General features: G+C 30.0%; 57 protein-coding genes and 1 riboswitch (2 of these 58 cut by a window edge). Of the genes, 17 read left to right on the top strand and 40 right to left on the bottom strand.

Features of this window, described 5'->3' with window-relative positions:
- Positions 1–509 carry the beginning of a GGDEF domain-containing response regulator gene (locus EO083_RS01920; RefSeq protein WP_126992527.1) on the bottom strand. Its footprint begins 883 nt before the window's first position, so the window shows 509 of its 1,392 coding nt (coding positions 1–509); its start codon is at positions 507–509; its stop codon lies beyond the left edge, outside the window.
- Positions 510–635: 126 nt separating this feature from the next.
- Entirely contained in the window at positions 636–2,006 is a 1,371-nt protein-coding gene (gene glnA, locus EO083_RS01915) for a type I glutamate--ammonia ligase (protein ID WP_126992526.1), read from the bottom strand.
- Between the two features lie 161 nt (positions 2,007–2,167).
- Between glnA and EO083_RS01910 the strand changes: the two genes are divergently transcribed.
- Positions 2,168–4,588, top strand: coding sequence for a WD40 repeat domain-containing protein (locus tag EO083_RS01910; protein WP_126992525.1), 2,421 nt, complete (start codon positions 2,168–2,170; stop codon positions 4,586–4,588).
- Here EO083_RS01910 and EO083_RS01905 read toward each other — a convergent pair.
- From EO083_RS01905 to EO083_RS01780, 26 genes are all read right to left on the bottom strand, one after another.
- A complete protein-coding gene (locus tag EO083_RS01905) occupies positions 4,566–5,588 on the bottom strand; it encodes a potassium channel family protein (protein ID WP_126992524.1) in 1,023 nt (340 codons plus the stop codon). The two genes, EO083_RS01910 and EO083_RS01905, sit on opposite strands and share 23 nt — an antisense overlap.
- Positions 5,581–5,922 (bottom strand): cupin domain-containing protein, encoded by a 342-nt coding sequence (locus EO083_RS01900; RefSeq protein WP_126992523.1) that lies wholly within the window; start codon positions 5,920–5,922, stop codon positions 5,581–5,583. Before EO083_RS01900 ends, EO083_RS01905 begins: the two co-directional genes overlap by 8 nt.
- Positions 5,876–6,547, bottom strand: coding sequence for an RNA-binding cell elongation regulator Jag/EloR (gene jag, locus EO083_RS01895; protein WP_126992522.1), 672 nt, complete (start codon positions 6,545–6,547; stop codon positions 5,876–5,878). Before jag ends, EO083_RS01900 begins: the two co-directional genes overlap by 47 nt.
- A gap of 5 nt (positions 6,548–6,552) precedes the next feature.
- The gene (yidC, locus tag EO083_RS01890) at positions 6,553–7,857 is read right to left on the bottom strand and encodes a membrane protein insertase YidC (protein ID WP_126992521.1); all 1,305 of its coding nucleotides are present in this window, start codon (positions 7,855–7,857) and stop codon (positions 6,553–6,555) included.
- Positions 7,854–8,099, bottom strand: a complete 246-nt coding sequence (yidD, locus tag EO083_RS01885) for a membrane protein insertion efficiency factor YidD (protein WP_114702442.1) — start codon at positions 8,097–8,099, stop codon at positions 7,854–7,856. Before yidD ends, yidC begins: the two co-directional genes overlap by 4 nt.
- Positions 8,071–8,466 carry a ribonuclease P protein component gene (gene rnpA / locus EO083_RS01880; RefSeq protein ID WP_126992520.1) on the bottom strand — a complete coding sequence of 132 codons (396 nt, stop codon included), beginning with the start codon at positions 8,464–8,466 and terminating at the stop codon, positions 8,071–8,073. Before rnpA ends, yidD begins: the two co-directional genes overlap by 29 nt.
- Positions 8,448–8,582 (bottom strand): 50S ribosomal protein L34, encoded by a 135-nt coding sequence (rpmH, locus tag EO083_RS01875; protein WP_004102791.1) that lies wholly within the window; start codon positions 8,580–8,582, stop codon positions 8,448–8,450. Before rpmH ends, rnpA begins: the two co-directional genes overlap by 19 nt.
- Before the next feature lie 65 nt (positions 8,583–8,647).
- The gene (locus EO083_RS01870; RefSeq protein WP_241229924.1) at positions 8,648–10,051 is read right to left on the bottom strand and encodes an HD-GYP domain-containing protein; all 1,404 of its coding nucleotides are present in this window, start codon (positions 10,049–10,051) and stop codon (positions 8,648–8,650) included.
- Positions 10,044–10,982 (bottom strand): ABC transporter substrate-binding protein, encoded by a 939-nt coding sequence (locus tag EO083_RS01865; protein WP_126992518.1) that lies wholly within the window; start codon positions 10,980–10,982, stop codon positions 10,044–10,046. Before EO083_RS01865 ends, EO083_RS01870 begins: the two co-directional genes overlap by 8 nt.
- 32 nt (positions 10,983–11,014) lie before the next feature.
- Positions 11,015–12,076, bottom strand: coding sequence for a BMP family lipoprotein (locus EO083_RS01860; RefSeq protein WP_126992517.1), 1,062 nt, complete (start codon positions 12,074–12,076; stop codon positions 11,015–11,017).
- Between the two features lie 24 nt (positions 12,077–12,100).
- Positions 12,101–13,420, bottom strand: a complete 1,320-nt coding sequence (gene der / locus EO083_RS01855; protein WP_126992516.1) for a ribosome biogenesis GTPase Der — start codon at positions 13,418–13,420, stop codon at positions 12,101–12,103.
- Positions 13,389–15,824, bottom strand: coding sequence for a bifunctional 4-hydroxy-3-methylbut-2-enyl diphosphate reductase/30S ribosomal protein S1 (locus EO083_RS01850; RefSeq protein WP_126992515.1), 2,436 nt, complete (start codon positions 15,822–15,824; stop codon positions 13,389–13,391). The genes der and EO083_RS01850 overlap by 32 nt, the downstream gene beginning before the upstream one ends.
- On the bottom strand, positions 15,797–16,465 hold the full coding sequence (gene cmk, locus EO083_RS01845; RefSeq protein WP_126992514.1) for a (d)CMP kinase: 669 nt from the start codon (positions 16,463–16,465) through the stop codon (positions 15,797–15,799). The genes EO083_RS01850 and cmk overlap by 28 nt, the downstream gene beginning before the upstream one ends.
- Positions 16,466–16,475: 10 nt before the next feature.
- Positions 16,476–16,808, bottom strand: a complete 333-nt coding sequence (locus EO083_RS01840) for an STAS domain-containing protein (protein WP_114702449.1) — start codon at positions 16,806–16,808, stop codon at positions 16,476–16,478.
- Positions 16,801–18,546 (bottom strand): aspartate--tRNA ligase, encoded by a 1,746-nt coding sequence (gene aspS / locus EO083_RS01835; RefSeq protein ID WP_126992513.1) that lies wholly within the window; start codon positions 18,544–18,546, stop codon positions 16,801–16,803. Before aspS ends, EO083_RS01840 begins: the two co-directional genes overlap by 8 nt.
- A gap of 5 nt (positions 18,547–18,551) precedes the next feature.
- Positions 18,552–19,202 carry a fructose-6-phosphate aldolase gene (fsa, locus tag EO083_RS01830; protein ID WP_126992512.1) on the bottom strand — a complete coding sequence of 217 codons (651 nt, stop codon included), beginning with the start codon at positions 19,200–19,202 and terminating at the stop codon, positions 18,552–18,554.
- A 16-nt stretch (positions 19,203–19,218) separates the two neighbouring features.
- Complete coding sequence (locus EO083_RS09865) at positions 19,219–21,375, bottom strand: carbohydrate ABC transporter permease (protein WP_164723675.1); 2,157 nt, start codon at positions 21,373–21,375, stop codon at positions 19,219–19,221.
- Between the two features lie 10 nt (positions 21,376–21,385).
- The gene (locus tag EO083_RS01820) at positions 21,386–22,675 is read right to left on the bottom strand and encodes a carbohydrate ABC transporter permease (protein WP_126992511.1); all 1,290 of its coding nucleotides are present in this window, start codon (positions 22,673–22,675) and stop codon (positions 21,386–21,388) included.
- A 13-nt stretch (positions 22,676–22,688) separates the two neighbouring features.
- Entirely contained in the window at positions 22,689–24,068 is a 1,380-nt protein-coding gene (gene hslU / locus EO083_RS01815; protein ID WP_126992510.1) for an ATP-dependent protease ATPase subunit HslU, read from the bottom strand.
- An 11-nt stretch (positions 24,069–24,079) separates the two neighbouring features.
- On the bottom strand, positions 24,080–25,075 hold the full coding sequence (locus EO083_RS01810) for an HD-GYP domain-containing protein (protein WP_126992509.1): 996 nt from the start codon (positions 25,073–25,075) through the stop codon (positions 24,080–24,082).
- Positions 25,053–26,315, bottom strand: a complete 1,263-nt coding sequence (locus EO083_RS01805) for a M16 family metallopeptidase (RefSeq protein WP_126992508.1) — start codon at positions 26,313–26,315, stop codon at positions 25,053–25,055. The genes EO083_RS01810 and EO083_RS01805 overlap by 23 nt, the downstream gene beginning before the upstream one ends.
- Before the next feature lie 17 nt (positions 26,316–26,332).
- Positions 26,333–28,426 carry a polyribonucleotide nucleotidyltransferase gene (locus tag EO083_RS01800; RefSeq protein ID WP_126992507.1) on the bottom strand — a complete coding sequence of 698 codons (2,094 nt, stop codon included), beginning with the start codon at positions 28,424–28,426 and terminating at the stop codon, positions 26,333–26,335.
- Positions 28,427–28,437: 11 nt separating this feature from the next.
- The gene (locus EO083_RS01795) at positions 28,438–30,546 is read right to left on the bottom strand and encodes a TIM-barrel domain-containing protein (protein WP_126992506.1); all 2,109 of its coding nucleotides are present in this window, start codon (positions 30,544–30,546) and stop codon (positions 28,438–28,440) included.
- 22 nt (positions 30,547–30,568) lie between these two features.
- Positions 30,569–31,405, bottom strand: coding sequence for a pantoate--beta-alanine ligase (gene panC / locus EO083_RS01790; RefSeq protein ID WP_126992505.1), 837 nt, complete (start codon positions 31,403–31,405; stop codon positions 30,569–30,571).
- Complete coding sequence (gene dprA, locus EO083_RS01785; protein ID WP_126992504.1) at positions 31,383–32,183, bottom strand: DNA-processing protein DprA; 801 nt, start codon at positions 32,181–32,183, stop codon at positions 31,383–31,385. The genes panC and dprA overlap by 23 nt, the downstream gene beginning before the upstream one ends.
- A gap of 3 nt (positions 32,184–32,186) precedes the next feature.
- The gene (locus EO083_RS01780) at positions 32,187–32,468 is read right to left on the bottom strand and encodes an RnfABCDGE type electron transport complex subunit B (RefSeq protein WP_126992503.1); all 282 of its coding nucleotides are present in this window, start codon (positions 32,466–32,468) and stop codon (positions 32,187–32,189) included.
- A 110-nt stretch (positions 32,469–32,578) separates the two neighbouring features.
- Between EO083_RS01780 and murJ the strand changes: the two genes are divergently transcribed.
- The 11 genes from murJ to hydE all read left to right on the top strand — a co-directional run bounded on the left by murJ (position 32,579) and on the right by hydE (position 42,464).
- Entirely contained in the window at positions 32,579–34,006 is a 1,428-nt protein-coding gene (murJ, locus tag EO083_RS01775; RefSeq protein WP_126992502.1) for a murein biosynthesis integral membrane protein MurJ, read from the top strand.
- Complete coding sequence (locus EO083_RS01770) at positions 33,990–34,670, top strand: biotin--[acetyl-CoA-carboxylase] ligase (protein ID WP_126992501.1); 681 nt, start codon at positions 33,990–33,992, stop codon at positions 34,668–34,670. Before murJ ends, EO083_RS01770 begins: the two co-directional genes overlap by 17 nt.
- 2 nt (positions 34,671–34,672) lie before the next feature.
- The gene (locus tag EO083_RS01765) at positions 34,673–35,701 is read left to right on the top strand and encodes a 7-cyano-7-deazaguanine synthase (RefSeq protein WP_126992500.1); all 1,029 of its coding nucleotides are present in this window, start codon (positions 34,673–34,675) and stop codon (positions 35,699–35,701) included.
- Entirely contained in the window at positions 35,620–36,312 is a 693-nt protein-coding gene (gene rnc / locus EO083_RS01760; RefSeq protein ID WP_126992499.1) for a ribonuclease III, read from the top strand. The genes EO083_RS01765 and rnc overlap by 82 nt, the downstream gene beginning before the upstream one ends.
- On the top strand, positions 36,305–36,574 hold the full coding sequence (locus EO083_RS01755; protein ID WP_126992498.1) for a hypothetical protein: 270 nt from the start codon (positions 36,305–36,307) through the stop codon (positions 36,572–36,574). The genes rnc and EO083_RS01755 overlap by 8 nt, the downstream gene beginning before the upstream one ends.
- A complete protein-coding gene (locus tag EO083_RS01750) occupies positions 36,571–37,452 on the top strand; it encodes an AEC family transporter (RefSeq protein ID WP_126992497.1) in 882 nt (293 codons plus the stop codon). The genes EO083_RS01755 and EO083_RS01750 overlap by 4 nt, the downstream gene beginning before the upstream one ends.
- 200 nt (positions 37,453–37,652) lie before the next feature.
- Positions 37,653–39,404, top strand: coding sequence for an NADH-dependent [FeFe] hydrogenase, group A6 (locus tag EO083_RS01745; RefSeq protein WP_126992496.1), 1,752 nt, complete (start codon positions 37,653–37,655; stop codon positions 39,402–39,404).
- Positions 39,405–39,550: 146 nt separating this feature from the next.
- Positions 39,551–39,799: a TM1266 family iron-only hydrogenase system putative regulator gene (locus EO083_RS01740; protein WP_126992495.1), complete on the top strand. Its 249-nt coding sequence runs from the start codon at positions 39,551–39,553 to the stop codon at positions 39,797–39,799.
- A gap of 5 nt (positions 39,800–39,804) precedes the next feature.
- Complete coding sequence (hydG, locus tag EO083_RS01735) at positions 39,805–41,220, top strand: [FeFe] hydrogenase H-cluster radical SAM maturase HydG (protein WP_126992494.1); 1,416 nt, start codon at positions 39,805–39,807, stop codon at positions 41,218–41,220.
- A complete protein-coding gene (locus EO083_RS01730) occupies positions 41,207–41,455 on the top strand; it encodes a hypothetical protein (protein WP_126992493.1) in 249 nt (82 codons plus the stop codon). The genes hydG and EO083_RS01730 overlap by 14 nt, the downstream gene beginning before the upstream one ends.
- The gene (gene hydE, locus EO083_RS01725; protein ID WP_126992492.1) at positions 41,439–42,464 is read left to right on the top strand and encodes a [FeFe] hydrogenase H-cluster radical SAM maturase HydE; all 1,026 of its coding nucleotides are present in this window, start codon (positions 41,439–41,441) and stop codon (positions 42,462–42,464) included. Before EO083_RS01730 ends, hydE begins: the two co-directional genes overlap by 17 nt.
- On the opposite strand, the gene EO083_RS01720 is transcribed toward hydE, so the two are convergent.
- From EO083_RS01720 to fabF, 12 genes are all read right to left on the bottom strand, one after another.
- On the bottom strand, positions 42,437–43,741 hold the full coding sequence (locus EO083_RS01720; protein ID WP_126992491.1) for an amidohydrolase: 1,305 nt from the start codon (positions 43,739–43,741) through the stop codon (positions 42,437–42,439). The two genes, hydE and EO083_RS01720, sit on opposite strands and share 28 nt — an antisense overlap.
- The gene (pfkA, locus tag EO083_RS01715) at positions 43,738–44,697 is read right to left on the bottom strand and encodes a 6-phosphofructokinase (protein WP_126992490.1); all 960 of its coding nucleotides are present in this window, start codon (positions 44,695–44,697) and stop codon (positions 43,738–43,740) included. The genes EO083_RS01720 and pfkA overlap by 4 nt, the downstream gene beginning before the upstream one ends.
- Before the next feature lie 94 nt (positions 44,698–44,791).
- On the bottom strand, positions 44,792–46,000 hold the full coding sequence (locus EO083_RS01710; protein ID WP_126992489.1) for a thiamine-phosphate synthase family protein: 1,209 nt from the start codon (positions 45,998–46,000) through the stop codon (positions 44,792–44,794).
- Complete coding sequence (locus EO083_RS01705) at positions 46,000–46,725, bottom strand: IolE/MocC family protein (RefSeq protein WP_126992488.1); 726 nt, start codon at positions 46,723–46,725, stop codon at positions 46,000–46,002. The genes EO083_RS01710 and EO083_RS01705 overlap by 1 nt, the downstream gene beginning before the upstream one ends.
- Position 46,726: 1 nt before the next feature.
- Positions 46,727–48,004: a phosphomethylpyrimidine synthase ThiC gene (gene thiC / locus EO083_RS01700; protein ID WP_126992487.1), complete on the bottom strand. Its 1,278-nt coding sequence runs from the start codon at positions 48,002–48,004 to the stop codon at positions 46,727–46,729.
- Positions 48,004–48,777: a sulfide-dependent adenosine diphosphate thiazole synthase gene (locus EO083_RS01695; RefSeq protein WP_126992486.1), complete on the bottom strand. Its 774-nt coding sequence runs from the start codon at positions 48,775–48,777 to the stop codon at positions 48,004–48,006. The genes thiC and EO083_RS01695 overlap by 1 nt, the downstream gene beginning before the upstream one ends.
- Positions 48,778–48,837: 60 nt before the next feature.
- Positions 48,838–48,949, bottom strand: a riboswitch (TPP riboswitch).
- A gap of 45 nt (positions 48,950–48,994) precedes the next feature.
- A complete protein-coding gene (locus EO083_RS01690) occupies positions 48,995–49,429 on the bottom strand; it encodes a DUF4234 domain-containing protein (RefSeq protein ID WP_241229923.1) in 435 nt (144 codons plus the stop codon).
- Between the two features lie 146 nt (positions 49,430–49,575).
- On the bottom strand, positions 49,576–50,469 hold the full coding sequence (gene fabD, locus EO083_RS01685) for an ACP S-malonyltransferase (protein WP_126992485.1): 894 nt from the start codon (positions 50,467–50,469) through the stop codon (positions 49,576–49,578).
- Positions 50,466–50,969: a biotin transporter BioY gene (locus EO083_RS01680; protein ID WP_126992484.1), complete on the bottom strand. Its 504-nt coding sequence runs from the start codon at positions 50,967–50,969 to the stop codon at positions 50,466–50,468. Before EO083_RS01680 ends, fabD begins: the two co-directional genes overlap by 4 nt.
- Positions 50,966–51,898 (bottom strand): enoyl-[acyl-carrier-protein] reductase FabK, encoded by a 933-nt coding sequence (gene fabK / locus EO083_RS01675; RefSeq protein WP_126992483.1) that lies wholly within the window; start codon positions 51,896–51,898, stop codon positions 50,966–50,968. The genes EO083_RS01680 and fabK overlap by 4 nt, the downstream gene beginning before the upstream one ends.
- 5 nt (positions 51,899–51,903) lie before the next feature.
- Positions 51,904–52,314, bottom strand: a complete 411-nt coding sequence (fabZ, locus tag EO083_RS01670) for a 3-hydroxyacyl-ACP dehydratase FabZ (RefSeq protein ID WP_126992482.1) — start codon at positions 52,312–52,314, stop codon at positions 51,904–51,906.
- A gap of 2 nt (positions 52,315–52,316) precedes the next feature.
- Positions 52,317–53,543, bottom strand: a complete 1,227-nt coding sequence (gene fabF, locus EO083_RS01665; protein ID WP_126992481.1) for a beta-ketoacyl-ACP synthase II — start codon at positions 53,541–53,543, stop codon at positions 52,317–52,319.
- Positions 53,544–53,759: 216 nt separating this feature from the next.
- On the opposite strand from fabF, the gene EO083_RS01660 reads away from it, so the two are divergent.
- The 5 genes in view from EO083_RS01660 to yihA are tightly spaced (at most 5 nt apart) and all read left to right on the top strand, a layout consistent with a single transcriptional unit that may run on beyond the window.
- Complete coding sequence (locus EO083_RS01660; protein ID WP_126992480.1) at positions 53,760–54,644, top strand: PSP1 domain-containing protein; 885 nt, start codon at positions 53,760–53,762, stop codon at positions 54,642–54,644.
- Positions 54,568–54,768, top strand: coding sequence for a DUF2905 domain-containing protein (locus EO083_RS01655; RefSeq protein WP_164723673.1), 201 nt, complete (start codon positions 54,568–54,570; stop codon positions 54,766–54,768). The genes EO083_RS01660 and EO083_RS01655 overlap by 77 nt, the downstream gene beginning before the upstream one ends.
- Positions 54,769–54,773: 5 nt before the next feature.
- Positions 54,774–55,295, top strand: a complete 522-nt coding sequence (tsaE, locus tag EO083_RS01650) for a tRNA (adenosine(37)-N6)-threonylcarbamoyltransferase complex ATPase subunit type 1 TsaE (RefSeq protein ID WP_126992478.1) — start codon at positions 54,774–54,776, stop codon at positions 55,293–55,295.
- Entirely contained in the window at positions 55,243–57,615 is a 2,373-nt protein-coding gene (lon, locus tag EO083_RS01645) for an endopeptidase La (protein ID WP_126992477.1), read from the top strand. Before tsaE ends, lon begins: the two co-directional genes overlap by 53 nt.
- Positions 57,596–57,671, top strand: partial view of a ribosome biogenesis GTP-binding protein YihA/YsxC gene (yihA, locus tag EO083_RS01640; RefSeq protein ID WP_126992476.1) — the 5' portion only. The gene runs 509 nt beyond the window's last position; the window shows 76 of its 585 coding nt (coding positions 1–76); the start codon lies at positions 57,596–57,598; its stop codon lies beyond the right edge, outside the window. The genes lon and yihA overlap by 20 nt, the downstream gene beginning before the upstream one ends.

Here is a 57,671-nt window from a genome sequence, read left to right as displayed (position 1 = left end):
ATTAGATGCTTTTCGTCTCTGACATATTTTAATAGATTTAGAATTTCTTTTTGAAAAATCTCACTTTTTAATTTCTGCTCTATAATTTCATATATTTTCTCTCTAGAAATTTTATGATTATTTGTCTTAATTGAATAAAAATCCTTCATTTTCAAGGTTATAAGAAAATCATCTAACTTGTCTTTTTCTTTAAAAATTGATTTTGAAAAGAATTTATTTGCACCGCTCTTTTTTACCCAAAAATCGTTTAATTTATCATCTGAACTTGTAAGTATAAAAATTCCAGAATTTTTAAACTCATTATAATTTCTTAGCACAATGGACAAAAATATACCCGATATATCAGGCATATTGTAGTCAGTTAAGATAATATCAGGATAAAATTCAAAAGCCTTTTTAATACCATCAAATCCGGAATCAGCAACATAAACTTCAAAGTTGTTTTTTAGCAAACCATATAACAGCAATCTCCAAAACTTGCTATCATCAACTAACAATATCTTTTTCATATTATTCCCCTAACCCCCACTTATTTTTATCTTTATTAAATTATAACAAAAACACACTTAATTTACAAAATCTTTAAATAAAAATCCCGGGATATTTAAATCCCGGGAATTATTAATGTTTGAATCTTATACATCAAAATAATTTTCAAATTCTTTTGGATGAGGAATTGACATTATTTCTCTCGACTCATTCATTTTGATATCCATCCAGTGAACAATTAATTCTTTTGGAAATACTGTTAAATATTCATTATCTTTTCTTAATTCATTACAAGCTGCACCTAGCGACGTAGGAAGTGGTTTAATGTTTTCGTTATAAGCATCACCTTCAAACGGTCCAAATCCCTCTTGAGTTGGGTCTAAGGATTTTCTAATGCCGTCAACACCCGCAAGAATCATTGCAGCAAAAGCAAGATATGGATTACATGAAGCATCTATTGTTCTAAACTCAATTCTTCTTTTCTTATCATCTTTCACATATGCCGGTATTCTTATTGCTGCTGTTCTATTTGCCAATGCAAAAACCGCGTTTGTTGGTGCTTCAAAACCTGGAACTAACCTTCTATATGAGTTAGTTGAAGGATTTGAAAATGCCATTACAGAACCAGCATGTTTCAAAAGACCTGCAATATATGATAATGCAATTTCTGAAAGGCCATACAACTTATTACCAGCAAATATGTTCTTTTCATTTTTTACCATGAACTGATGCACATGCATTCCATTTCCTGCCTCATTGTACAGTGGTTTTGGCATAAAAGTCACTATTAAACCATATTCTTTTGCAATTTTTCTAGCGATATATTTTACTAAAAGTGTATAATCAGCCGCTTTTAAAGCATCTACGAAACTAAGTTCTATTTCAACTTGACACGTTCCAACTTCATGGTGATGATATTTCACTGGAACACCGTATTTTAATAGTTCATTTACTATTTTATTTCTTACTTCCATCAAAGTGTCAAAAGGCGGAATTCTATGATATCCTTTCTTCCTCCCAATAAAATATTCACCTTTATCGAACGAATTCCAGAAACCTTCATCACTATCAATGTAAACACTAATATCATTACTTTCAACTGTATATCTAACATCTTTAAAAATGTGAAATTCATATTCTGGCCCAAAATATACTTTATCAGCAATATCACTAATTGACTCAAGAGTCTTTTTTAATAAGCTTCTTGGATCATGTAGTGAAGGTTCTCCTGTTTCTACATCATAAACATCACAAATCATTGATAGTACCTTATCATCACCTATATACTCAATAATTGCAGTGGTTGGATCCGGGATCATAATCATATCACTATTAGTAACCTTTGCATATCCCAAATTTGACGCATCAAAACCTACACCATCATAAAAAGTTTTTTCAGAAAAATTTGTTCTTGCAAGTGTTACATGCCTCCACTTTCCTAAAATATCAACAACCTTCAAGTCTATTAAGTTTATTTTTTCACGTTCAACCAACTCTAAAATTTCTTTTATTTCCATCTTATACCTCCATTCATATTTGTTTTTATTGCATGTATAGTTTAACATCTTACAAAATTTTCAACAATGATAGCTATTAATGTTTAATCATTAATAAGAATAATTCTGATTAATTTTTTTACTGTTTCTTATTTTAACTCTTTTATGCTATTATATTTGATATGAAAAGATATTTAGTTTTTTTGGTTATTATAATCTTTTTGAAAATGTATGGCTTTAATTTTAATCTTTTTGGTCACCAAGGAGCAATATGGCAGGTAAAAGTTTTTGATAATCTATTATATACATCAGCTTCTGATGGAAAAGTTATTATATGGGATTATAAAAAGCTTACTATTTTGAAAACTATTTATTCACACAATTCTTGGGCCCGAGCTTTACATATAGACGATAGTTATATATACGTAGGAGGTTATAAGCCAGATAATAAATTAAAAATATATGATAGACGTAATGGAACATTGTTAAAAGAAATAGAGTATGAAAATGGTTCAATATTTACTGCAACCTCCAATGAAAATTTTATTGCATTCTCTGGTTCAGCTAATAGAGTATATTTAGTTGACAAAGAAAAATTTAATATAGTTTTTAATTATAAACATGATGCATGGGTTAGAGACATATTTTTTGATGGAAATTTAGTCTATAGTTGTGATGAAAAAGGAGTAGTAATTGTTTATGATACTTCTTCTTTTAGGCTAGTTAAAACTTTAAACTTTGAATATAAATTAATAAAGGTTGTAAAATTTAAAAACAAAATATACTTTGTATCATCAAATGGTTACATATTGAATGAGAACTCCATTATTAAATTAACCAATTCTTTTACAGCTGCATACTCAGATGACAATAAATTGATTTTTGGAGATAAGGATGGATATATATATTTTTTTGATGGTAGATTAAAAAAAAAGCTTCGAGTGGTTAATGACGGAATTTTGAGTATATGTAAATACCAAAATTCTATATTTATTAGTACCAACTCTGGTCAATTATTAAAATTAGATAACGACGGAACTTATAGAATAACATATTTTCCTAACAATTTTTCAATAATAAAGAAAACTAAAATTGTTGAAAATAATCTTTATGTATTAAAGTTTGACGGGACATTATTAAAATATGATCTTGTAACTGGTAAAATTATACAAAAGTATTATAAAATTTCAAACTTTGAAATTTCAGGCTCGAAGTTTTATATAGTTAATTTTAAAAACCAATTATTACTAGATTCAAATGTTTTGTTTGAGTCACTGAATGAAATAACACTAATTTTAGAATTCAAAGATCTTTTATTTGTTGGTACATATGAAGAGCTTTTTATTTTTAAAGATTTTCAACTATTTAATTATATTTCCATACCAAACCACTGGTTCATATCTTATGAAATTAATAATAACAAGGTACTTTTTGGAACAAGTAAAGGCAAAGTAATTACTTACAATATAATTGATAATAATTTTAACATAAAAGATTTTTCAGATTCTCCAATTGTTAAAATTTTGAATGGCATACCAATAACTTTTGATGGAAAAATAGGTAAAAAATATAAGTTAGACATAAATATTTACGACGCTCTAGTTTTCAATTCAAGAATATATTTATCTACTCCTAAAGGAATATTCTTATTTTCAGGCAATTTGCTCAACAATGTATTAGAGAAAAAAGGAATTGTTTTTCTTGAAGCATATAACAAAAAATTTTACGCAATAGATTATAATGGTTCTATTAGTATTTTTGATGAAAATTTTAACGAATATGGAACTTTGTCTGAAAAACACTTTATTATATCAAAAATTGATTCATATAAAGATATCCTTGTAACTACTGGAGGTAGTAAAATTAATATATGGGAAAATAATGGTGAGAAATTAGTTCTTTTAAAAACATTTGAAGGACATTTTGATGTTATAAGGGATGTAAAAATTATTGACAAAAATAGATTTGTGACAGCATCAAGTGATAGAACTATAAAAATATGGGATTTTTCTGGAAGACTAATTAAAACACTTTCCTTACACAGCGGTTATGTTTGGACTCTTGATTTTCAAAATGGATTACTTTTTTCTGGGGGTTGGGATGGATTTGTATATGGATACGATTTAAATAGCGGAAAAGTTATCTTTGAAAAACGATTTTCTTCAAAAATTACTAAGATAAGAATAGTAAATAATTATTTGTTTTTATCGTTTATTAATGGAAAAATAATAAGGTATGATTTTTTGAAAGACAAAGAAATCACGTTAATTGATACTGAAAGCACTATATGGGAGTTTGATATCTATAAAAATTATCTTGTTTTTGGTGATGAAAATGGAATTTGTTATATTTATAATCTAAACAATGAGGAAATTAAAAAGATACATATTCATAACTCAACAATATTTAGTATAAAAGTTCTTAATGATAAGATAGTAACCGGAGCAAACGATAATTCTATAAAAATAATTGATTTTTCTGGAAATTTGCTGTATTCATATAATAATTTTAAAATTTCTGTCTTGTCTATAGCAATAGATGAAAAGAAAAATCAAATCTTCTTGTCAGAAGGTGAAAAACCTATAGTTTTGCAAATTCCTTAAATTTTTCAATATCTTCTTTTTTCCCCATAATCATCAACGAATCATCTTCTAAGATTTCAAAATCGCCATCAGGTCCAAATATATTTTCCCCTTTTCTTAAAGCTGCAACTACCATTATTTTAAACTTTTTAGATAGTTGTAATTCTGAGAGTTTTTTACCAATTATAGAGCTTTTTGAAGGTATTTTAACCTCTTCTATTCTGTAAGATTCATTCCCAAATGCAAAAAGATCTAAAAAGTTTACACTGTCTGGGCGAGTCGTAAGACGTGCCATTCTAGTGCCCGCAATTTCAGCAGCAGCAACAACAGTTGTAGCTCCAGCATATATAAGTTTTCTAATTGATGCTACATCAGTAACTTTTGAAATTATAGTCATTGTTGGATTTAAAGTTCTTGCACTCAAGACAACAAAAACATTAACATGATCTTCAGGAAGCGTAGTTATTAATGCTTTTGCTTTTGTCACACCTGCCTCAAGTAATATATCTTCTTCTGCAGCATCACCAACTATATAAGGAATTGATATGTTATAACCTTCAACTACTTTATTTATGTTTTCTTCATTCAAATCAATTATAACAAAGTTTTCCTTCTCTCGAATCAATTCCCCAATTACATATTGGCCAGTTTTACCCGCCCCAACCACTATAATGTGGTCTTTTAGTTTACTAATCATTTTCCTGTTTCTCCTTTCTTTCATATAATTACTTAACTTTCCTTCAACAATTATTGCAGTAACAGTTGAAACTCCATATAATACAACACTTACACCTAAAAATATCAAAAAAGATGTAAATAATCGACCTGTTTCAGATAAATTCTCTGGCATGGTATAGCCAACTGTAGAAATTGTAATTGCAGTAAAGAAAAATGCATCAACAAAAGGGAGTCCTTCAAAATAATGATAATAAAGGACTCCTAAAAGTAAAACTATTACTATTAATATTGAAAAGAAAGCAATTTGTTTTAAAAGTGTTTTTTCTATATTTTCTCTATTCATTTCCCTCAATGTAAGGTATCACACAAATAAATTCTGCATCTTCATCTCCTACATTGACAAATTGATGTTCTTCATTTGGTTTGACAAAAATAAATGTTCCTGCTGTAACATCAGTTTTATTATCTTTAGAGACAACTTGTATTTTCCCTTTTAAAACAAATATTTCATGTTCCCAATCATGAGTATGGTAAGGTGTATTAGCTCCAGGTTTTAATTTAAAAAGCCTCATTACAAAATTTTCAGCACCATCTTTTGAACCTATTAATATTCTTTTCTCAATTTTTCCATTATCTATTGTTATAGGTTCTACTTTTTCTGGCGTGGATATTATCATGATTTCTCCTCCTTTCTATGACTACATAGCGATAAGGTTCAACTCCCTCGGAAAAAGAATGAACATGTGGATATTTCTTTAAAAATTCGTGAACTAGCCTTCTCTCAAAAGAGAACATCGGATCAAGCTCAACTCTTTCTACTCCAGCTGATATTTTTTCTACAGCATTTTCTACAATTTTTTTAATTAATTCTTTTCTTTTTTCTCTATAGTCCCCTGCATCAATTATAACAGTAATTTTTATATCTGAAAGTCTATTTAAAAATATTGTAGCAATATGTTGAAGAGCCCCTAAACCTTTACCATGTTTCCCAATAATTTTTCCTATTCCTTCACCGTCAATTTTTGCTATAAAAAGCCTTGGATTCTTAGCAAAAACACTTACTTTAATATCTGAATCAAAATAGGAAACAATGTTTTTTAAAAATTCTTCAAGCTTTCTTTCATAAAATTCCTTTTTTATTGTTATTTCCACTACAGCATCTCTTGCAAGAAAGCCAAAAAAACCACTTGAACCTTTATCTATAACTAAATATTCATATTCATTTTTGTTTATTTTCATTTCTTCTTCAAATATTGCGAGGACTTCTTCTACACTCTTACCAGTAATTGTCATTTTTTTCAAGTCTTTCACCCCTTATTAGGTAATCCCCAAAGTTCTCTTTGTGTAATTCCTTTAATTTTATATCTTTTATAGATATAATAGGTTATACCTAATTGTATCAAAGTATTTGCCGTATAATAGAGAAATACACCACTTGGTAATCCAATGAATAAAAATGGGAAAATAAAACTCATTATTATGCTCTGCCATGCTGTCCTTGAATCTTGACTAGTTATAAGTGCTAGATAATAACCAGCTAATATCTGAATTACCAAAAAAATCCAATTTGCACTAAATCCACCTGCTGTTAAGTCATTCCAGAAAAGGAATCTTCCACTAAAAGCAAACTCTTCTTGATAGTACCTAATAACTTGGTAAAGAATTATGAAAATTGGAAGCTGTACAAAGGCCATTAAACATCCACTTGCTGGATTGATTTTATTTTCTCTATATGCCTTAAGTAATTCTTGTTGTTGTTTTTGTGGGTCTTTATATTTTTTCTTAATTTGTTCCACAATAGGCTGTAACTTTCTCATTTTAATCATTGACTTTGTTTGTGAGTGATAAAGAGGATATAAAACAAATCTTACAATAATTGTAAACACTATAATTGTAAGACCAAAATTTCTGGTAAAATTATTGATCCAACCAAAGAAATAAACTAAAGGATAAAGTATAAAGTCAAACCAGCCACCTACACCCGATACTGTTTTAAGCATTTCTGAAATCAAATCATAGTCATCTGAAAATGCACTCTTAATAAGAGTTTTTTTATAAGGGCCAATATACACCAAGAATCTTAAATTTGATCCTTTAACACTATTCCCACCAAGAGTATTACCATTAAACTTTATAATCGAAATTATGTCACCCTTACTATAAAATGATAAAAAGATGTTGTTCCTAAGCCTATCATCATTTTCAAAACCTACTCTTGGCACATGGACAACAACTTCTTTTGAAGATATTACTGATACATCAAATGTATAATTTGGACCTTCTTTGAAATTATATATTTTTTCAATTTCATCAGAATAGTTAAATTTCAATGTAACTTCAGTATATTTATCTCCATCCTTTAATCCTTGCCAACTAAACGTTGGTGTTGAATTAACGCCTTCAATATCAAAACCATCGTTTGAATATAAAAACATTCTTGTTCTTCGTTCAATAGTTCTATATACTTCACTTAGATTTCCATTATAGTCAAATTTGTATTCCATAAATTTTGTAAAAACATATATTCCATCAGTTCTTTCTTCTACAGAAATAGTACCAGCAATCATTATAAGTGTTACAAACAAAAAAATGACGGCAATTATTCTTTTCAACCAGACCGCCTCCCCTTAAAAATATAAAACTTTTCTGGAACTGGATCATATCCGCCTTCATGCAATGGATTACATCTTAAAATACGCTTGAAGCCCAGGAAAAGACCTTTAAAAATCCCAAACTTCTGGACCGCCTGATAAGTATATTCAGAACATGTAGGTGTATAAATACATGTTGGTGGTTTTAAAGGAGATATAAATTTCTGATAAAATCTAATCAGCTTTAATATTATTTTCCTCATTGCCTATCCTTTCGAATAACTCTAAAAATGCTTCTTTAAATTGACTAAATTGAATATGTTCAAAATCCTTTGATAACAATTTTCTAACAATAATTAAATAATCGTATCCTTTTGGAATTTTCATTTTATTTGTTCTTACAATTTCACGCATCCATCTTTTCACTTTATTCCTTTTTACTGCCTTACCAAATTTCTTTTTTACTGAAAAAGCAAATTTGCTGTAATCTAGTCCATTTTTACAATACAAAATTACAAAATAACTACTTTGAACACTTCTTCCATTCTTAAAAACTTTTAAAATGTCTTTCCTGAGCTTCAAGCGTTCTTCTTTTTTAAATCCAAACCTTTTTATACTGCTAGTCTCCATCTTCCTTTTCTTCTTCTGTTCTTTAATACTTTTCTACCACCTGCTGTCTTTTTTCTTGCAAGAAATCCATGTGTTCTTTTCCTTTTGATTCTTGAAGGTTGGTACGTTCTTTTCATATCCTTTCCTCCTTTTCCAAAATTTAGTCTGCTATTATGTTATCATAAATTTTTATTTAAATCAACTAATTTATTAAGCCACGTCTTCTAAGAACTCTAATAAATTTTTCAAAAAGTTCAGGTGAAAATTTACTTCCAACCATATCTTTCATAATTTTAATAGCCTTTTCCACTGACAATCCATTTCTATATGGCCTGTCTTCAGTTAATGCTACAAAAACATCTACTATTGCAACTATTTGTGCTCTTAAACTTATTTCACCATCTTTCAAATTATCTGGATATCCGCTACCATCCCAATTTTCGTGGTGATGCCTTATTACATCTGCCACTAAATCCCAACCAGGTATTGTTTTTATTATTTTTTCACCATAAATAGTATGCTTTTTCATGATTTCAAATTCTTTATCATCCAATTTTCCAGGTTTATTTAAAATATGTTCTGGAATTCCTATTTTTCCAATATCATGCAAGATTGCACCGTATTTTATTGCTTCAAGTTCTGCTGGATCGTTGACATCAAGCTCTTTAGCAAGCTCTATAGATAAATTCATAACATTTTTTGAATGATTTCCTGTTACTGAATCTTTAATTTCAACAGCTTCAGCAAGAGCTGAGATAATTTGTAAATTTTTTTCCATCAATTCTGCGTTAGTCTCCTCCAGTTCTGCCATTGTTTCTTCTAGTATTTCATTAGTTTTTTCATGTTCATTCAATATTTTTTTAAATTCATCAAACATTCTAATAAATGTTTTCTGAAGAGTATTTATTCTTTCGTTATTCGTTATCTGCTTATTAAAATTCAAAATTCTTTTGGACTTAAATTCTTCAAAAGTTTTATTCAATTCTATATTTAAATTCTTTAAAGTTATATCCAAACTCACAGCATCTTTCCTTAAATTATAGAAAATATAATAGAAAGCCATTAACAAAACCAAAGTTGGTAGGATAATCAATAAATATGATCCAATAAAAAACGAAGTTTTATAACCTACTACTATCTCAAATCCATATTTTGATAAATATCTTGAATCAAGTATATTGCTATGGTATTCACTACCAATTTTTGATATTTCATTTGAATACACTATTTTATTATTTACCAATATTTCATAATGCTTAAGTGAAGACTGGTTGAAATTAAACAACGTTAAAGGAATTTCATATAAAATATAATTATTTCCAGATTTTTCAACATATTTTATCGAATTCGATGAATAGTAAATTCCTCTTATGTAATCATTAGGTCCTTCAATTAAAATTCTTGAAAGATCAATTTTCATTTGAGGATCAAAAAAATTTCTGTCCAATTTTGATTTTAAAAATATACGACTTGAAATCAAATTATCAAAATAGCTAGCTAAAAATTTACTAGAATCACTAATATTTAACTTTAGTAGAAATCCATGAATGAACATTGTTATTATAACAATTAAAATGATAAATAAAATTAAATTAATCTTAGTCACTTTGCCCCTCTTCAATTGCGATCTCCTTTCTTAATATATCAAATTTTTCAATACGTATATTTCTTATTAAATAACCTTCCGGTGTAAAAGCTTGATTATTAACAACAGTATGATTTATAAAATAACTCACAAATTGTTCTGAAGAAATAAATTTATGTTTAGATAAAAGACTAATTATCTCATTAATTGTTATTAAAGGCCAATCAATTTTTTTAAATCCAAAATCTACAATATAAAGATTGTTGTAAGAAGGTAATATCATTAAAGAACTATCAATTGCTGAATCAGATAGTAAAATTATTCCACTATAATCACTTATTATGTTAAAAAAATCTAATGCTAAGTTAGGTGATAATGTTATTACAATTGCATCAAAATTATCTAAAACAATGTTTGAAAGCTTTGAAGAATAGAAATACACAGCCTTTCCATTGAAAGTTTTAAGAATATCTAGAAAATCTTTAGAATAAATTTTATTAAAAGGATCAAGTACTAAAAGAACATTTTTAATATTTTTTTCTTTCAAAAAAGAAACAATTACATCAACTTGTATTTTATTTATTGGAACAAGAGAAAAAATATTTTTATTATTTAATAAATCATTCGAAGTAATACTCGGAGATAACGCTATCAAATCGTATTTTTCTAATTCTTTTTCTATAATGGCAATACTACTACTAAAGTTTGGCCCAACTATTATGTTTACCCCTTTAGACTTTAAAAATCTTAAATCATTTTTTTTTAAGCCTTCTTCGTTGAATGAAATAAAGTTTAATTTTCCATCATAAGTTGAAACAACATTATGTGATGAATCTTTTAACGAATATAAAAATCCATAAGTGTTACTTTGAACAAAATACCAATATATAACCTGCAAAAAAATAATTGCAATAATAATTAAGATATAAAGGTTATAATTCAATTTTTTCATTTTACCGCTTCCCTTTTTATATATAAAAATCTTTAAAACTGAATTTTAACTCTAAGTGCGTTTAATTCATCTTCAGTTTCTGGAATTTTAAATTCTCCACGTTTTACAAGACTGATTAAATACTCAAGCTCGTAAATTAACTCGTTAGGTACCAATCCTTTTGTAAATGGCATTCTGCTTATTCCTTCCCCATCTTCTTTTAACCCCAATTCTATATTTCCTGGATGCCAATCACCTGTAAATGCCTTAACAACTCCCATGTAACTTGCATTGTCAACTCTTTTAATAGCACTTGCAAGAATATGTCCAGGAGCCTGCCATTCTTGCTCTACATCTCCGCCAAGCATATAATATCCACCATTTAAATACATATAATCAATTAACTCTTTAAACTCTTTACTAGTAACATTTTTTAAATTTTCTTCTTTTATAGCTTCTATTATTCCAAGGGCTGTACCACCACAAGCTTGTTGTATAATATCAACACCTTCGCTAATCAGTGCTTGGGTTAATTCCTTTCCTTTTTTTGGATCCGTAAAGCTATTTGCATATACAACTTTTACTTCAACATTAGTGTTATGAATACTATTATAGACTTTAACTCCCGTTCTAAAACCTATTTCATATCTTTTAACAGGAGGAATAGGAATACCTCCGATAATAGCAACCTTTCCAGTTTTAGTCATTCCAGCAGCTAAATATCCCGTTAAAAAACTACCTTCCTGTTCTTTAAATGTAAATGTCATTACATTTGGTAAATCTTTTTCTTGGTGAAAATCTATTCCAACAAAATAGGTTTCAGGATATTGTTCCGCAACTTTATAGAATGCATCAGACATCAAAAAACCAACTGCAAAAACAACATCAGCTGATTCAGCTGCTTTGCTTAAGTTGCTAATGTAATCACTTTGTTCTTTTGATTGAATCACTTCATATTCAATACCATATTCTTGACAAGCTCTAACTATTCCAGACCATGTTCCATCCATAAATGATCCGTCTCCTAACCCCCCAACATCTGTAACCATAATAACTTTAAAAGCAAAAAGACTTGAAAAAATTAAAATAAAAACTAAAAAGAGTAATTTTTTCATGTAATCCCCCTCCTCCCAAAATTTTTAATGTCTTGATTTAAATTTTAAGAATATTGGAGCCCCAACAAATGGATAAATATTTTCTCTAATAGTTTTTCTTATATGGTTTTGATAAAATTCTGGCACTTTTTTACCATTAGTGAAAAACAAAAAGGTTGGTGGACGTATATCAACTTGGGTCCCATACAAAATCTTAAGACCTTTTGGTGGTGGTGTAAACGCCATCATTCTTTGTATTGCCGAATTAACCGCACTTGTTTGAACTCTGTAATGAAGAGATTTATATGCTTCATCAATTGCATTTATAAGATTATCAATTCCTTTCTTATTTATTGCACTTAGAAAAATTAATGGGCTATAGTTAATAAAATAAAGTTTTTCATTAAATTGATCTATAAATTCTTCTTTCTTATATCTGAAGTTTTTTATCAGGTCAATCTTATTAAAGGCAACTATAGTTGCCTTACCTCTATTTTCTGCAATTCCAGCAATTCTTTGGTCCTGATGCGTAATACCTTCTGTAGCATCAATTAAAATTACTACAACATCAGAATTTTCTATACTTTTTATTGAACGCACATTACTATACATGTCTAAGCTCTTATAATCAACTTTACTTTTTCTTCTTAAACCTGCAGTATCAACAAATAAGTATTTTTTTCCATTAATGGTTACTAGTTCATCAACAGAATCTCTTGTGGTTCCAGGTATAGGTGTTACCAAAACTCTTTCTTTATTCAATATGGAATTAAATAGCGTTGATTTCCCAGCATTTGGTCTACCAATAAATGAAACTCTAATAATAGGTTGACTCTCTTCTTTAAGATTTTCTTCTAGTGATAGCCCTTTGCTTTCAAGTACATTGACTATTTTTTCAATTAACGTGTCAATGTTTTTTCCCTGTTCTGCTGAAACAAAAATTGGATCACCAAATCCTAACTTATAAATATCAGGCAAATTATTTTGAACACGTTTTTCACTTTCAGATTTATTAGATACTAAAATTACATCATTATTAGACTTTCTTATTATATCAGCAAGATAATAATCTTCAGATGTTATACCGTTCTTTGCATCAATAACAAAAAGAATCAAATCTGCTTCATTTAACATTTTCAGCGTTAAATCTTTTGATTTGTTTATTATATCATCTTCAGGATTTTCAAATATTCCACCAGTATCTACTATATTAAATGTTTTGTTATAATACGAGACGCGGCCACTTACCGCATCTCGCGTTACGCCTTCTTTATCATCTACTATTGACTTTTTATAACCTATGAGTTTATTAAAAAGAGTGGACTTTCCAACATTACTCTTGCCCACTATCAATACTGTTGGCATTATCTACCTTCCTTTCAATTGTTGTGTATCTTTCATTCTCAAATTCTTCTTTTAGACTATCAATAACTTTCTCATTTTCAAGTTCTTTTTCACTTGCAGTAATTCTCAATATTTCACCGTCTTCTTTAATTTGTATAATCTTTACCTTTAATTCATCACCTAAAGTTATTTCTTTCAAAATATGAGATTTTGGTAAATAAATTTCAACGTTTTCACATGTGCCAATATATCCTGATTTTAATTCCTTTATAACTTTTACTGTAACTATATCTCCAATCTTGCGGTTGTTTTTAAATTTTTTCCAAGGGTTTTCTTGCACTCTTTTGATGCTAAGCCTCATTTTTCTGTTTTCTTTATCAAGTTCTGTAATAACAGCCTTGACTTTTTGGCCTTCACTTAAAACATCCTTAGGAGACGAGATATAATTCCATGAAATTTCTGAGATCGGGCAAAAACCACTAATTCCCCTTTCAATTTCAACAATTACTCCTTTATCAAGTATGGAACTTACAGTTCCTGTTATAGTATTTCCTACTGGATATTTTTCTTCAATATTCTCCCATGGATCTCCTTCAACTTCTTTGTAGCTCAATCTCATCTTTTTATTGTTTGGATCTATTTCTTTAACCATTACCTTAACTATATCTCCAACTGAAACTATATCACTAATTTTTCCCCTTCTGCCCCAAAAAATATCATCAATGTGTACAAGTCCATCAACGCCTGGTTCTAAATTAACATAAAAACCATACGAAAGTATATTTTTTACTTTCCCGCTTACAATATCTCCAACTTTGTATTTCTTCGTTACATTTTGCCATGGATCAGGCATTAATTCTTTTAGGCTCAATAGAATCTTCCTATTTTCTTTGTCTATCTTTTTAATATATAGTTTTACTGATTGCCCTTCACTAAGTACATCTTCTACTCTTAAAGATGTATCATATGATACTTCAGAATTTGGAAGTAATCCATCTATTCCTTCAAAAATTCTAATGAAAGCCCCAAACTTTTCAATTTTTTTGACAATTCCTTCAATAATATCTCCTTCTTTTCTTTCATTAAAGAATTTTTCTTTCTGCTCGTTCATAAATGCTTTTCTAGAAAGAATAATATTCAATCTTTTACCTTTTTCTTCAAATTTTATAATTTTAAATTCCAAAGGAGTTTTTGGAATGTTTCCATCAAATATCATTGATTCACTTTTTGGAAGAAAAGCTTGAATTGTATTTTCTATTAGTACTTTATATCCTCCTTTTATTTCAGAATTAATTTTACCAATTATTTTTTCACCTTTTTCAAATTTTTCCTTTAATATTTCTTTCAATTTTTTAGAGTATACAATTTTTTCTGATAAATATGCAATACCTTCATCATCGTTTTTTCTCAAAAGTATTAGGGAAAGTTTTTCACCAATCTTATAATCATTTACATCTTTAACTAATTCATCCGAAGTTACTACTCCTTCACTTTTCCATCCAAAATCTACAAATATTTCTGATTCTCCTTTTCTTAAAACTACTGCCTCAACTATTTCTCCTTTTCTTACATTATCAAATAAATAAGAATCTAATAATTTTTCAAAATTGTTTTCCATTTGCAGCATCCCTCCTAGTTTTTTTAATCCAGCAGCAATTTCTTCAACTATTTCTTTTGGTGTAGAAGTTCCACTTATAATGCCAACACTATCGACCCCCTTGGGCATTTCCTTTATTTCATCAATAGTTTCAATATGTATAGCTTTTGTATGTTGTGATGCAATATTGAATAATTTTTTAGTATTTGAACTATGTTTTCCACCAACTACTATCATCAGGTCTACTTCTCTTGAAAGTTTCTCCACTTCTATCTCTCTGTTGTGTGTAATTTTACAAATACTATTAAATACTTTAAATTCACTGTAAATTGAAATATCTTTTAACTTATTATAAAAATTTTCAAAATCCTTGTATGACATTGTTGTTTGGCTAGCTACAAAAATTTTTTCACTTTCTATAACAAGAGGTTCCATAGTAATAATAGCATTTTTTGCATAGCTTTTTAGAGCAATCATCTCTGGATGAGTAATTTTACCATAGACGACAATTTGATATCCTTTTTTTTCGTATTCTTCAACCGTTTTAAATAAGTTATAAACTATTTTACAAGTTAAATCTACCACTTTATGATCTTTTTTTATTTTTTCAATTTTCTCCTTTGGAAGGCCGTGTGCTCTAATAAGATATATATCGCCATTATCATATGATAACCCTAATCTTTCAAGTTCTTCCATTACTTGTTTATTATGAACTATATCGTCATCTGTAAAAACTTTTTTACCGGATTTCAACAATTCTTTTGTAACATTTACAGCTTTTTCTACTCCAAAACAAAAACCTATTCCTTTTGCAATTTTAATTTGCATCTTTCAAGTACCACCTCTAAAATTTTATTAATAACTTCCTCTATTGTATATTTAGTTGAATCTATTAAAATAGCATCATCTGGCTGTCTTAAAGGGGCAATTTCCCTTTCAGTATCCTGTTTGTCTCTTAAAATGATCTCATTTAAAACTTCTTCATATGAAACATTAACACCTTTATCTAATAGTTCTTTATACCTTCTTTTTGCACGTTCTTCAGCAGAAGCTACTAGAAAAATCTTAACTTCAGCATCAGGAATCACTACCGTTCCAATATCACGGCCTTCCACTACAATATTTTCATTTTTAGAAATTTTTTGCTGTATCCTAGTCAAAAACTTACGAACAATAGCTTTCTTTGCGTATTTTGAAGCACAAATTCCTGCATACGGGGTTCTTATTTCATCTCCTACTCTTTTACCATTAAGATAAAAATCTCCATTTATAAACTCTAATTTTATTGTTGATAGTTCTTTTTCAATATCTGAATCATTTTCAACACCTTTCTCATCAAGATAAAGCCCAATTATTCTATACATTGCACCTGTATCAAGATAATAAATACCTAACCTATTGGCAAGAATTTTTGCAACAGTAGTTTTACCAGAACCCGCAGGTCCATCTATTGCTATTCTACAAGGCATAATTTATCACCTATAACTCTTCTAATGATGAAATAATATGAAATACTTTATCCAACCTAGTCATTTCAAATACCCTCATAACTGATTGTTTTGGAGACAACAAAGCTAATTCTTTATTGTTTAATCTAGCATCTTTTAATATTGCAACTAAACTTCCAAGACCTGCACTGTCTATATAATTTACTTCTGAAAGATCAATCACAAATTTACCTTTTTCAGTTGCTAACATTTTTTCCCTAATATCTTTTTTTACATCTGCTGAATGATATGCATCAATATCGCCTGTAACCTTTGCAATTGTATATTGGTCTTTTTCAATAAATTCTACTTTAGTGTTATTCATTTTCATCCCCTCCTTCTTTAATATCAACCAATTTTATTGATAATTCTTCTAGTTGACTTTTATCTACACTTGATGGTGCACCTGTCAGCTGACAAGTTCCACTCGTAGTTTTTGGGAAAGCTATTACATCTCTAATAGAAGACGTTTTTAAAGCAATTGAAACCATTCTATCAAAACCAAATGCTATTCCTCCATGAGGAGGTGCACCATATTTTAGAGCTTCTAATAGGAAACCAAATTTTTCTTCTGCTTCTTTATTAGTTAGCCCAATTATTTCAAAAACTTTTCTTTGAATTTCAGAGTTGTGTATTCTTATACTACCTCCACCAATTTCATTTCCATTTAATACCATATCATATGCATAGGCTTTAATTTCTTCAGGTTTTGAATCAATGTTTTTAGGCATTGTAAATGGATGATGGCGAGCAACATATCTTTTTTCTTCTTCATTCCATTCAAGAAATGGAAAATCAACAACCCATAATGCATCAAAATTTTCTTCCAAATCCTTAAAATGTTCTTTAGCAATTCTTAATCTCAACGCTCCAAGTGCGGTATTTAACTGCTCCCTATTTGTATGAGCTGCTAAAAGAACAACATCTCCATCTTTAAGATTATAATCTTTTGAAATATTCTCATATGATATACCAAGGAATTTATTAGTTGGCGAAGAAATTTCTCCATTTTCAAGCTTGAACCATAGCAAGCCACCAAGTCCGAATTCTTTAACGTAGCTTTCTAATTCAGAAGCTATCTTTCTACTAATAGGAATTCGAGTGATAAAACCTTTTATTGAACCACCATTGTTTAAAACATTTTTAATAATCTTAAAATCAGTGTCTTTAAAGTAATTTGTTAAATCTTTCAATTCCATTCCAAACCTTCTATCTGGCTTGTCACTTCCATATATTTCCATTGCTTCATCATAGGTAATTCTATCAAATTTTTCTGGAAGTTTTATTCCAACAGAGCTGTAAACATGCCTAACAAAGCTTTCCATTAAATTTATAACATCTTCCATTTCCACAAAAGACATTTCAATATCTATTTGAGTAAATTCAGGTTGCCTATCAGCGCGCAAATCTTCATCTCTAAAACACCTTGCAAATTGATAATACTTGTCAAAGCCAGAAACCATTAAAAGCTGTTTGAATAGCTGAGGTGATTGTGGAAGAGCATAAAATTTTCCTTTTTGTAGTCTTGAAGGAACAAGAAAATCTCTCGCACCTTCAGGAGTACTTTTTGTTAGATAAGGCGTTTCTATTTCCAAAAATCCATGTTTATTCAAAAATTCCCTGGCAGCTTGTGCCATTTTATGCCTTACAATAAGATTTTTGTTCATGTTTTTATCTCTTAAATCTAGATATCTATACTTCAACCTTAAATCTTCAGATACCTTATCTCCAGGATAAAATGGTGGTAATTCTGCTTTTGATAAAATATTTATTTTCTCTACGATTACTTCAACTTCTCCAGTTTGAGTTTCTGTTTTTGTACTTTCAGGCCTTTCAGAAACTGTTCCTTCAATTTGTATTACCCATTCTCTTCCTATTTGCTGTGAAATTTCATAAGCTGGCGATTCTGGATTTACAACTACCTGAGTTACACCATATCTATCTCTCAAAATTATAAATTTTATTCCTCCTAAATCTCGTATTCTTTCAACCCATCCGGATAAAACAACTTTTTTCCCAACATCTTTAATATTTAATTCCCCACAAGTATGAGTTCTATACAAAATACTCACCTTCCCATTTTATATTTTTCCCAATCTTTTAAAAATCTTTCTATACCAAGATCAGTCATTGGATGTTTAAACATTTTTTCGAGAACACTAAATGGAACTGTTGCAATATCGGCACCAATAAGCGCAGCCTCAAGTACATGCATTGGATGTCTTACACTTGCTACTATAACTTCCGTTTCAAAACCATAATTTTTATATATTTGCATTATTTCTTCTACAATTTTGAGTCCATCATTTGCTAAATCATCAACCCTCCCTACAAAAGGACTAACATACGTTGCACCAGCCTTTGCTGCAAGTAAAGCCTGGTTGGGACTAAATATTAAAGTAACATTAGTTTTAATTCCTTCTTTTGAAAGTACTTTTACAGCTTTTATTCCATCGGGAGTCATTGGAATTTTAATTACAACGTTTTCATTAATTTTTGCAAGATTTCTTGCTTCATCTATCATTCCTTCAAAGTTTAAAGAAATAACTTCTGCTGAGACGGGACCTTGCACAACATTGCAAATTTCTTTAATTGTTTCTTCAAAAGGTTTTCCTTCTTTAGAGATTAATGTTGGATTTGTAGTTACTCCATCCACTACTCCCCATTCAACTCCACGTCTTATTTCATCCAAATTAGCAGTATCAAGAAATATTTTCATATGACCCCCTCCTTGATTATTTTAAACCAGTTCTTGCAATTCCTTTAATGAAATATTTTTGTGTGAATAAAAATAGTATGATCACTGGAAGTACTGAAAATGTCGCAGCTGCCATTAACTGGTTATATAGTGTTCCAACATCTGAACTAAAGTTTTGAAGACCAACCGGTAATGTTCTATATTTATCAGAATTAGTTACTATTAAAACCCATAAGAAACTATTCCAGCTTCCAACAAATTTTAAGAGAGCACCAGTTATTATTACGGGCTTACTTAGTGGTACAACTATTTGCCATAAAAATCTCCAGTGTGAACAACCATCTATTTTCGAAGCATCAAATAATTCTTTTGGAATTGATAGAAAGTGTTGCCTCATTAAGAATATTGCAAAAACACTAACAATCCACGGAATAATTAACGAGTAGTATGTATCAATCCAACCAAATTTTGAAATAGTTATAAAGTTTGGCACTAACAAAACCTCACCAGGTACCATCATTGTTGCTAAGAACAAACCAAACAAAGCATTTTTCCCAGGAAAATTCATCCAAGAAAATGCGTAAGCAGCCATAGATGCTAATATTACTTCTAATACTGTTGTTGCTGTCGCGACAAAAACGGTATTAATATAATACTGACCAAAAGGCGCAGCTTTCCATGCATCAACATAATTTTGGAATATGTTCTTTATTATTTCACCAAATGTAAATGAAAGATTTACTGTTGATAAATTGTCATCGCTCAGATAAATAGGAGCAATTCCATTCAACTCAATTTCTATAACTTCACCATTTCTTACTCTAACTGCTTTAACAAATTCTGGGGCATCAATAATTTTCCACGAATTCATTGAATTATTATAAACCTTTCTTACTAAGTTAAGCTGATCAGTAAGTAGAATTAAATCTTTCAAAAAGCTTTTATAATTTTCTAATTCATCAGAAATACTTCCAATCTTTGCTTTTAATATTTTATATGAACTACTATCACTTAATATTTTATCAGAAATATCTAATAAATTATCAAAACTTCCACTCTTTAAAATTTGTTCATAATCGATTCCTTCCTCAATTAAAAGATTTTTATAAGTAACAACTAAACTTTTTAAATTATTTAGAAATGATGTTTCAATCTTATACTCATTTAAAAAATAGTTGTCAATTTTTTTAGAAAACTTTTCAGGAAGATTATCAAAATCTTCTGAAGTAATTAGACTGTTTAAAATTTCTGACTCAGGTAATTTCTTTAAATTTTCTTTCAATAATGCTATTCGTTCATTTTTTGTCATAACTTTTGCAATAATTGGTTTATCAACTCTTTTAATTTGTAATTGCTTAAAGTATTTATATACATCCAAATAAAATTTAATATAATCTTTTTCTTGTGAAATGACATTTACAACCTTTGCATTATAGATATTTGTTAATTCATTTTTGTTATCATAGACTAAATTTATAGAAACTAAAAGCTTGTAAAGTTGGTTAATTTCATCATTAGTTAATACTAAAGATTTACCTGCTTTGTATTTTAATATATCTTCTTTTAAAGTAACAAGATTTTCTTTAGCTTTATTTAGAAAATCTTTAAATTTTGTTTTTTCGCTCTCATCTGAAACTCTTCTTTCCACAAATTTACTCACCTGCTCTATTCCAGAAATTGCATTGTTAATTTTCGTCTCAAGATTTGAAATGTAATTTAATCTTTTAAAGTAAGGAGAACTTCCACTATTGTAAAATAGAAAAACTTCTTCAAAAAACTTTTCTGGGGACTCAGTTGAAAATTGCTGCGGAAATTTCAAAGAATTAATCCATTTATTAAACTCATCCAATGAAGCCCTTTCAATATAATCGTATCCAGCTATATCTATTATCATTTTCCCTCGATAAAAAGGATCATCTTCAACTGATATATTTAGAACATTTTGATTGTCATCTTTTGATGATGTAAAACTTAGAGCCTCACTTAAGCTTATGCCTTTCAGTGTTCTTAATGCTCCAATTTTTGTTTCAACTTTTACTTGTCTTGTAGAAAAGAAATTTTTTGAAAACCATTTAGGCGGCCATTGTTGAACTTCACTTGGGAGTTTAAAAGAAGTAACAATCATCCACGCAAAAGGCATAATCATAACAACGAAGCCAATTGATAGTAATAAATAGATAATCAATTTCTTCATCACTTTCACCTCACGATACGTATTCTACGACTTTATTTCCAACTTTATATTGAATAGCTGTAAATATTAAAATTATGCCAAACAAAAGATATGCAGCAGCACTTGCAATTCCCATTCTTTGTTGCCTGTAAAAAAGGTCAAAAACATAATATACCATTGTCATACCACTGTTATTATATGGACCTGGTAAACCATCGTAAAGAACATAAACTTGTGCAAAAACTTTAAATGCTCCAATCATAGAAACTATTAATAAGAAAAATGTTGTTGGTGAAAGTAGAGGCCAAGTAATTTTCGAAAATTTATGCCATGAATTTGCGCCATCAACTTCTGCAGCTTCATAATAAAATTGGTCAATATTTTGTAGACCAGCAAGAAAAATAATTGCATCATATCCAATTTGTTTCCAGATAGAAACAATAGCAATTGTTGGAATTGTCCACTTTTCGTCTTTAAGCCACCTTATTGGCTCTATACCAAACCATGATAAAAAATAATTTAAAAGACCAAATTCATCATTAAAAATCCATTTCCAAACTAGTGATACAGCAACAACAGAAGTAACAAAGGGTATAAAATAACTTGTTCTGAAAAACACTTTAAATCTTATATTAGAATTTAAAAGAACCGCAAGGAAAAGTGATATTGCAAGAGTAATAGGAACGGTTAAAATAACATAATAAAAAGTATTAACCAAAGCTTTAACAAATAAATTTTTGTCTTTAGCGTCCATAAAGAAATTTAATAAACCATTTTCATTAAATTTGCTTACTTCTATCATAACATAAGTGAAAATAATAGCAGCTACATTTAACCATGTATAGTTTCTGTACAGTTTCATTTGTTCACTGTTTTTAAAGTTGTAAAATACCAAAATAAAAACTACAATGTTAAAGAAAATCATATGATACAAATTTATGTTTTTTAAAAATGGGATTAATATAATCGGAATGGCATTTAGTAAAAGTAAAAAGGTGTTCTTTTTTTTACTAAATACTGTGATTAATGTATAAAAGGTAATAACAATCAATATAGCAATTAAAATGTAACCAATGGAAAAAATAAAGCTACCAAAAAATGAATATTTTGGAGGATAGTCAAACTCAAAAATGCTTATATAATTGTCAAGGCCATTAAAATAAGGTGCATTCATATTTCTAAAATCCCATTTAAAAAAACTTAAAACAAAGGAAAAACCGACTGGCCAGAAAACGAATATTCCTAGAACTACAAGAGATGGTAATAAAAATAAATAAGCAAGTAAAGACTCTTTAAGTTTTTTCCTTGTAGCAGTTTTCACTTAGTTTCCCCTCCTAAAGAATGTATGAAGTTAAATCTTCATCTTCAATTATTCCCTTTAATTTCTTTGTTACATAATCTGAATCTACAATTACTTTTTCTTCTATTTCTGGTGCTTCAAACAATACATCCTCTAAGACTTTTTCGAGCACTGTATAAAGTCTTCTAGCTCCAATATTTTCGAGTTTTTGATTTAACTTGTATGAAACTCTTGCGAGTTCTTTAATTCCATCGTCCGTGAATTCTAATTGTACGTTTTCAGTGTATAATAACGCTTGATACTGTTTTGTAAGTGCGTTTTCTGGTTCAACTAGTATTCTTACAAAATCTTCTTCTTTAAGAGGCTCGAGCTCAACTCTTATTGGAAATCTACCCTGAAGTTCTGGAATAAGATCTGAAGGTTTTGAAACATGAAATGCTCCAGCTGCTATAAATAATATATAATCTGTTTTTACTGGACCGTATTTTGTTGTTATTGTAGTTCCCTCAACAATTGGTAATAAATCTCTTTGAACTCCCTGTCTTGAAACATCTTGCCCACTACCCCCTGTTTTAGCTGCTATTTTATCCATCTCATCTATGAATATAATTCCTCTATTTTGTGCAAGTTCAAGAGCTGTTTGGACTGTTTCGTCCATATCAATTAATTTTTCTTCTTCTATAGGAAGCAAAACTTTTTTTGCTTCAGAAATTTTCATTTTTCTCCTCTTTTTTTGTTTTGGAAAGATATTTCCAAGAACGTTTGATAAATCCATACCGATGTCCTCCATTTCTGGAAGTCCAATAAAACCAATTGGAGAATTTGAGGTTTCAATCTCGATTTCAATTTCCTCATTATCAAGTTCTCCAGAACGTAATTTTCTTCTTAACTCTTCTCTTTTTCTTAAATTTTCCGAATAGTCATCAGTTTGTTGTGGTTTTTCCATCTGCATTCCAAAAATATTTGCAAATGGAATTTGTGTTTTCTTTTTCAAAGGAACCAATGCATCTAAAATTCTCTCTTCAACATTTAACTTTGCTTTTTCTTCAACTTCTTTCATTTTTTGTTGTTTGACCATATTAACAGCTATCTCAACCAACTCTCTTATCATTGAGTCAACATTCTTTCCTACATATCCAACTTCAGTAAACCTTGTTGCTTCTATCTTCAAAAATGGAGAGCCAGACAATTGTGCAAGTCTTCTTGCAATTTCAGTTTTACCAACACCGGTTGGCCCTATCATCAATATGTTTTTTGGAGTAATCTCTTTTTTCCATTCGTCTGATAATTTTTGCCTTCTAATTCTGTTTCTAATAGCGATAGCTACGGCTTTTTTAGCTTTGCTTTGTCCAACAATATATTTATCTAGTTCTTCAACAATCTGTTTAGGCGTTAATTTATCAAAATCACTCATACTTGTTCCTCCTATTCTTTTAATATTTTTCTTATTGATATTTTTTCTTTTTTTATGTCAATTTCCATATTTTCTACCTTTACAATGGGAAACACACCATTAGATACTTTAAGAACCACACCTTTTCTACCATCACTAAGCTCGACTATCGTACCAGTTGGATATATTCCAACATAATGGACAAATTTTGAAACAATTTGGGGGTCAAAGTACTTTCCAGAATTAATAATTATAAATTTTAAAGCTTCATATGGGGTTAAAGCATCACCAGGAAAATCCTTACTAATCAAAGTATCATAAGCATCTGCAACAGCAATAATTCTAGAGAAAATTGGTATTGAGCTTTCCTTTAAACCTCTTGGAAATCCTTTCCCATCATATCTTTCATGATGGTGTAAAACTCCAAGAAGTATATCATTATTTGTTTCAAAGTAATTCTTTATTAATGCTGCTGATTTTATTGGGTGAGTATCATAATAGTTTATCACATCACGAATTGGCTTGTCATGTGATAAGTCATGCAAAAATGAAGAAATAACTAGCTTTGTTAGTAATTCGCGGTCAAAACCTAAATTTATCCCAATTATTGAGGAAATTACAGCTACATTTATACAATGTCTTATAAGTGGTTTTGAATCATTGTTTAACAAATTTAGTATTTTTTCATCAATTTTTTTCAATACCTCATTCAAAATATTTTCAGATTGTTCAACCATACTACTTATGTTCATTTGACCATTTTTAATTTCATCGAATGCATTTTCTAATTCTTCAGAGAGGGCTCGATAGTTTTCATAATCAATTGTTGGTTCTATTTCGCTACTAATAAATATTTCTTCTTCATATATTGGAAGAGAATTAACTCCTCTGCTTTTTAATAGAACTATATCTCCCTCTTTTAATATTGAACCTTTTTTTAGTAAAACAATAAACCCTGAAGGATCATAAACATCTTCGCCAAGCTTTTCACCTGGCTTTACCTTATTAACGTTTTTCCAAATAATCAAATTTTACCCCCCCAACTTTATCAAAATAATCAATATTTTCATTTGCCACATAAAATAATGACCATTTAGAGCTAAACAATTTTTCAAAAACATTATTCACGTTGTCTTTTGTAATATTTTTTATCTTAGAAACAATATCGTTAGGTAATTCTGGCTCTACTTCATTTGATATATATTCAATTATAAGTGTCGTTAAAGTTGAAGTATTTTCAGTAGAAAGTTCAAGCTTTCCAATTAATCTTTTAATACCGTACTCAAATAATTCATCAGTTAAATTAAAATTATTAATTGAATTTAACATCTTCTCATGAAATTTTTGAACTTTTTCTATTGAAGTCGCCGCATAAATATTAAAAATTCCCCAATTTTTATGTGAAAGATTTGAAGTATAAATATCATATACAAGTCCTTCTTTTTCCCTTATTTCTTCAAAAAAATATGAGCTCATTCCACTACTTAAAATAGTATTCAAGACAATAGCTGCATATCTATCAGTTTCTTGCAATGAATAACCATCAGTTACATATAACATATGTACTTGATTTGCATTTTTCATTATTTTTCTTCGTATAATACCATGCTTAATAATACTTTTATGCTTTATAGTTCTTTCTCCTGTTTTTTTAATCTTCTCTAGATCTTCTAAAATCTTATCAAAAACATCTTCAGGTAAATGACCAACTATTATCACTTTTACATTGTATGGATTATAAAATTCTTCATGAAATTTTTTTATATCGTCTAATCCAATTGATTTTATAGTTTCCTCAAATCCAATTACAGGTTTTGAGTGAGGTCCATCTATTCCTTCTTGAAACATTAATTCATATAAATTGTTTAAAGGTTCTTCTTTATTTGATAGATATTCATGGTAAATAATTTCTCTTTCAAGCTCCAAATCTTCTTTTTTGAAAACCGGATGAAAAACTATTTCTTTTAACACGTCAAAAGTTTCATAAGCCATTGATGAAGGTACCTTGGCGTAGTATACAGTATTTTCCTTATCCGTCCATGCGTTAAGTAACCCTCCAACCGATTCAACAGTTAATTTTAGTTCTTTCATAGAATATTTTTCTGTTCCCCTAAAAGAAAGATGTTCTATAAAGTGAGAAATACCAAGAAGATTGGTTGGTTCATATACAGAACCAACACCTACATTGAAAGCTATTGTTACTGACCTAATTCCATCAATTTTGTAATAATATACTTCTAAACCATTATTTAGCACAACCTTTTTCATCATATCACCTATTACTATTAATTAGTTTTCCCAAGTTGTATTCTTCCATTTTCATCTATATTAATAACAATAACTTTTATAGTATCACCTATTTTATATTTTTCCTTAAAGTTTTTAGAATCTTCACCAAGCTTGCTTGAATGCGCAAGCCCAATCTTTCCAGGCATTAATTCAACAAAAATACCATAAGGTTCAATTCTTGTAATTTTTCCTTCAAACACATCTCCTACTTCAATATCTTTAGTAATTGTCTTAATATATTCTATAGCTTCACTAACTTTCTTTTGATCTTTTCCATAAATTGAAACTTTACCAGTAGTATCATCAATTGAAATTTCTACGTCATATTCTTTAATTATAGATTTTATAACTTTACCTCCAGGACCTATCAATTCTCCTACTTTCATTGGATCAATTTCTATTGTTACAATTAATGGAGCATAAGGTGATAGTGATTCTCTAGGTTTTTCTATAGTATTGAACATGATATCTAGAATTTTCATACGTGCTTCTTTTGCTTGTTGCAAAGCCCTTTTAAGTAATTCCTCACCAACACCTGCAACTTTACAATCCATTTGAAAAGCCGTTATTCCATTTCTCGTGCCAGCAACTTTGAAGTCCATATCTCCCCAATGATCCTCCAACCCTTGAATATCTGTAAGAACAACTTCCTTGCCATCTTCTATTATAAGCCCCATAGCAACACCAGCCACATGAGTTCTTATAGGAACACCAGCATCCATTAATGCTAGTGAACCGGAACACACAGTAGCCATTGATGATGAACCATTTGATTCGAGAATTTCTGAGACAACCCTTACAACATATGGAAAATCTTCTTCATTTGGTACAACAGCTTTTAATGCCCTTTCAGCGAGATGACCATGACCTATCTCTCTTCTTCCTGGACCTCTTAATGGTTTTACTTCACCAACAGAAAATGGTGGAAAATTATAATGTAAAATAAATCTTTTTGTGCCTTCTTCCATTATTGTGTCCACTATCTGTTCTTCCATAGGAGCCCCTAAGGTTACAATCCCTAAACTCTGAGTTTCACCTCTTGTAAACAATGCCGAACCATGGGTTCTTGGAAGTACTCCAACTTCACAAGTAATAGGTCTAATCTCGTCAACTTTTCTACCATCTGCTCTAATTCCCTCTTCAATAATTATTTTTCTCATTAATTTTTTTGTTCTCTCGTCAAAATACTCTTTTAATAAAGACTCTTGTAAAGTTTTTTCATCATCTTCTATTTCAACATCTTCAAATACCTTTTCAAATATTTGATCTCTATATTCTTTTAATTTTGCAGATCTTTCTAGCTTTTCTTTAATTAAGAGTTTATCTCTTAATTCCTCTTCTGAGATCATTTCTTCAAACTTACTTATTAATGTTTCATTCGGCTTTGGCTCTTCAATTTCCATTTTTTGTACATCAAATTGACTTAAGATTTCTTCTTCAAATTCAATTATCTGCTTGATAGCATCGTGTGCTAACATTAATGCATTTACCATCTCTTCTTCCGTTACTTCTTTTGCTTCACCTTCTACCATTGTAATTGCATCTTTACTTCCAGCAACAACAATATCTAGCTTACTTTTTTCAAGCTGTTCTTCTGTTGGAAAAACAACAAATTCACCATCTACATATCCTAATCTTACACCTGCAACAATACCTTCAAAAGGAATCTTTGAAACATTTAATGCAAGTGAAGCTGCTATTATTCCAGTTACATCTGGTGGAGTATTACCATCAACAGATAATACAGTAACAATTAACTGAACATCATTTCTTAAATATTTTGGAAATAGAGGCCTTATTGGTCTATCAATTAATCTTGCAGAGAGTATTGCAGATTCAGAAGGTTTTCCCTCTCTCTTAATAAATCCTCCAGGAATTTTCCCAGCAGCATAAAATTTTTCTTGATATTCAACTGTTAAAGGAACAAAATCTACTCCTTCTATAGTTCTCTCAGAAATATTTGCTGTAGCAAGTACTACACTATCTCCAAATTGTACCCAGACGGAGCCAGCTGATTGTTTAGCTACTTTTCCATGTTGAACTATCATTTTTCGCCCAAATAACTCTTTTGTCCATTCTCTAAATTGCATAATTACACCTCCTAAAATTCTACATTTATCTTTTCTATACTGGTCTTTGTATATATTTCAAAAGAAAAATTACGTTTTTTGTGTTTATATCCTTCACGTACTTTCTTTATTTTAAGTTCGCCGTGGTTATAAATAAATTTGTATAAGTTATACATTCCTTTTTTATAATTATTAGTTTTTCCATCATCTTCATAAAAATAACCTATTGCTTTACCACTATAAGCAAATACTTTTCCAAAAATTTCATCGTCATATGAATTTTCTAAATATTGTTTTGACTCTTGCATGAAAATAATTGAACCATCTATTGCAAAATGAGGTATCTCTTCTAATGTTGCATCTACCTCATGCCATCCCTTATTTAAGAATTTATTATTGTTCAAATCAAAGGACCTTTTTGGAAGATATACTAAACGGCTTTTTACTCCAGGTTTATAGACAGGGGCAACTATAATACTTCTTCCAACCATAAATTGATCATCAATCTGATAAGTTTTTTTATCATTTTCAAAATGCAAAAATAAAGGCGCTATTAATGGAATATCCTTTAATATGCCTAACATATATTCACTATACAAATAAGGAATAAGTCTATATCTATACTCTATTACCTTCTTTAGTATTTTTTCATACTTTTTGTCAAAAGTCCAAGGTTCTTGCCTTCTTGTTCCAATAGCAGAATGATTTCTAAATAGTGGCATAAAAGAACCTAATTGCATAAACCTTACCATTAGTTCTGCAGATGTGTTTCCACCAAATCCTCCTACATCAAAACCTGTATTAAAAACTCCGACTAAACTCAGAGACATAATTCTTTGGATTTCAAGTAATATATGTTCCCACCAGCTATGGTTATCACCAGTCCAGACACCGCCAAACCTTTGCACTCCTGAATATGCTGCTCTTGTTATATTTATATTTCTATAATTTTTTTGAAATCCTTCCTGGGTAGCGCGTATCATGTTGAAACCATAGACATTTCTCAATTTATAATGTTTTTTACCATTTAAATGTATAATTTCATAGCCTCTATCTTTCCTTGGTATGGAACCAATTTCCCCAAATGCCCCAGCAACACCTATTCCATCTTCTAACTTTAAATTTTCCAATTTTTCTTTTGCATGTGTTATATCTTCATCGGTTCCAAAAATTGCAATTTCATTCATATCATTCCATATTCCATCAATGCCATCTTTTACAAATTCTCTAACTTTTTGCGACCACCATTTTCTGACATTTTTGCTTGTAAAATCAGGGAATCTAACTCTACCTGGCCAGACTGCACCTTCGAAATCTTTTCCCATATTGTTTTTTAAAAAATATCTATCTTTTGCTTCTTCAAATACTTCATAACCTTTTTCAACCTTAACTCCTGGATCTAGTATTGCAGATACTTTAAAGCCCATTTTATGTAATTCTTCAAGCATCTCTTTATGATCAGAGAACTTTTCTTTATTCCATGTAAATAATTTATAACTATCCATATAATCTATATCTAACCATATAACATCACAAGGTATTTGTTTTTCTCTAAAAGTCTTTGCTAAATTTAACACTTCTTTTTTTGAAAAATAACTCCATCTACTTTGTTGATATCCAAGACTCCAGAAAGGAAAAGCTACATTTTTACCAGTTAAATACAGATAACTTTTTAATAATTTGTCTATTTTTTCTTCCAAAATAACATACTGAGTAAACCCTTCCCCTTTAATTTTAAATGTTATTATGTTTCTTCCTTCGCTATCCAAATCGATTTCCATATACCCCGGATAATCTGTAAATATTCCATACTTTTTATTTTCATTTATAAAAATAAAAAACGGGAAACTTTTATATAAAGGTTCTGAACCTGGATGGTGAGTAAAATTATCGGTGTTCCAGAATATATATTGCTTTCCTCTTCTATTAAATTGACCTACTTTATCACCAAATCCAAAAATCATCCCTTCTTCTATTTTCTTCTCTAATATTAAAAATTTTCCTTCCTTTTTTAATGAAATATCTTCGAAAATATTTTCGATTTTATATTTTTCACTTTTTGGAAGCATTTTAACTCTTTTTTCTTTAATCACGGCTTCGCTATTTACATCAGGATTCCCGTAAATAAGCTTATAAATCAATTGTACCAGCTCCTTGTCTAATTTATATTATCATATTATCAATTAATCTTGCTCTTCCAACAAATACTGCGATTGCAATTATAACTTTTCTATCTATTTTTTCTACAGGCTCCAAGTTTTCTTCATCAACTATTTCAATATAATCTATTCTTAACAAAGGATGTGTTAAAATCTTTTTCATCTCATTTTTAATAATTTCAACATCTTTTACTCCTGATTCGACTAATTCTTTAGCTTTCAATAAAGATTTATAAAGTCTAACTGCTTCTTTTCTTTCTTCATCGTTTAAATAAGTATTTCTTGATGATAATGCAAGCCCATCAGGTTCTCTTACAATAGGCATTTCAACAAGCTCTACATCCATGTTTAAATCCCTTACCATTCTTCTTAAAATTCTAAATTGCTGTGCATCTTTTTGACCAAAGTAAGCTCTTGTAGGCTTTACAATGTTAAATAATTTAGTAACGACAGTACAAACTCCTCTAAAGTGTCCAGGTCTTGAAGCACCACACAAAAATTTTGAAAGTTTTATTTCTTCAACATATGTTGAGAAAGAATCTGGATACATTTCATCAACTGATGGTACAAAAACATAGTCAACCTCCATATTTTTCAACATTGAAAGATCTCTTTCAAGATCTCTTGGATAATTGTTATAATCCTCATTCGGGCCAAACTGTGTTGGATTAACAAAAATACTTACTACTGTTATATCGTTTTCACTTTTTGCAGCTTTTACAAGTGAAAGATGACCTTCGTGTAAAAAACCCATTGTTGGAACAAAACCTATAGTTTTTTTTGACTCAAGAATCTCCTTCGATATTTTCTTCATATCTTCAATTTTTTCTATTACTCTCATTTATAACACCTCTCATTATATAGAAATCTAATATTTCATCAGGATCTGTAACAGGATATGCTCCATTTTTTATTAAAAAATTTGGCCCTTCAGAATTTAAGGAAAATATGTTCCCCGGTACAGTAAAAAGGTCTTTTCCAAAATCAATTGCATAATTAGCTGTAATCATAGTCCCACTTTTTTTCTTGCACTCAACTATTAAAACTCCTTCAGAAATCCCAGCTATGATCCTATTTCTAAGAGGAAAATAATGTTTTTTTGGATTTTCCCAAGGTAAATATTCACTAATTAAGCATCCTTCTTTAGAAATTTTATCGTATATATTTTTATTTTGCTTTGGATAGCAAATATCAACTCCACATCCAAGAACAGCAATTGTCTTTTTCGAATTTTTATGAGCCTCGGCATCAATTCCAATTGCCATCCCGCTTACTATAACGAAAAAATCACTTAGTTTTTTCACAAACTTTTCAGTAATATTTTTTCCATATACTGTCATGCTTCTAGTTCCAACAACAGAAAAACATATTTTTTTTAATAGATGAACATTTCCTTTATAAAAAAGTACAACTGGTGGCTTCCAAACGTTTTTTAAATATTCAGGATATTCATCATCAAAAATTGTAAGAATACCATTTCCTGAAAATTCCAGCCATCTTGTTAGTTTATTTTCTATAAACTTTTTTCTTTGAATATCTTTGCTTTTGATGTAACCATTTTTTATTTCATTAATTGAATAGCCAAGACTACTTAAAGTTGCTATTTCAACTTTAGTCATATTTTATTTATTTTGTTCCAAAATTTCTTTAATCTTTTCACTTACTCCCATTTTTTTACCTGGTAGACATTTATCAATTGCGTCACCTTTTTTTACAATAGCTGCCGCATATCCTTCACATCCAGGATATCCACAAGCACCACAGTTAATTCCTGGAAGAACCTTTGTTATTTGTTCAATTCTTGGATCAACTTCGACCTTAAATTTCTCATTGCTAAATGCAAGAAATAATCCAAATCCTAATCCCAAAGCTCCCATAACAAGTGCTGAATATAGAATAACCACCTACAACACCTCCTACAATTTATTTTTTCATTGATATTTTACCACAAATAGACCATTTTTAATAGAAGTGCTATAATACTTTTTTGAAAGGAAATGTTGGGAGGAAAAATATGTCTATACTATTTAGTAGCATTCTTTTTTCTATTGCAACATTTTTCTCTAGAATTTTAGGATTATTCAGAGATGTTTTATTTGCAAAATATTTTGGTGTTTCATATGAACTTGATGCATACTTTATAGCCATCATGTTTCCCTTTTTTCTTAGAAAAGTTTTTGGTGAAGGAGCCATGTCTTCTGCATTCGTCCCGCTTTATTCAGAAAAAAGCGGAGAGGAAAAAGATAAATTTTTATCATCAGTTATTAATGGCTTTTCTTTAATAATTTTTGCATTAGTTATATTATCTTATTTTTTTCCAGAACTAATAATCAATTTATTTGGAGCAGGCAGCTCATACGAAACAAAGATATTGGCTAAAAAGCTTTTATTAATTACGTCACCTTCAATATACTTTATATTCTTGTGGGCAATTTCTTATTCTATTTTAAACACAAATAACAAATTTTTTTGGCCAGCATTGACTCCTAGTATATCTAACATAACAATAATAATAGGAACATTTTTATCAACTAAGTATGGAATAATTTCACCTACGGTAGGTTTTTTAATTGGATCAATGCTAATGTTTTTTAGCATTATAAAATCAATTTTAAAACATAAATACTATTTTACGTTAAAGTATTTTCCGCATTTTTTAAAATTATTTTTTCCTACATTTATGACTATGGTAGTTTCACAAATAAACACTGTTGTTGATATGAATGTTGTATCCTTTTATGACAAAGGAAGTATTTCATACCTGCAGTATGCTTCTAGATTTTATTTGCTTCCATATGGCCTTTTTGCTGTATCAGTCTCTACGGTTGTCTTATCAAAGATATCGAATGACAGAAAAAATTTTAATTATCATTTAAATGATGCCTTAAAATCAACCTTATTTTTTACAATACCATCTATGGTAGGATTAATATTTTTATCAACTCCAATAATTAGATTTTTTTATGAACATGGAGCATTTACTTCTAAAGACACATTAACAACATCTAAAATTTTAATTGCATATACATTAGGATTACCTTTTTATGGAATTTATTCAACTATTTCTAGGAGTTATCATGCTATAAAAAACACAAAAACACCTTTTATTGCAGCCACCATAGTATCTTTGTCAAATATTATTTTAGATTTAATTTTTGGTTTAAAATATGGACCTGTTGGAGTTGCTTTAGCTACAAGTATTGCAGGCATTATAGGAGTTTTGTATTTATTATTTTCTGTAAAGACTTTTCCAATAAAAGACTTTTTAAAAATATCATTAAATAGTCTTATAATGTTATTCGTAATATATTTGATTGACTTTACAAATAATGAGTTTTGGTTCTTGATACAAATTTTGATTGGAATTTTAGTTTATTTAATTTTTAGTAGTATATTCTATCAAGATTTAATACGGAGGTTTTTGTATGCTAGAAAAAAGTAAGTTAATTTGTTTTGATAAAATAAATAGTACGAACACATATGTAAAAGAGAATTATAAAAATCTTGACAGTGGAACAATAGTTTTAGCAAAAGTTCAAACTCAAGGCAGAGGAAGGCTTGGAAGAGTGTGGATTTCACAAGAAGGCGGATTATGGTTTTCTATACTTTTTAAGAAAAATTTAAAATATCCTAATTTTTACACAAAGCTTTCAGCAATTACACTATTGTCAATTTTGAAAAATTTGAAAATATCTGCTAAAATTAAGTGGCCAAATGATATATTTTTTAAAGGAAAAAAACTTTCGGGTATACTTACAGAAATAATAAGCAAAAATGAAAAAGTACAAGCTATTGTAGTTGGTATCGGATTAAATGTAAATAATGAAACTCCACCTGAAGGCACTTCTATTTCAAAAGTTACTGGAAAAAAATTTGAAATTAATTTAATTTTGGAGATATTTATAAACAAATTTAATATTTATTATAAATTTTTTAGATTATTTCCTTTTCTACTTACCATAGCGTGGAAGAAAAACTTAATTTTTAAAAGAAATGACACTATAAATGGCTACAAAATAAAAAAGATCACTTCTGAATATTTGATTGTACAAAAGAATGATTTAAAAAAGAAAATTAACAGTATACATGAACTTGAAGGAGGATAAAAATGAGTATAGAAAAATTATCTGAATATATAAAGAATGAAATAAAAAAAGTTGTAAAAGAATACGGTAATAAAAATGTTGTAATTGCATTTTCTGGAGGGCTAGATAGTACAGTGGCAGCTCTTCTTACTAAAGAAGCACTTGGACCAGAAAATGTTGAACTAGTCAATGTTGTTTATGGACCTTTTACATATAAAAGGAGTATTGAAATTGTTAAAAAATCTGCTGAGAAAATGGGGATAAAGATTACATTTCTTGAATCATTATATCAAAAAGAAATATGGAAAAATGGACCTTCATGTAACATGTGTACCAAAACTGTAAAAATGAATACAGTAAAAAAGTATGCAAAAGATAGATTAGTTATAACCGGTTCAAATCAAAGTGATAGCTGGGGAAAAACAGGATTAAAAGTTTTCAATGGTTTATATGCGCCATTAGGTGATTTAAATAAATCTGAAATCCAAAATATTTTGGATTTTTATTCATTTAAATTGGAGAGAATAGGCGAAAATTCAAAAAGGGAAGGTTGTAAATTAAAACATCTTTTAAAGATTATGACAAATTTGGATTATCATGGGAAAGCAGTTGATCTTGCTAATGAAATATTGCTTGAAAATGTCCCCAAAAATCTTGAACTTGCAAATGTGAAAATTGTAGGACCACTTTCTAAGAATATTGCAATTATTAATGTTAAGCCTATGGTTGATAATATCAATGAAATAAAGAAAAAAATTGAAAATATTGACGTTATAGATGAAGTAATAGTAGCTAAAAAACCACTTATATTACATGTAATTGCAAATCCTTCAATTTATAGAGTCAAAAACTCTAGGTATTGGATAGAAGTAGGGAAATTACAACCGGAATTTGCCGTTCCAATAAAGGTTATTTGGAAGGAATCTAAAAATAACAAATTAAGGACAATACAAGTAGTTGGGGTGGAAGAATGGAAAGATTACGACCCAAGGAACTTGAAAATAAACTTGGATACAGATTTAGAAATGAAGAACTCTTGCTCACTGCTTTAACACATACGTCTTTTGCACATGAGAATAAAGTTAAATCTTACGAACGTTTGGAATTCCTTGGAGACGCAGTTATTGATTTATTGCTCAGTACAATTCTTTACCAAGAGTTTATCAATTTAAACGAAGGTACAATGGCACAAATCAAAGCAGCAGTAGCAAGTGAAGATATATTATATGAAATTGGAATAGATATTGGAATAGAAAATTATATCTTTCTTGGAAAAGGTGAGTTAAAAAGTGGCGGAAAATACAAAAAATCTATAATTGCTGATGTTGTTGAAGCGTTAGTTGCTGCGATTTATATTGATTGTAAAAAAGATTTAAATGTTATAGAAAATATATTCCATGACACTTTTAAAAGGTACATAGAAATTTTTCTTAGTGGTAAAAGAATTTTTGATTATAAAACAAAGCTTCAAGAAATTACACAAGATCGATTTAAACAATTACCAGTATATGATACGGTATCAAAAAAAAATAAATTTATAACAACACTTTATATAAACGGTAAAATTTATTCAAAGGCTGAGGGTTTTTCAAAAAAAGAATCAGAAAAATTGGCAGCAAAAATAGCTTATGAAAAATTAAAGGAGGAGGAATTTCATGAGTGAAAAGGATATAAAAAAATCTAATTCTAGTGAAAATAATTATGAAATGAATTGGGAAAGATATGAAAAGGCTTTATCAAAAGTTTTGCAGAATTTTGCAAACAGAGGATATGAGAAAGTCACAATCGAAGAACTTTGGGTTGAAACATCACTACCAAAAGATTTGTTATTAGAACTAATTAAGGAAAGAAATATAGTATTTCCAGAAGAAATTAAAGAAATAAAATACAAAAATGATATAATTTGGAGCTCGAACAAAGAATGATCAATGCATTTTTGACAATTTTACCACCATTTTTGATTATAATGTTAGGATATATTTTTGGTAAAATTTTTCCATACGATATAAAAATTGTATCTAAAATTTCTTTATGGATAATGGCAAGTATTTTGTCATTTACATTTATAAATGATTATCCTCCAAAATTATCATATCTAAAATCTTATGGGTTAGGAATACTATTCCTATTTGTTTTATTTTATATATTATCATTTGCTTTTAAAAAGGATAGATTTTTAATTTTGACAAATAGTATATACATTAATACGGGATACCTTGGGTATCCCATTTTGTATTCTATTTGGGGAGAAAAAGCTATGTCATATGGTGTTATTTATTCTGTAATTAATATGCTTGTTGCCTCAATTGTTTTACCCTCTTTTATAGGAGAAAAAATTAATTTCAAAAACATACTTAAGTTACCATACCTTTATGTGATAACTTTTGCTTATCTTTTGTCTATTTTTGGTATTAGCTACAAAGAACTTCCTTTCCCCTTCCTTGAAACAATAAATATGCTTAAAAGTTCTGCAATCCCATTTCTTTTAATATTTACTGGTCTTTCATTATCGAGAATTAAGATTAAAAGTGTAAATTTTAATACAGTTATATTTTCAACTATAATTAGATTAATCCTTTATCCAGCTTTTGCCTTAATTTTCGTTTTTCTTTCAAAAATGGATAGTGAATTTGCAAGAGTGTTCGTATTAGAAAGCGCCATGCCTACAGCTATTAATAGTGTTATATTAATTGATGCAATTACTGGTGATTCTTCTAAAATAAGCCTTACTGTTGCTATTACAACTCTTCTTTCTGCGTTTACTATTCCTGTTTGGATTATTGTTTTAGAAAGAATTTTATAATATCCTTTTATTTGTAATTTTGTTTAATTAATTTCAAAAAAATAAATTTATCACAAAAATTCACAAGTTTGATACTTTTCAAATAGTAATACTTTGTGATATAATTTACTTGAGAAAGAAAAAACATAAAGGATATGATAGCTCGTTTATGGGGATATAATGTGAAAAAAATCGTTAATACAGATCTAAGGAGGGATATGATGGCAAAAATTTTTTTGAATGGAAAGGAGTATGAAGTTCCAGATAATTTGACCGTATTAGAGGCAGCTCAGAAACTTGGTATGGAAATTCCAACTTTGTGTCATCATCCAGAGCTAGAACCAATTGGAGCATGTAGAGTTTGTGTCGTAGAAATTGAAGGTGCTAGAACACTTCAGCCTGCATGTACAACTAAAGTGTACGATGGAATTAAAATAAATACTAATTCTGAAAGAGTAGAAAATGCTGTAAAATTTAATTTATCACTTATAATGGCAAATCATCCAAATGATTGTATGTATTGTGAAGCAGATCAAAGATGTGAACTTAAAAGACTTGTTCAAAAATATGATATTAAGCCCGTATTTCCAGTTTCAGATCTTCCAGATGTATTTGATGATAGCAGTCCTTCAATTCAAAGAGATCTTTCTAGATGTATAAAATGCCAAAGATGTGTAAGAGTTTGTAGTGAAATTCAAGGAATGAATATTTATTCCATGATTGAAAGAGGTTATAAAACCATTCCTCAGACTGCATTTGATATGCCTGTTTATGAAACAAATTGTATTTCATGTGGTCAATGTGCTAACCTTTGTCCAGTTGGTGCTATTTATGAAACTCCCGATTGGAGAAAAGTACTCAAAATATTAGATAAAAAAGATAACAAAATCTTAGTTGCCCAAACAGCTCCTTCAGTGAGAGTTGCAATCGGTGAAGAATTTGGTATGGAACCAGGTTCAGTAAGTACAGGTAAGATGGTTGCTGCAATTAGAAGATTAGGATTTGATTATGTATTTGATACAAACTTTGCTGCTGATTTAACTATTGTAGAGGAAGGTACAGAACTTATCGGTAGAATAAATGATGGCGGGCCATTCCCAATGTTCACAAGTTGTTGTCCAGCCTGGATTAATTTACTAGAAAAAGAATATCCAGAGTTTATAAACAATGTTTCAAGTGCTAAATCTCCTCAACAAATGATGAGTTCTGTCGTAAAAACTTACTTTGCTAAAAAGATTGGAGTAGATCCAGAGGATATAATTATGGTATCTATTATGCCATGTACTGCAAAAAAAGATGAAATTACAAGGCCACAGCAAAAAATAAAATTAGAAGATGGAAGAGAAATTAAAACAACAGATTACGTAATTACAACAAGAGAACTTGCAAAACTTATAAAGATGAAACAAATTAACTTTATTGGACTTGAAAACGAAGACTTTGATAGTCCACTCGGAACTTCTACTGGTGCTGGTGCAATTTTTGGTGTTACTGGTGGAGTTATGGAAGCTGCTCTTAGAACAGCATATGAAGTTATTACAAATAAAAAACTACCGAAACTTGAATTTAATGCAGTAAGAGGCTTAGATGGCATTAGAGAAGCCGAAATTGATATAGAAGGCAAAAAATTGAAAGTTGCAATTGCACATGGAACTGCAAATGTAAAAAAACTTCTTGATGATATAAGAGACGGAGTAAGGTATTATGACTTTATTGAAATAATGGCATGTCCAGGTGGATGTATAGGTGGTGGAGGACAACCAAAGAGCCTAGATCCAGATATTCTCAAAAAGCGTGCTTCTGCTATTTATTCAATTGATGAACTTAGTACACTTAGAAGATCACATGAAAATCCAGATATTCAAAAGCTTTATGAAGAATTTCTTGAAAAACCAAATAGCCATATTGCTCACGAACTACTACATACTTACTATACAGATAGATCAGTTAAAAACAAGGTAGTCACAGAATAAGTCCTTTAAAAATTAAATAAAATATTCCTTTCTGAGGTTGAGGGAAGTTTATCCTGACACCAAGGAAAGGGGAAAAGCTAGAAAATGCTAATAATGCATTAATTTTCCCCTTTCCTTGGAAAATAAAAAGGAAAGGGGATTTTTATATGGAAAGGTTTTATACAGTAGACATTATTGTTACAAATAGAGATGATGCATATGAAAGAGTTAATCAAATTTTACATGATTTTTCAAGGTATATAAAGCTTAGAGTTGGATATCCTCTAGAAAATGAAAATATGGCGGTAATCTTTGTCCTCTTCAGAGCTACAAATGACATATTGGGAAGTTTTACAGGAAAATTAGGACAAATAAGAAATGTGAAAGTAAAAAGTATACCAATTACAAAGGGGTGAAAGTTATGTATGTGTTTATTAAAGAAAAAGATACACAAAAAACTTTTATCGATGAAAAAAAGATAAAAGAAAATCTATCTTCAAATTTCAATCCAGATAGTGAAAAAATACGCAATATATTGCAAAAATCTCTCGACAAACAAAGGCTTGATCCAGATGAAGTTGCAACACTATTGAATGCAAAAGATGAAAAGCAATGGGAGGAAATATTTGAAGCTGCAAGAACTTTAAAGGAAAAAGTATATGGTAACAGAATAGTTTTATTTGCACCACTGTATATTGGAAATGATTGTATCAATGATTGTGAATATTGTGGTTTTAGAATATCAAATAAAGAAGTTGTAAGAAAAACACTTTCATTTGAAAAACTGAAAGAAGAAGTAAAAGCACTAGTTTCAAAGGGGCACAAGCGTTTAATTGTAGTATACGGAGAACATCCAAAATATTCTCCTGAATTTATAGCTAGAACAATAGATATTATTTATAATACCAAACATGGTAATGGCGAAATTAGAAGGGTAAATGTTAATGCTGCCCCACAGACTGTTGAAGGATATAAAATCATAAAAGAGGTTGGAATAGGTACATATCAGATCTTCCAAGAAACTTATCATTATCCAACATACAAAAAACTCCACCCCCGCGGTCCAAAATCCAATTTTGCATGGAGGCTATATGGTCTTGACAGGGCAATGCTTGCTGGAATAGACGATGTTGGAATAGGTGCTTTATTTGGACTATATGATTGGAAATTTGAAGTAATGGGGTTAATATACCATACATTACATCTTGAAAAACGCTTTGGAGTTGGACCACATACAATTTCATTTCCAAGAATTGAACCAGCTGTTGGAACACCTATAGCGGAAAGGCCTCCTTACCAAGTTAGTGATAAAGATTTTAAAAAGTTAGTTGCCATTTTAAGACTTGCTGTTCCATATACTGGTCTGATTTTAACAGCAAGAGAACCGGCAGATCTAAGAAGGGAAATTTTAAAACTTGGTGTATCTCAAATTGATGCAGGCTCTAGCATTGGGGTTGGATCATACTCTGAAACTGATCCAGAGGTGATAAAAAAGAGTCAGTTTATCTTAGGAGATACAAGAACACTTGATGAGGTAATTTATGAACTTCTAAAAGAAAAGTATATACCTTCTTTCTGTACTGCTTGCTATAGAGCAGGAAGAACAGGAGAACACTTTATGGAATTTGCAATTCCTGGATTTGTTAAAAGATTTTGCACTCCGAATGCACTTTTTACATTGAATGAGTACTTAAATGATTACGCGTCAGAAAAGACTTATAAAGAAGGAAAAAAAGTTTTAGAGAAAGAAATTGAAAAATTAGATAAAAAGCAGAAAAATATTGTTTTAGATGGTCTGGAAAGAATAAATAAGGGGGACCGAGATGTCAGATTGTAATTTAAAGAGCATCTTAGAAAAAATTGCAAGAAAGTATAATTGCAAAATTTGGATCAATAAAAAAATAGGCCGTAGAATATCTTTTATAGAAAAATCAGGAAATGAATATTATTTACCACCAATGGTGGTATATGAAGATGATAAATTTATAATTTTTACCGAAAATTTAGAAAGAAGTGACGAGGAATTTAAAAAGCTTATTCAAGAGGTGGTTGACTGTGCACGAAATAATTAAGAAATTAAGAAAAGATTTTCTAACCCTTGAAGAACTTGCACATATAATTGAAAATGAGAAATATGATGAAGAGATATTAAATTATGCAAATGAAATTAGAGAAAAATATGTTGGAAATGAAGTTCATGTAAGGGCAATTATTGAATTTTCAAATTATTGCCGTATGGATTGTTTATATTGCGGTCTGAGGGCCCCAAATAAAAATATTAAAAGATATAGAATGACGATTGATGAAATAATTGACAGGGCAAAATTAATTGCTGAAAGAGGCATAAAAACTGTTGTATTGCAATCCGGTGAGGATACATATTATACAAAAGAAATTATGTCTAATTTAATTAAAGAAATAAAAAAGTTCGATGTTGCAATAACTTTAAGTATCGGTGAAAGAGAGTTTGATGAATACAAGGCGTGGAAAGAAGCAGGGGCAGATAGATACCTAATGAGGCACGAAACGGCAGATAAAGTGTTATATAATAAACTTCATCCAAGTGATACTTTTGAAAATAGAAAAAGGCACTTGTTTAAATTAAAAGAATTAGGTTACGAAGTAGGTGCAGGATGTATGGTTGGGCTTCCTGGGCAGGGACCTATTGAACTTGCAAAAGATCTTATTTTTTTAAGAGAACTAGATTCAGATATGATAGGAATTGGCCCTTTTATACCAAATCCAGATACACCCTTGAAAGACGAAAAAGGTGGTGATTTAAAAACAACGTTAAAGATCATAGCTCTTGCACGAATTTTAATCCCGACAGCAAACATTCCGGCAACTACTGCAATGGGAAGCCTGCATCCTTTTGGAAGACAATTAGCATTAAAATATGGAGCTAATGTAATTATGCCAAACTTAACTCCAAATCCATATAGACCAAATTATACATTATATCCAAACAAGATATGCTTATTTGAAGCAGATACAAGTTGTATTGAATGTACAAAAGCAATGATAAAAAGTTTAAACAGGGAAGTTGGAAAAAGTTATGGGTTCAGGGTTAAAGCATCATAGACTTTTTCTCCATTTATAAATACCATTTCAAGTTTTTCTAAATTTTTATCTTTGAATACTATAAAATCCGCTTTATAATTGGGCTTTAAAAGCCCAATTTTTTCATTAATCATATTTCCAGAATATTCTGTATAAAGTTTAATACTATCTTCAAATGAAAAACCTAACTTTAAGGCACTTGAAATAATATATTTAGGATCGACAGGTGAAACTGGACCATCACTTGAAAATGAAATTAAATAGCCCTCCTCAAACATTCTTTTGAAAGGATAGAGCATTAATCCTGATGTGTCAATGTTCTTTAAAATTTCTTGATCTTCAAAATAAAAATGAGGTTGGACTGAAAATTTAAAATTTTTTAACTTTTCAAAATCTTTTTCTTTAATAAGCTGTGCATGAATTATTCTATGATTATTGTACCTTCCAAAAAGTTCTATAAGTCTTGATATTGCTTCATCTCCAATTGCATGAACACAAACTTGTACATTATTTTTTTCTGCAAAGTCTAAAATCGATTCAAAACCTTCTGGTAAAGTATATGTTCCATAATTTTTTGAGTTTTTATATGTTCTTGACAAAAAAGCTGTTTTTCCACCTAATGAGCCATCTGCAAAAAGTTTTATCCCAAAAATCTTTGAAATACCATATTCCTTGTTGAATTCGTAATTCCAAGGCGTCTCCGTGTACAATTTTTCATATATTCTCAGCTTACTATCATTTAAAAGTTTTAATAATGTTTCAAAGGTAATTCCATGTAAATCATCTGAATGTACACTAGTTATTCCTTTAGAAATAAATTCATATTCCCCAGTTTTAAAAGCCTTAATGTAATATTCTTCAGGTAGGAGTTTCCAAATTTTTTCTAAATCATTTTCATAGATAAAATAATCATTAAATCCTAGTATCTTTTGAGCATATTCATTTAAATATGCAACATGTCCACAAATCCTAATTAAAATTACAGGCCTTGTTATTGAATCAAATAGGTATTTATCATTTATTTCAGTCCAGCCACGTCCAAGTACTATTTCTTCGCTAGATGAAAATATTTCATCTTGAAAATTCTTATTATTTAAATTAAGCATTAACTTGCTTAACCCTACTCCTAATACATGAGCATGGGAATCAGAAAAACCTGGAAGGATGTATTTTCCCTCCAGGTCTATTTCAAAGTCACACTTTTTACAATCATCAACAAATATTCCATTTTTTACATACAAATCTTTTTTTAAAAAATGTCCATTGTCCCATACAAACGCGTTTTTGATTTTTATCATGATAGTAATGCAGTTAACTCAACTAATTCCATATTTAAAGATTTTTTCTGTTTAAGAACTTCATCCAATTTAACAGGCACAATTTTACCACCTTGTAGTGCAGTCATAACGTAGCTGGTTCCACGTTTTAAGAATTCTACTGCGGCAACTCCCATTCTTGAAGCAAGCAACCTATCAAAAGCTGTAGGGGAACCACCTCTTTGAATATGTCCCAAAATTGTTATTCTTGTTTCATATCCAATCCTATGTTCTAAATGCCTTGCAACTGTATAAGCACTTGCAGCTCCTTCAGCTACAACAACGATACAATTAATTTTACCTCTTTCTCTTTCTTTCAAAATTTTATTTCCTAATGCTTCATAATTTACGGGTATTTCTGGGATTACTATTGCCTCAGCACCAGTTACAAGACCAGCAACTGTTGCAATATATCCGGACGACCTTCCCATAACTTCAACAATAAATGCTCTTTCATGAGAAGAAGCGGTATCTTTTAGCTTTTGAATTGCATCAACAACTGTATTTAGACATGTATCAACACCAATACTCATGTCAGTCATTGCAATATCATTATCAATTGTACCAGGAATTCCTACAACAGGCACCTTTTGTTCTTCTTCAAGGAACATTGCACCATGTAAACTTCCCTCACCACCAATCACAATTAATCCTTCCACACCATGTTTTGCAAGTATTTTTGCAGCTTCCTCTCTTGTCTCTTTTCTTACAAATTCAGGGCATCTACTGCTTCTAAGAATTGTTCCACCCTTTTCCATTATTCCACCAACGGATGCAAAATCCATTTCAATAAAATCTTCATCCAAAAGTCCAGCATAACCTCTTTGAATTCCAAGAACTTGAATGTCATTCCTTACAGCATAACGAACTACAGCACGAATGGCGGCATTCATTCCAGGGGCATCTCCACCACTAGTCATAACAGCAATTTTTTTCATAAAATGCCTCCTTGCTCATAAAATTAGTTTACATATAATATAATACCACAAAATAAGGTATTTTCAATAAATAGTGGTGGATAATTAAACATTTTTACGAATTTAGGCCAATAATAAGCCTTACTTTTTTTATTACTTCCTGTGGATTTCTTGCAAAAACTCTTATCATTGCTTCTTTACCCCAAAATCCTTTGTCGTATATTACATCTGGTGGAGTATCTAAATTTTCAATAATACTATTTATTCCCCATTTTAATGATTGGCCCTCTATATTTTTAAATTCTTCTGGTTCTTTTTCACGTTTTAACTCGTAAACTTTTAACCCATATCTTTTAGCATTTTCAATATATTCTTCTTCGTACCTTACATTGGTAGTACATCTCATGTAGGGAAATTTCTTCATCATTTCAATCGTCATTCTGGCAGTATGAGATTTTCCTTCAAAAGTTGCTTTTCCAATAAATTGTGGTTTTCCGTTGACTAATCTTATTCTTCCGGGAAATTTGGCTACTTCTTCTTCATTTTTTGCGTCCATAATTGCATATGAAACGTTTTGCCCAACTTCTGGAATTGTATATCTACCAATTTCCATAATATCTAACATTATTTTATTAAGTTCATCCAAGGTTTCATATTTTATCCAATCGCTTGAAAGCTTTTCCACTTCAACTCTATGTGATGACCTTTTTAAAACTTTTAAAATTATATTCCCAGCTTCTTTTATCGCTTCTTCAGCAGGATATCCTTTTAAAATTAAGCACGAAAAGAGAGTTGTAAATACACAACCTGTGCCTCTAAAGTTACCATTTAATCTTTCATGGTAAAATTCTTTTCCTTTATATGTTATTTTTATACGCTCGTTTTCTAAATGCCCACCAGTAATAATCATATTATCAAATTTTCCTATTTTTTCTGCCTCTTCACTATTTACAACAACAAAGTCAGAAAGTTTAATATAGTTTTTAACTATATTTTCATCTAAAAATTTCAAGCCGTTTGATGATTGCAAAACAGGATTCCAAACAATTATTGTATCTTTATATATTCCTCTAAGTTTTTCTATAATTTCTGGATTTGCAATTCCAACTTTTATAATTCCAACATCATCAAAGTATTTAATTTCTTCTAGAATTTCATTTGTATCTCTAAATCTTACACTTAATGATTTTGTTAATGTTTGAACGGTAAATGCACTTACTGTCGAATATACACTTACTCCCATAGCTGTTGCTACTGATATATCTTGAATTAATCCAGCCCCAGATGATGGGTCAAGCCCAGAAATGATTAACATTTTTTTCATCAAATCACCCCCAAAAATTTTAAAAGTTTATCCAAATCCTTATTACATTGTGGTGTAGATTCAATAACAATATCCGCATCTAATTTCATAATTAGTCTTAGTAATTCAATATAGTATTTATTTTCACTCCAAGGTTTGTGATGACATATCTTATAAATCTTCTTATCTGCATAGTATATGTGGAATTCTTCAATATATTCTTCCAAGAATTCAATAAATTTAAAAGGTTTTATTCTTTCATCCAAAAGAAGATGTCCGATATCTATACATAGTTTTAAATTTAAATCTTGACATAAATTTTTATAGTCTTTTTCACTATAAAAAAATTTATTTCCATAAGTATTTTCAATTCTTATTTTTAAAATACTGCTTAGTTTTTCCAAAAGAAATAAATTTTTATTCCAATCATCATTTTGAAGTGTATCCGGATAATGAACTATTAAATATTCTGACTTTATTTGTTTTGCAAAATAAGCACTTCTTAAAATTTTAGAAAATGTAAAGTGATAATCTGAATGCGTTAATTTTGGATGATTCTTCAATTTAAAGATAAATGGTGAATGAACTCCTATTGATTTGCCTTTAATAACATTTAAATTGTTAATATATTTTGGATCTATAAATCCAATTTCAAATAGATTGGAAAATTTAAATTTTTCTGTTAAATATCTGATCATCCTTAAATCACTTTTTATAACACTTGTGGATACCCCTAGCCTTTGCATATTATCCTTCTAAATACTCCTCTACAACTTTAAGAGCACAAAATGGGCCACACATAGAACAACCTTTACCTGAGTAGGGACGCGCACTCAAATATCTTTCGACAATTTCTTTATCAAGTGATACTTCTTTTATTCCTTGCCAATCTAAATTTTTCCTTGAAATTGCTAATTTGTAATTTTCATCAACAAACTTTCCTCTTGAAAAATCTGCAGCCATAGCAGCAATTTTTGCAGCAATAACGCCTTTTTTAACATCTTCAACATTTGGCAATGATAAATGTTCTGAAGGAGTCACATAACAAATAAAGTCTGCTCCACTTCTTGCAGCAATTGCTGCTCCTATTGCAGAAGTTATATGATCATAACCAGGAGCAATATCCAATACTATAGGGCCAAGTAAGAATACCGGTGAATTTTTTCCATATTTTTTCATTAAATTTACTGTTGTTTCTATCTGATCAAGCGGAACATGACCTGGACCTTCTAACATTACTTGAACATTCTTTTTTCTAGCCTTTTCAACCAATTCTTCAAATATAAACCATTCTTCTAATTGTAATCTGTCTAAAGAATCAAATAAGTTCCCTGGTCTTAATGAATCACCCAGGCTTAAAGTTACATCATATTCTCTTGCAATATCAAGTACTTCATCAAAGTATTTGTAAAACGGATTTTCTAGATTATTTTTAATTATCCATCCTGCAATAATTGATCCACCTCTACTAACTATTTTCATTATTCTTTGGGATTTTTTTAATTTTTTAACGATATCTTTAGTTATACTAATATGCAGGGTCACAAAATCCACACCTTGTTTTGCATGTTTCTCAAATATTTTTAAGAAATCTTTTTCACTAAAATCAACAACATTCTTTTTTTGTTGATAAGAAATTACAGCTGCATCATAAATTGGAACAGTTCCAACGGGAATATCTGAATTTTTAATTATGAATTCTCTTTGTTCATCTAGATTCCCCCATGTTGAAAGTAACATAACACTATTTGCCCCCACAGCTTTGGCGGTATTAAATTTCTCTATTTCATATTCGAAATCATCATATCCAAATGATGTTCCAATATTTGCGTTTACTTTTACTGTTAAACCTTCACCAATTCCCATGAACTTTTTTAATGATGTATGATTTTTGTTGTGCGGAATTACAATTTTTCCATTTAATAATCCTTCTCTAATTTTATCAATACTAACATTTTCATGTTCGGAAATTTTTTCAATTTCACTACATTTTTCACCATTTTTAACCTTTTCAATTAGCGTCATTATTTCACCTCTATAGATAATTTTTCTAATATATTATTTGCAACTTTTAAACCTGATTTAATCATCCCGCCGAAAATTGGTCCCATTCTGGGTCCACCACCTACTGAAACTGCAGCCATTCCCATTACGTAAAGTCCTGGGAAAACTTCTTTAGTATTTTCAACTACAAATTTTTCTCCTTCTTTTGCATTCATAGGATATTCCCTAATTTTTCCTATAGGAAGGTCGACATCAATTCCTCTATCAACTAACATATTTACAACATTTGCAGGATGTCCCGTACCATCAACTACGAACTTTGCCATAATTGTTATAGGATCAACATGGAGTTTTTGCCTTATAACTGGTGCCCAATTTATTACAATTCCATTTACTTTATTTTCATAAAATACAATATCTTCAACAATAACATTATTGAATAAAATTGAACCAGCTTTAGTAGCATTGTATAGCAAAGAAGAGGCAAAATGTACAGAATCAACTGAAATAAAATTGTTTTTAATTAAGTAATTCATTCCTAATTCATCTAAAAAAGATTTAATATCTTTTTCAACTACTAGTTCATTAAACATCATTCCTCCACCCCATGTTCCACCACCAGGTTCATTTTTTGACTCAAATATAGCAATCTTCAATCCTTTTTTTGAAAGATAGTAGGAAGCTGCTAAAGCGCTTGGACCACCCCCGACAATTGCTACATCAACTTTTAAACTATCATTCAATTTTTCAAAAAATCTTTCTACAATAATTTTCGAAACTTCATAATCCCACATATCGTTTACCTCCTTATAAAAAATTTCCCTCCGCAAAAGCGGAGGGGTTATTATAGACTTTTATTTTTCTTTTCCCAATCCCTCCGCCGGTATTACCCGGTTCAGGTTCTAAGGGTCGAAGGTTTCCACCTTCCTCTCAGCCCCGGATTATGGAGCTCCCCTTGGGAATTTATTCACTTTTCTTACACTAATATAGTACTACTAAATTTTAAAAGTGTCAATTTAGTTTTCTAATTTCTTTGATAATGTCATAAAAGAAAAAGTAAGAATATATTCCAAGAGTTAGTATAGAAAATACAATAAATTTAAAAATTGATTTTTTTGACTTTATTATGCTCAATATTACCTTAAGATATAATAAAATAAACAGAAAACTCATAAACTGCGCAACAAAATATGTAAAATATGATGAGGTTAAATACAAAGGAAGCAGAGAGAAAAGTGCAAGAAATAACGCTATATAAAAAATCCACATAAAGTTTACATTAAATTTCTTTCCAATTTTTCTCCCAAATAAGAATAGTAAAAACATTAAAAATAATGATGAAATAGTCAACAATATTTGCGAAATAGGTTCATTAAAGAAAACAAAAATATTAGCTAAAATTGAAAAAAATGTATAACCCCAAAAAGAAATAATCATTATTAACATACCTCCATTTTTTGTTTAATACTATTCTAAGTATAAAAAAATAATCGATTAAAGTCAAATATTTTCAACAAATAAAAAACATGGCTTCAAACAAATTGAAGCCATGTATTCGAGATAAGCAATTTCCAAATATTCGACTTTAAAGTTCAAACCCTGGAATCTTCTATTTCTTCTATCTCACTGAAATGAATAATATCTATCTTTTCTCTTTTTAACATATTTGATAGAACATTTTTAGGACCCACCTCAACAAATTCTTCTACTCCAAGTTCTAACATTCTTCTTATTGATTGTAACCAATAAACTGGTCCTGCTATTTGTTCAAGTAAATAGTATTTTAATTCTTCTGGATCACTCGATTCTTTAGCTGTACTATTCAAAACAATCGGAACTTTTGGTTTTTTGAATTTAACATGTTCTATTTCTTTAGAAAGTTTTTCACGAGCACTTTCTAAAAAGGGAGTATGGAAAGGTCCAGAAACAACCAATTCTGTTGCTCTAATACCGTTATTTTTACAATCTTCTATAAATTTTTGAATAGATGATTTCAAACCACTTATAACTGTTTGTGTTGAAGAATTATAATTTGCAACATAAAGACCTTCATAATTTTTAACAAGCTCTTCTACTTTTTCAGCAGAAATTTTTAAAACTGCAGCCATACTTCCTTTTCCAGGCTCGATTGCTTGAGAAATATATTCTCCCCTTTTTCTTACCAAATATATTCCAAAATCAAAATCGTATACCCCAGCCGCAGCAAAGGCAGTATACTCTCCCAGACTATGCCCTGCAAATATATCATAGTTTATTCCTAAGCTTTCTAAGTGTTTAAAAGCTACAAAACTAGCTAAAAATATTGCAGGTTGCGCGTTTTCCGTTAACTTCAGAGTTTCTTCATCTCCATTCATAATATTAATTAAATCAATATTAAGTACCTCTTCCGCTCTTTTACTTAGCTCATTCCAAAATGGGTATTTAGAAAAATCTTTTGCCATTCCAGAATATTGTGAACCTTGACCTGGAAATAAAAAGGCTTTCATGCTTCCACCACCTTTAAAACTCTTTTTGAAATAATCACTGCAATACACATTTTCAAAAAATCTATTCCAATAAACGGAACAACTCCGATCATAAAAGCTTTTTTAAAATCGTGCAAATGATAGTTTAAAACCAAAACCCCTAATGTGTAGATGATTGCAATTCCCAATACCCCATGTAAGAACATAGAAAAATAATCTTTCTTAGATAGAGAAATTATCCAAGCAGCTAAAGGAAAAGCAATTAAATATCCACCAGTTGGACCAATTATACTAGCAAATCCTCCCGAAAAGTTAGCAAAAACAGGAAGGCCAATAATACCTAAAAGAAGATAAATAGATTGTGTTAAAAGAGCAAGTGTAGGTCTTAGAAAATAACCAGTTAAAAACACCATTAAGACTTGTAAAGTTATAGGTACAGTTCCAATTGGAATTGATATCTGTGCTCCGACTATGGTTAAAGTTACAAATAATGCAACCAATGATATGTCTTTCGTTTTCATAACCTTACCTCCCCTAATTTCTTCATAGTCTCGTTAAATTCTTCCATTATTTCTTCAATGATTTCGTGTACAGGTTTAATATCTTTAATCAACCCAACACTCTGCCCTGCCATAAAAGATCCTTGCTCAATATTTCCTTCCTGAACAGCTCTTCTAAGGCTACCAACCAATATATTTTCAGCATCTTGTGGACTTTCAACTTCCAAAGTCTTAACTATTTTTGCAAATTTAGTTTTTATAACTCTTGCTGAATGCCCCAAACTTGCTCCAGTAATAATAGTATCTCTTATTCCTGATTTTATAATTAAATTTTTAAAGTTTTCATGAACTTCTGCTTCTTTACTTGCAATAAATCTTGTTCCCATTTGTATTCCCTCGGCTCCCAACGCAAAAGCAGCTGCCATACCTTTTCCATCTGCAATTCCACCAGCTGCAATTACAGGAATTTTTACATTCTTTGACACAGAATTTACCAAAACAAAAGTTGTAACTTCACCTATATGCCCTCCAGATTCCATCCCTTCAGCAATCACTGCATCAGCTCCACTTCTTTCAACAAGTCGAGCAAGATTTTCCGAAGCAACCACTGGAACAACTTTAATCCCAGCACTTTTCAAATCATTTATGTATTTAGTTGGATTTCCGGCACCAAATGTTACAACTGGAACCTTGTTTTTTAATACAACTTCAACTAGTTCATCTGCAAATGGTGATACTAATATTATATTTACTCCAAATGGTTTATCTGTATATTTTTTTACCTCATCAATCGCATTTTGTAAGTCTTCACCTTTCATAGCTCCAGCACCTATTATCCCTAAACCACCAGCATTTGATACGGCTGCAGCAAGTCTTGGTGTACCAGCCCAAGACATTCCACCCATCAATATTGGATATTTAATATTAAAGAGTTTGCAAATTCTATTCATAAATTTCACCTCTTTGAACCCAATAATAAAACAGCTTTCGCTACCATTTTACTACTAACATATGCTTTAGCATCTACAAACACTATTCCTGCTTTTACTTCTTTTATCTTAACTTCATATCTTAAAATACAATTGGGCCTTACTTCTCCTTTAAACCGTGCATTATCAATCCCCAAAAATAATGGTATTTCATCATTTCCTTTTAAAAGCAGTATCCCGGCAGTTTGCGCAAGACCTTCTAAAATATAAACACCTGGATATATAGGATAATTTGGAAAATGACCTTTAAATACAGGATCAGAATCTTTAATTTCTCTTTCAGCAACAATATAATCTTCACCTTTTTCAACAACCCTGTCAACAAGCAAAATAGGATCTCTATGAGGCAAAATTTTCATTATTTCTTCTTTTTTCATTATTAATACCTCCCAACAACAATCGAAGCATTATGACCACCAAAACCAAATGAATTTTTAAGAAAATTATTAATCTTTACTTCTCTAGTTTCTTTAACTAAATTTAATTTCGAAGCAATTTCATCAGGTTTCTCAAGATTTGGCATTCCATGTACAAACCCTTCATTCATTTCTAATATTGCTGCAATTGTTTCTATAGCACCTGCTGCTCCTAATAAATGTCCAGTTAAAGCCTTAGTTGAATTGACCAATAAATTATTCCTTTCTCCAAAAACATTCAAAATCGCTTGAGCTTCAAGTTCATCACCAACTGGTGTACTTGTGGCATGACAGCTTACAAGATCAATTTCATCCGGAGAAAGGTTTGCATCTTTTAATGATTGAAGCATTACTGATGTAGAACCTTTTGATTGAGGATCAGGAGCACTAAAATGATAAGCATCATCGTTCATTCCAAAACCCTTAACTTGGGCTAATATATTTGCATTTCTCTTTTTAGCAAATTCTTCGGATTCTAAAATTAGTATTCCGGCTCCTTCTGCCATTACAAAACCATCTCTTTCAACATCAAATGGCCTAGAAGCTTTTTTCGGCTCATCATTCCTTGTAGACAAAGCTTTCATAGCTGCAAAACCCGCTATTGGAAGCGGAGCAATAGTAGCTTCTGCACCACCTACAACAGCTACATCCACATAGCCGTGCCTTATTAAAAGCGCTCCCAAAGCAATCGCATGAACTGAACTTGCACAAGCACTAACAACTGAAAAATTAGGTCCTTTTAGTTTATAATTCATTGCAACAACACCACTTGCCATATTTGAAAGTATCATTGGAATCATAAATGGACTAACTCTATTTGCACCCCGTTCTTTGAAAACATCATTTTGTTTATCGAGAGTTATAAATCCTCCCATGCCACTTGCCACTATAACCGCAACCCTTTCTTCTATCCCTTCAAAATTGATCTTCGAATTTTCAATAGCCTCTTTTGCAGCAGCAAGTGCAAACTGAGTATACCTATCAATACGTTTAGATAATTTTTTGTCAATGTATTCTTCTGGCACGAAACCTTTTACTTCTCCAGCAATTTTTACAGGTAAATTTTCAGCATCAAAACTTGAAATTTTATCTATTCCTATATGCATTTTTTTCAGATTTTCAGAAAACTCGGAAATATTTTTCCCAAGTGGATTTATGGTCCCCATTCCAGTTATAACTACACTCTTCACATTTACACCTCCTATTGATATTTTTACAAGTAAAATTATATCAGTTTAACTTTTTTAAGTCAAGCAAACTTATTATCAATTTATTTATCAACAACAGCGAAATTAGTTACACTAATCTTAACACAAATAACGGAATTTAAAAATATTGAAAAGCTATTTATATAAGAACATTCGTGGTATAATTTTATAAGAAAAAAATTTTAGGAGGAAAAAAAGATGGAATTAACAGCTGAGGTATACGGTGTAGAATTGATACCTATGGGACCAATAATTTATTATACTGAAAATGGCGAAGATATAAAAGTAAATGATACAGTTATTGTTATTAGCGAGTTTGGTTTAGACTATGGAGTTGTAAGAATTGGTAAAAGGCAAATGAGCATAGATGATATAGGATACGATTTAAAACCAATAATTAGAAAAGCTACTGAAGAAGATTTAGAAACAATTGAGAAAAATAAAGAAATTGCAAAAAGAGCATTTGAAGTTACAAAACAACTTGTAAAAAAACACGGTCTAAACATGAAGGTTTTACATTCAAAAATGATGGTTGATGGATCAAGACTCGTTATTTATTTTAGTTCCAAAAACAGAGTAGACTTTAGAGAACTCGTTAAAGATATAGCCAAGGAATTTAAAACAAGGATTGAGCTTAGGCAAGTTGGTGCCAGAGACGAAATGAAATTCATAAAAGGTTTAGGACTTTGTGGAAAAAAGTCATGCTGTTCTTACTGGCTTAGAAGTTTTGATAGTATTACTCTAAAACACGCAAAAAGGCAACAGATGATGATAAATACTGCAAAAATTACAGGCCCATGTGGTAGACTACTTTGCTGCTTAAAATTCGAATATGATTTTTATATTGATGCATTGAAAAACATTCCAGATGAAGGAAGTATGATTAAATATAATGGTAAAGATGCAAAAGTTATTACTGTAAATGTATTTCTAAAAAAAGTAACGATATATACAAAAGACGGCGAAACTATAGCTCTACCTTTTGAATATTTTAGAGGTGGTAATAATGTGGAAATTCCTGATGGCAGCGGGAATAATATTGATCTTGATATCACTGGTGATGTTTCTAATGGAGAAGAGTAAAATTTTTCCTTTGCCTGGAGATATTGTCATAAAAAGAGGCAATTTTGTTCTTATTATTCCAATTACAAGCATGATTATACTAAGTATTATTTTAACAATTGTCATGAGTCTTTTCAGAAGGTGATAGACTTGAAGCTTGATGCATTAGAACTAAACGATTTAAAAAAACTATCGCAAATTATCTCAAAATTTTATATTAAGTATCCAGTGAGATTTCTTTATTTAAACGGGGATCTTGGAGCTGGTAAAACTACGTTTTCAAAATTTTTTTGTGAAAATTTTGGTGTTGATCCTGATTTAGTAAGTAGTCCAACTTTCTCAATTGTAAACATATACGAAGGTTATAAAACAATTTACCATGTAGATTTGTATAGATTAGAAAGTCCTGATGAGCTGTTTTATGTGTTAGAAGAAAATTTCGAAGATGAAGATGGAATATTTTTGATTGAATGGAGTAATTTGTTTGAAAACTATTTTACTGAGAAAGGTATAACATTAAATATTTTTCATAGAAATGATGGAAAAAGGAATGTAGAAATAATAATTGATGCGGAATTTTCTAGTTTAGACTTGATAGAAGATTTAAGGAGGTGGCAACATGACCGAGAAAAAGTTCGAAAAATTGGAAAAAAAAGTAGCAAAATTGAATGAAGAAGAAATAGAGATACCTGATATATTACCTGCTATAGCAATGAGAAGTAACGTTGTAGTTTATCCTAATACTGTAGTACCTTTCTATGTTGGTCGTGAAAAATCTTTATATGCCCTTGAAGATTCAATGGAAAATTACAAGCAGTTAATTTTTCTTGTTAATCAAAAAGATACTAAGATTGAAGAACCCACAAAAAATGATCTATTCAAAGTAGGAACAGTTGCAAGAATAATGCAAATAGGAAAACTCCCCGATGGAACTTTTAAAGTTTTAGTTGAAGGACTTTCAAGAGCAAAATGGATAAAGTCAGTTGAAGAAAAATATTTTAAATTTGAAATAGAGCTCTTAAAATCAAAATATAGAAAGACGAAAAAATTAATAGCTTTAATGAGAGCTGTAAGAGATGAAATGCAAAAGTATATCCAATATTCAAGAAAACTTCCTACAGATGCTTTAATGTTTTTGGAAGATATGGAAGATCCTGATATTTTTGCAGATCTTGCTGCTTCAATTTGTCCAGGAAGTCTTGAAGAAAAACAAGAATTGTTAGAAATATTACATCCAGGTAAAAGGCTTGAAAAAATCCTAGAACTTTTGTCTAAAGAAACTGAATTGCTAGAAATTGAACATCAACTCGATCAAAAAGTCAAACAAAGGATTGAAAAATCGCAGAAGGAATATTTTTTAAGAGAAAAACTAAGGGTAATTAGAGAAGAGCTAGGCGGAGAAGAAGATGCCGAAATAAAAGAAATTGAAGAGAAAATAGAAAAAGGAGATTATCCAGATTTTGTAAAAGAAAAAGCAAGATTTGAACTTAATAGGCTCGAGAAAATGTCTCCATATTCACCAGAAGCAAATGTTATTCGAAATTATCTTGATTGGATACTTAACTTACCTTGGAAAGAAAAAAGTGAAGAAAATTTAGATTTAAAAAATGCTCGAGAAATACTCGAGAAATACCATTATGGATTAAAAAAGCCAAAGCAAAGAATTCTAGAATTCCTGGCAACTAGAAAAGTTTCAAAATCAATGAAAGCACCAATAATTTGTTTTGTTGGACCTCCAGGTGTTGGAAAAACTTCCCTTGGAAGATCAATTGCAGAAGCGTTGGGAAGAAAATTTCTAAGAATGTCTTTGGGGGGTTTAAGAGATGAAGCAGAAATAAGAGGACATAGAAGAACTTATGTAGGTGCTCTTCCCGGAAGGATAATTCAGCTAATTAGAAAAGCAGGTGTAAAAAACCCAGTTCTTTTGTTAGACGAAATCGACAAAATGGGTATAAGTTTTCAAGGAGATCCTGCATCAGCTTTATTAGAAGTACTTGACCCTGAGCAAAACAAGGATTTTGTTGATCATTATCTAGAATTACCTTTTGATTTATCAGAGGTTTTGTTTATAACAACTGCTAATACTCTTTACAATATTCCCGATGCACTCAGAGATAGGATGGAGATAATTGAAATACCAAGCTATACAAATATGGAAAAGTATTATATAGCAAAAGAATATATTATTCCAAAAGCACTAGGAGAAATTGACATAAAAAAATCTCAAATAATATTTAAAAATGAAGCAATTAACCATATTATATCTGACTATACTCTTGAACCTGGAGTTAGAGAACTTGAGAGAAAGATTAGGACAATTATTAGAAAAGCTGTCCTTGAGATAGTTGAAGGTAAAAGTAAGGTAGTAATAACTGAAAAAAGAGTTAGAGAATTTTTAGGAGCACCAAAAATACTTGAAGAAAATAAATTGGAAGAACCAACAATAGGTGTTTCAACTGGGCTTGCTTGGACTGCATATGGTGGAACAACACTCTTTATTGAAAGTACTTTATTCCCTGGAAAAGGAAATTTAATACTTACAGGAAAATTAGGCGATGTTATGAAAGAATCTGCTCAAATAGCTCTCAGCCTTACCAAAAAAATTTGTGGAAAAGATTGTATGGATATATTTGAAAAGAACGATATACATATCCATGTTCCAGAAGGTGCCGTTCCAAAAGACGGACCTAGTGCAGGTGTTACAATAGTTACAAGTCTGGTTTCTGCTGTTAAAAAGATCCCCGTTAGAAATGACATTGCCATGACTGGCGAAATAACACTTAGAGGTAGAGTTCTTCCAGTTGGTGGAATTAAAGAAAAAGTATTAGCTTCATACCGTAAAGGAATTAAAAAAATAATTCTACCATATCAAAATAGATTTGATATTGAAAAAATACCTGAAGAAGTAAAATCTGATATTAACTTTATCTTTGTAAAGGAAATAGATGAGGTTTTAAAGGAGGCATTAATTTGTGAAAATAAAGAGTGTTGAACTTGTAAAAACTATATATAAAAGTAATGACAAGTATCCAGAATCATTAAATGGAG

It is taken from the genome of Thermosipho globiformans, assembly GCF_003990895.1.
In the GTDB taxonomy this organism is placed as follows: domain Bacteria; phylum Thermotogota; class Thermotogae; order Thermotogales; family Fervidobacteriaceae; genus Thermosipho; species Thermosipho japonicus.
Note: the sequence above shows the minus strand (reverse complement) of the source record. Positions and strands in the feature narration are given on the sequence as shown.

Bases quoted from the DNA above. Each gene is read 5' to 3' on its own strand.
- glnA (WP_126992526.1), bottom strand. From the start codon at position 2,006: ATGGAAATAAAAGAAATTTTAGAGTTGGTTGAACGTGAAAAAATAAAC.
- EO083_RS01910 (WP_126992525.1), top strand. From the start codon at position 2,168: ATGAAAAGATATTTAGTTTTTTTGGTTATTATAATCTTTTTGAAAATG.
- EO083_RS01905 (WP_126992524.1), bottom strand. From the start codon at position 5,588: ATGAATAGAGAAAATATAGAAAAAACACTTTTAAAACAAATTGCTTTC.
- EO083_RS01900 (WP_126992523.1), bottom strand. From the start codon at position 5,922: ATGATAATATCCACGCCAGAAAAAGTAGAACCTATAACAATAGATAAT.
- yidD (WP_114702442.1), bottom strand. From the start codon at position 8,099: ATGAGGAAAATAATATTAAAGCTGATTAGATTTTATCAGAAATTTATA.
- rnpA (WP_126992520.1), bottom strand. From the start codon at position 8,466: ATGGAGACTAGCAGTATAAAAAGGTTTGGATTTAAAAAAGAAGAACGC.
- rpmH (WP_004102791.1), bottom strand. From the start codon at position 8,582: ATGAAAAGAACGTACCAACCTTCAAGAATCAAAAGGAAAAGAACACAT.
- EO083_RS01865 (WP_126992518.1), bottom strand. From the start codon at position 10,982: ATGAAAAAATTGAATTATAACCTTTATATCTTAATTATTATTGCAATT.
- EO083_RS01860 (WP_126992517.1), bottom strand. From the start codon at position 12,076: ATGAAAAAATTACTCTTTTTAGTTTTTATTTTAATTTTTTCAAGTCTT.
- der (WP_126992516.1), bottom strand. From the start codon at position 13,420: ATGCCAACAGTATTGATAGTGGGCAAGAGTAATGTTGGAAAGTCCACT.
- EO083_RS01850 (WP_126992515.1), bottom strand. From the start codon at position 15,824: ATGCAAATTAAAATTGCAAAAGGAATAGGTTTTTGTTTTGGAGTAGAA.
- cmk (WP_126992514.1), bottom strand. From the start codon at position 16,465: ATGCCTTGTAGAATAGCAATAGATGGACCTGCGGGTTCTGGTAAAACT.
- EO083_RS01840 (WP_114702449.1), bottom strand. From the start codon at position 16,808: ATGAATAACACTAAAGTAGAATTTATTGAAAAAGACCAATATACAATT.
- fsa (WP_126992512.1), bottom strand. From the start codon at position 19,202: ATGAAAATATTTCTTGATACTGCTAATTTGGATGAAATAAGACGTGGA.
- EO083_RS09865 (WP_164723675.1), bottom strand. From the start codon at position 21,375: ATGAAGAAATTGATTATCTATTTATTACTATCAATTGGCTTCGTTGTT.
- hslU (WP_126992510.1), bottom strand. From the start codon at position 24,068: ATGAGTGATTTTGATAAATTAACGCCTAAACAGATTGTTGAAGAACTA.
- EO083_RS01805 (WP_126992508.1), bottom strand. From the start codon at position 26,315: ATGAAAAAGGTTGTGCTAAATAATGGTTTAGAAGTATATTATTACAAA.
- EO083_RS01800 (WP_126992507.1), bottom strand. From the start codon at position 28,426: ATGCAATTTAGAGAATGGACAAAAGAGTTATTTGGGCGAAAAATGATA.
- panC (WP_126992505.1), bottom strand. From the start codon at position 31,405: ATGAGAGTAATAGAAAAAATTGAAGATATGAAGAAAATATCGAAGGAG.
- dprA (WP_126992504.1), bottom strand. From the start codon at position 32,183: ATGACTAAAGTTGAAATAGCAACTTTAAGTAGTCTTGGCTATTCAATT.
- murJ (WP_126992502.1), top strand. From the start codon at position 32,579: ATGTCTATACTATTTAGTAGCATTCTTTTTTCTATTGCAACATTTTTC.
- EO083_RS01770 (WP_126992501.1), top strand. From the start codon at position 33,990: ATGCTAGAAAAAAGTAAGTTAATTTGTTTTGATAAAATAAATAGTACG.
- EO083_RS01765 (WP_126992500.1), top strand. From the start codon at position 34,673: ATGAGTATAGAAAAATTATCTGAATATATAAAGAATGAAATAAAAAAA.
- rnc (WP_126992499.1), top strand. From the start codon at position 35,620: ATGGAAAGATTACGACCCAAGGAACTTGAAAATAAACTTGGATACAGA.
- EO083_RS01755 (WP_126992498.1), top strand. From the start codon at position 36,305: ATGAGTGAAAAGGATATAAAAAAATCTAATTCTAGTGAAAATAATTAT.
- EO083_RS01750 (WP_126992497.1), top strand. From the start codon at position 36,571: ATGATCAATGCATTTTTGACAATTTTACCACCATTTTTGATTATAATG.
- EO083_RS01745 (WP_126992496.1), top strand. From the start codon at position 37,653: ATGGCAAAAATTTTTTTGAATGGAAAGGAGTATGAAGTTCCAGATAAT.
- EO083_RS01740 (WP_126992495.1), top strand. From the start codon at position 39,551: ATGGAAAGGTTTTATACAGTAGACATTATTGTTACAAATAGAGATGAT.
- hydG (WP_126992494.1), top strand. From the start codon at position 39,805: ATGTATGTGTTTATTAAAGAAAAAGATACACAAAAAACTTTTATCGAT.
- EO083_RS01730 (WP_126992493.1), top strand. From the start codon at position 41,207: ATGTCAGATTGTAATTTAAAGAGCATCTTAGAAAAAATTGCAAGAAAG.
- EO083_RS01720 (WP_126992491.1), bottom strand. From the start codon at position 43,741: ATGATAAAAATCAAAAACGCGTTTGTATGGGACAATGGACATTTTTTA.
- pfkA (WP_126992490.1), bottom strand. From the start codon at position 44,697: ATGAAAAAAATTGCTGTTATGACTAGTGGTGGAGATGCCCCTGGAATG.
- EO083_RS01710 (WP_126992489.1), bottom strand. From the start codon at position 46,000: ATGAAAAAAATGTTAATCATTTCTGGGCTTGACCCATCATCTGGGGCT.
- EO083_RS01705 (WP_126992488.1), bottom strand. From the start codon at position 46,725: ATGCAAAGGCTAGGGGTATCCACAAGTGTTATAAAAAGTGATTTAAGG.
- thiC (WP_126992487.1), bottom strand. From the start codon at position 48,004: ATGACGCTAATTGAAAAGGTTAAAAATGGTGAAAAATGTAGTGAAATT.
- EO083_RS01695 (WP_126992486.1), bottom strand. From the start codon at position 48,777: ATGTGGGATTATGAAGTTTCGAAAATTATTGTAGAAAGATTTTTTGAA.
- EO083_RS01690 (WP_241229923.1), bottom strand. From the start codon at position 49,429: ATGTTAATAATGATTATTTCTTTTTGGGGTTATACATTTTTTTCAATT.
- fabD (WP_126992485.1), bottom strand. From the start codon at position 50,469: ATGAAAGCCTTTTTATTTCCAGGTCAAGGTTCACAATATTCTGGAATG.
- EO083_RS01680 (WP_126992484.1), bottom strand. From the start codon at position 50,969: ATGAAAACGAAAGACATATCATTGGTTGCATTATTTGTAACTTTAACC.
- fabK (WP_126992483.1), bottom strand. From the start codon at position 51,898: ATGAATAGAATTTGCAAACTCTTTAATATTAAATATCCAATATTGATG.
- fabZ (WP_126992482.1), bottom strand. From the start codon at position 52,314: ATGAAAAAAGAAGAAATAATGAAAATTTTGCCTCATAGAGATCCTATT.
- EO083_RS01660 (WP_126992480.1), top strand. From the start codon at position 53,760: ATGGAATTAACAGCTGAGGTATACGGTGTAGAATTGATACCTATGGGA.
- EO083_RS01655 (WP_164723673.1), top strand. From the start codon at position 54,568: ATGTGGAAATTCCTGATGGCAGCGGGAATAATATTGATCTTGATATCA.
- lon (WP_126992477.1), top strand. From the start codon at position 55,243: ATGACCGAGAAAAAGTTCGAAAAATTGGAAAAAAAAGTAGCAAAATTG.